The sequence below is a fragment of the Nocardia arseniciresistens genome, from assembly GCF_046764875.1.
Classification (GTDB): Bacteria; Actinomycetota; Actinomycetes; order Mycobacteriales; family Mycobacteriaceae; genus Nocardia; species Nocardia arseniciresistens.
This window is the reverse complement of record NZ_JBKORD010000025.1, coordinates 57672-108529: the sequence shown is the minus strand read 5'-3', so window position 1 is coordinate 108529 and position 50858 is coordinate 57672. Positions and strand designations below refer to the sequence as shown.

Genomic DNA, 50858 nt, shown 5'->3' with positions numbered 1-50858 from the left:
TCGCGGAGTCGATTGGGGAGTGTGAGGTGGCGTTGGCGCCGTTTGTGGATTGGTCGTTGACGGAGGTGTTGCGGGGGACGGATGAGGCCGCGTCGCTGGAGCGGGTGGATGTGGTGCAGCCTGTGTTGTTCGCGGTGATGGTGTCGTTGGCGCGGGTGTGGCGGGCGAGTGGGGTGGAGCCTGCTGTGGTGGTGGGGCATTCGCAGGGGGAGATCGCGGCGGCTGTGGTGGCGGGTGGTTTGTCGTTGTCGGATGGGGCGCGGGTGGTGGCTGTGCGTTCTCGGGTTGTGGCGGAGGAGTTGGCGGGTGGGGGTGGTATGGCGTCGGTGAGTTCGGTCGGTGAGGTGCTTGCGGAGCGGTTGGTGGGTTTCGGGGACCGGTTGTCGGTGGCGGCGGTGAATGGTCCGGGTCAGGCGGTGGTGTCGGGGGAGGTGTCGGCGCTGGAGGAGTTCTTGGCCGGGTGTGTAGCCGATGGTGTGTGGGCGAAACGGATTCCGGTGGATTATGCGTCGCATTCGGAGGCGGTGGAATCGGTTCGGGATCGGGTGTTGGCGGAGTTGGATGGGGTTGTGCCGGTGTCGGGGTCGGTGCCGTTCTTCTCGACTGTGTTGGCGGATTATGTCGATACCGAGGGGTTGGATGCGGGGTATTGGTATCGGGGGTTGCGTGAGCGGGTGCGGTTCGCGGAATCGGTGGAGGTGTTGCAGCGTGCGGGGGTGAATGCTTTTATCGAGGTGAGTCCGCATCCGGTGTTGATGATGGGTGTGGAGGGGACGGCGGAGTCGATCGGTTTGGTTGATCGTGTGGCTGTGTTGGGTACGTTGAAGCGTGGTTGTGGGGGTTGGGAGCAGGTTACTGTTGCGTTGGCGGAGGCTTACTGCGTTGGTGTGGGGGTAGCGGTGCAGGCGTTGGCTCCGGTCGCCGCGCGGGTGGATCTGCCGACGTATGCCTTTCAGCACAAGCGGTATTGGCCGCAACCGAGCGCCGAAGTCGTGGCAGGCTCGTTCGGGCATCCGCTGTTGACGAATGCGGTGCAGGTCGCCGGAAAAGACGAGTGGTTGTTCACCGGACGATGCTCGGTGCGGATTCATCCTTGGCTTGCCGACAACGCGGTGTTCGGCTCGGTGTTGCTGCCCGGGACAGCCTTCGTGGAATTGGCGTTGGCCGCAGGCGCGCGACTCGACGTCGAGATCATCGAGGAGCTGCTGCTGGAAGCCCCGCTCCTGCTTGCCGGCGGCGCCGAGGTGGACTTGCAGTTGAGTGTCGAGGCGCCCGACGATGCTGCCCGGCGTACGTTCGCGATCTACTCCCGCGCCGAAACCGCTGACGGGGACTCGGCCGAAGGGGACACGTGGGTGCTGCACGCACGCGGTATCTTGACCGCCCTCGATGAGGTCGCCCCGGAATGGAGCGAGCCGACATGGCCGCCGTCGGGCGCCCAGCCGTCGGACGTCGTATCGGTCTATGACCGCTTGGCGGAGCGAGGTTTCGACTACGGTCCGGTCTTCCAGAGCGTGACCGCGATGTGGACCCGCGGCGAGCAGACGTTCGCCGAAGTGTCCCTCGACGAATCCGTGCGCGACTCGGCATCGGCATTCGGCATCCATCCCGCGCTCTTGGACGCCTGTCTGCACCTGGCCCTCGACGAGCAGATCCGCGATCTTCCTCCGGGGCGGGTGCTGCTGCCCTTCTCGTTCACCGGAGTGCGGCTGTGGCGTACCGGCGCGGTGGCGGTGCGCGCGAGAGTGGTCCGGGACGAGAGTGGACAGGTCCGGATCGACGCTGTCGACAACGCCGGCTCGGTCGTATTGAGCCTCGATGCGGTCGGCACGCGTCCTGTCGACGCCGATGTTCTGGCCGCGGCGAGCACCGCTCGCCGTGCGGTGCCGCTGCACCTGCAATGGACCGAGTCTGCGCTGCCTGCCGTATCGTCTCTGTCGTCCGGTTGGGTGCCGGCGACGTTGGGTTCGGTGCGGTCTCCCGGAATCGACCGCCACTACACCGACGTAGCGGAACTGGTTGCGGCCGAGGATATTCCGGACGTGATCGTCTGGTCGCTCGCCGACAGCCCCGCCGTGGTCGACGGCGGTCCTGGCGGCGACGCTCCGTCCGGTGAGCGCGCTGCGGCGATTCGGCAGTCGGTCCACACGGCGTGGGAACTGCTCCGCTCCTGGCTGTTGGTCGAGCGGCTGGCGGAAACCCGGCTGGTGGTGGTGACCCGCCGTGCGGCGGGACTGCCGGGCGAGTCGGTGGACTTGGCGGCGGCCGCGATGGTCGGGCTCGTCCGCAGCGCCCAATCGGAACACCCCGGCCGATTTGTGCTGCTGGACCATGACGGCGACCTGCGCGCCGATGTCCTGCGGAGCGTGATCGAGTCCGATCAGGCTCAGGTAGCGGTACGCGATGTGGTGTTCGATGGCGGTATCGGCCAGGCTCTTCGTGGTCACGCTCCGCTACCGCCTCCGGGCCGTGCGGCCGACGTCGCGAGGATGTTCGTGCCGCGGCTGACCGCCAGCGGTGTTTCCGAGGCCGACAACCAGGGTGCCGCGTTCGGAGACGGCACGGTGTTGATCACCGGCGGAACCAGTGGACTGGGCGCGGTGACGGCTAGGCATCTGGTCGTCGCGCACGGCGTCGAACACCTGCTACTGGTGTCACGCCGGGGCGAGGCGGCGCAGGGAGTCGCGGAGCTGGTCGCGGAGCTGGCCGGCCTGGGAGCCGAAATACGTGTCGTCGCATGTGATGTCGGTGACCGGGCCGAGGTAGCGGCCCTGCTCGATTCGATCGGGACCGAGCACCCGTTGACGGCGGTGATCCACTCCGCGGGCGTGCTCGACGACGCCACGATCGAAACGCTGACCGCGCAGCAGATCGATCGCGTGCTCGCACCCAAAGTCGATGGCGCGCTGAACCTCGATGAACTCACCCGAGCTCACGATCTATCGGCGTTCGTCGTGTTCTCCTCGCTTTCGGCAGCGCTCGGCTCGCCGGGGCAAGGCAACTACTCGGCAGCGAATTCGTTTCTCGATGGGCTCGCGCGCGCCCGCCGCGCCCAAGGACTGCCCGCGTTGTCAGTTGCGTGGGGACCGTGGAACCAGGACACCGGCATGACCGGCGATATGGACCGGGCCGTGGTGGCACGGCTGGAGAGAATGGGAATGAAGGTACTCGCCGACGACGCCGGGACCGCGCTGCTCGACGCCGCGGTCGCCACGGACGAGGCCGTGGTCGCCTGCGTCGAATTCGACAAGCCGACCCTGGCGGCGCAGGCTCGAGCCCGCCTGTTGCCCGACGTGCTCAGTGGCCTGGTGCCCGCACGGGCGCGGCGCACGACGAGCGGCGCCGCAACCGGCGGTCAGTTGGCTGCGCGGCTCGCGGCCGCGCCGGAGGATCAACGGGAAGCGCTGGTGCTCGGATTCGTGCGGGAACATGCCGCGACGGTCCTGGGTTACCCGTCGGCTGCGGCAATAGATCCCGAAACCCCTTTCAGCGCACTGGGATTCGACTCACTCGGCGGCGTCGAGCTGCGCAACCGCCTGGCCGAGGCAGCAGGCATGAAACTGCCGTCGACGATGGTGTTCGACTACCCGACCGCCGCCGCGGTGGCGAAATTCTTGCGCTCACGGTTGGATGTCCCTCCGACCGCCTCCCCGGCCGACGACCAGATCGCCTCGCTCCGATCGCTATTGGCGACCATGTCGTCTGCCGGCGACAAGGAGCGCTTGGCCGAGCGAATCCGCGCGACGCTGGCCGAAGCTCTGAAAGTACTCGAATCCAACACCCGCGGTGACCGCGTCGCCGTAGAAGCGGCGAGCAACCCCGACGAGCTTCTCGCCCTCCTCGACCAACAGACTACAACGAAGTAAGGAAGGCATGACGCCCAGTGGATGTCGTTCGCGTCTGGTGCATAGGAGCAGCGTCGCCCGCTTCATGGATCGCGATTCCTGTAAGCCAGGTCACTTGCAGTCACGACGGCAGGCCCGAGGACATGGGTTCGTGCATCCAGCGCGTCACGGCACTTCGAGGTTCGTCAATTTTCGGGTGACCGTGCACGGGTTGTGGGAACCTAGCCGGATGAACGTGCCGACGGAGGCGTCCAAACGATTCGCGGCATCGAATTGCGTTGCGCCGGTGGATATCCAGGTGAGTGAATCGGAGGTTCGAGGCGATGAGGCCGCCATCTTGGCGCGTTTGTGGGGCGCTTTGACCCGTGAGCCCATTCCGGGGATCGGTCGCCGTCATCAGGTTGGTGGGATGATGCGGGTGCGCCTCGACGACGGACGGTGGCTTCGCGGGCCGGCGGGGGCGGCTGCACCGCACGCGAAGGGGGGCGCAGGTCTCGCGGTGTTCGTGGGGGGAGAACGCATCGTCCGCGCCTCTGACCTTCTGCGAGGGTTGCGATTGCCGGTTCCGTCGGACCGAATCGCGCGGTTGGCATCCGAATTGGAGAACAGTGCAGCCAACCTGGCGTCCGCGCGGGCCGTTTCAAGGGCGTCACCGCATTGCGGGGGCGCTGTCGTGGGTGTCTGCACGGCGTGCTGCCGATCCCGGGTTCGACGGCTCCGCGTATCTGGAACAGACTGTGGTGGAGGGCCATCCGACTCACCCGTGTTGTCGTAGCCGAAGCGGATTCTCTGCCTCGGAGGTAGGTGCGTACGCCCCGGAGCACCGTCCGATCGTCGATCTGGTCGTGGTCGAAGTCCCCGCGCCGCGTTGGCATACGGTGGGTGAGTGGCCCCGCCACCTCCGTGCAGGCGATCGGATTCTGGTGCCCATGCACCCGTGGCAGGTCGCCCGGCTCGATCTCACCGGTTACGGGCTGCGTGCTCGTGCCGTCGGCATGCCCGCACGGCCGCTGATGTCGGTGCGCACGCTCGCGCCAATTGGCGGCGAGCTCCACGTCAAGACGGCGCTCACCGCCCAATTGACCAGTGCCATAAGGAATATCACCGCCGAGAACGTCCACAACGGGCCGACCCTGAGCCGGTGGTTGTCACGCCTGGATCTGCCCGGGATGACAGTGCTCGCCGAGCCCGCCGCGGGCGCATTGCGATCGGATGCCGGACTCAGTGCGGATATCGCTGTGCTGTTGCGACGGCAGCCGCGCACCGGGCCGGGCGAGCTGGCTATCCCGGTCGGCGCACTCGCGGCGGTCGATCCGCGCACCGGTATGCCCGTGCTGGCCGAAGCGCTCACCCTCGGATACGCCGACAACCCCACCGCGGCAGCACAATTTGTCACTACGGTGGCAGCCCTGGCCGCTCGTTGCCTCGGGGCGGTGCTCGCCCGCTACGGCATCGCGCTGGAAGCACACGGCCAGAACCTGCTGGTCGTACTTCGCGGCGGACGGCCCGTGCGCCTTATCTACCGCGATCTCGGCGGCATCCGGGTCGATACGGCCGTGGCCGCCCGCAGCGGCGTACCCCGGACGCAGGGGTCCGTGCGATCTTCCGATCCGGACGAAACGCGTGCGACGTTGCTGTCAGCGTTCGTCAGCGGCACACTGACCACACTCATCACAGCCTGCGAGGACTGCGGGTTCGCATCGGATCGGCTGTGGGCCGCAACAGCCGAGGTTCTGCGCAACACCTGGCCCGCAGGCCCAGAACACCAGGCGCTTTTCGCCGACAGGCTCCCGACGAAGGCGACCACAGCCATGCGACTGGCAGCGGACCCGGACGAATTCCTGTGGTGCAGCGTACGAAACCCGCTCGCGGATATATGAGCACTCTTCCATCCTGCGTCGTGCGGGCACTGCGCTCACTTGACCACCCGGTGTGTGCGTATGTCTATGACACCGCACGGCTGCGGCACCGGGTCGCTGAGATCCGTGCCGCCCTGCCTGCCGGTGCAGAGCTGTACTACGCCGTCAAGGCCAACAGTCACCCGGCCGTGCTCGAGACGCTGGCGCCGGTGACCGACGGCATGGACATCGCTTCCGGGGGTGAAATTCGCAAGGCCGCCGCAGCTGGGGCCCATCGGCTGGTGTTCTCCGGTCCCGGAAAGACCGATGCCGAACTCGCCGCCGCGGTCGCGGCCGGGGCGACGATAAACGTCGAGAGCCGACTCGAACTGCTGCGCCTCGCCGAACGAACGAACCCGAACACCGGGGACCCGGTACCGATCACGCTGCGCGTCAATCGCGCCGGCCCGCCACAATTCGGTACTCATCACATGACCGGCGCCCCTACGGCTTTCGGGATCGATGAGGAGTTGCTGCCGCAGGCGGTTGCCACCGTGCGGCAACTGCCCGGCATCCGACTCATCGGATTCCATCTGCATGCGGTCAGCAACAACCTCGACGCCGCAGCGCACGCGGAATTCGTCGCCGCGGCGCTGGATTGGTCGAACGCCACTGCCACCCGCCTCGGGATCGATCTGGGGGTGGTGAACGTCGGCGGCGGCATGGGTATCGACTATCCCGGCGGCGCCGACCTGGACCTGTCCGAGTTCGCCGCCCGGGTGCCACCGTTGCCACCCGGTATCCGTGTGCTGTTCGAGCTCGGACGTATGATCGCCGCCGATGCGGGTTGGTATGCCGCCGAGGTACTCGACCTCAAACGCACCCACGGTCACTGGTACGCGATACTGCGCGGCGGAACACACCATTTCCGGCTCCCCGCAGCCTGGGGATACAGCCATCCGTTCACTGTGCTTCCGGTCCAGGAGTGGTCGTACCCATTCGCCAGGCCGGGTGTCATCGACGACATCATCACCGTCGCGGGCGAATTGTGCACGCCCAGAGACATTCTGGCTCGCGACGCCTACGTTCGCCGACTGCGAGTGGGTGACATTCTTGTCTTCCCGCGCGCAGGTGCGTACGCCTGGGAGATCTCGCACCACGACTTTCTCAGCCATGATCAGCCGGAAATGATCGTGTTCTAGGATGGGACTGCTGTAGGGGAGATCTGGGCGACGCTGCGACGGAGTGGCGGCCCCGATCCGGTCGTCATCACAGTGGCCCGTCGCCAAAGTGACCGTGCGGGTCGGGCTCGGCCGCTCCAGCCCCAGGGGTAGCGGTGAAGATCGTCGCGCCGAGTTTGTGGACGTACGGGCCAGCGATGATCCTGACAACTTCCACTGCGATCTGCTCCGGAGTAAGCGGACACCCTTCCCGAAACTCGAGCTCGCCGGTCCCACCCGGAATACGGTTGGTCTGAGCAACTGACCGATCTGCTGAGACATGTTCTGTCACAACGACGAATCGGATGACCGATGACTTGTCGAGTACTCGGTCCGTGCGACGCCTGCATACAGGATCTCCGGAACCCGAATTACGCGGTACGGGGGTTCAGCCGACCGGGAGTTTCACCACCGGATTGGGGCCCAGGTCGGTGACATACACGTTGTTCGCCGTGTCGACCGCCACACCCTGGGGATTCTTCAGATCGGTGAACGGCAGCGGGGTCGGCGTCGACGCACCCACCGCCAACCTCACCACCCACTGGCTACCCCAGTCGACGACGTACAAGTCCCCCGTCGTGTCGACCGCCATACCCTGGGGATCTTTGAGCCCGGTGAACGGCAGCGTGGTCGGCGTCGACGCGCCCGCCGCCAACCTCAGCACCCGCTCGGTACTCAATTCGGTGACGTATACGTTGCCCGCAGCGTCGACCGCCACACCCTGGGGATCTTGGAGCCCCGTGAACGGCAGCGTCGTCGGCGCCGACGCGCCCGCCGCCAACCTCAGCACCCGATCATTACCCCGGTCGCCGACGTACACGTCTCCCGCCGTGTCGACTGCCACACCCTGGGGATCTTTGAGCCCGGTGAACGGCAGCGGGGTCGGCGTCGACGCGCCTGCCGCCAGTTTCACCACCCGATCGTTACTCGTGTCGGTGACGTATATGTTGCCCGCCGTGTCGACCGCCACACCCTGGGGATTATTCAGGCCGGTGAACGGCAGCGGGGTCGGCGTCGACGCGCCTGCCGCCAGTTTCACCACCCGATCGTTACCCATGTCGGTGACGTATACATTGCCCGCCGTGTCGACCGCCACATCGGTGGGCAGGCTGACGCCGGTGAACGGCAGCGGAATCTGTGACGAGTAGGCCGAGGCGACAGGTGCGGGCGAGCTGCCACCGCCGCCTGATTCCCGTTGGACGCCGATGACGACAGCTACGGCGGACACCACCGTAACCGCGACCGCGGCGGCGAGCAGCCCGGCGGTCTTGGGCGACAATCTGATTCGCCGCGCATGGCGCGCAGCCACGCCCCCGGTGGTGCTGACCGCGGAATCGTCTACCACGGCGCAGGCCGCCGCGGCCAGCTCGCGCACGGTCTGGTAACGATTGTCGGGGTTTTTGGCCATTCCCTTGGCGATGACCGCATCGAACGCGGGCGGTACATCGGGTGTAGTGGTGCTGGGACGCGGCGGCGGGGTGTGCAGGTGATGGGCGATCACACCCTGCACCCCCGCTGCGCTCGCAAACGGCGGTCGGCCGGTCAGGCACTCATACAGCACGCACGTCAACGCGTATACGTCCACTCGAGCATCGGCCTTGATCTCCGCGCCGATCTCCTCCGGCGCCATGTAGGCGATGGTGCCGATGGTCTCGCCGATTTTGGTCAGCGTACGGTCGTCGGCGGCATGGGCGATCCCGAAGTCGATCAGGGAGGCGAACTCATCGGCCCCTAGCAGGATGTTGGTGGGTTTGACATCGCGGTGGACCAGCCCGGCATCGTGGGCCGCCTGTAGCGCGCCGGCCACCTGTGCGACGATCGCCACTGCCCGCTGCGGCGACAAGGCCCCTTCTTGCGTGATCACCTTGCGCAGGTCGGTGCCCTCGATCAAGCGCATATTCAGATAGAGCCGACCGTCGATGTCGCCGAAGTCGTGGATGGGGATCACATGCGGCTCGGTCAACTGCGCTACCGCCCGGCACTCCCGGCGGAACCGCTCGCGCAGCTGCTCGTCATCGGCGAAGCGCTCGGGCAACACCTTGAGCGCCACCACCCGGTTGGTCAGTGAATCATGCGCCCGCCACACCTGGCCCATGCCGCCCTGACCCAGCAGCGACAGGAGCCGATAGCGTCCAAACGCCTCCGCTGGCCCCCGAGTGGCGTCCCCGCCACTCACTACCGTGTCATCCATTGTGCCGTCCCGTGACCACCCGACTGGCAAACGGTGTACTTGCTTGCATTCCGACCCCAGCCCGAGCGGGCAGCCCCACACTAGTTGATTTAGCCAGGCCAGACAGCGTCGGCGCGCGAATTTCCAGCCATCCTCATGCCAACAAGTACGCGGCGGGGCGCTGCCCCGCCACCGGTGCGAGTGCGCGGATCGTGCCCAGAAATCCGCCAACAACCTGTCGCAAGTTAAGCGTACCTCTGAGCCGTACGACCAACTTCGTGAAGCCGGCCGTCCAGCACCACTCGGAGGCCGGGCCATCTTGCATAAAGGCCCGTCCGACAGCGAGCCGATTACGATGCCCGGGTGCTCGAACCGCTGCACACTGCCACGCCAACGAGATCCTGGAGCTCGCCGCGACGCACCTTCGCGCCGAGTGCGGACAGCGCCGCCGCGGCCGTGTCCGATCGGGCCAGGCCGGTGTGGTGAGTGCTCTCTCTAGTCTGAGTCGAACGGCATGCCCACCCCGTCGTTGTTAACGGTTGCGTCGTCAACGCCGTCGAATGGCGCGATAGACGCGGCTCAGTTCCTGACGTGCTCGTTCTGGTTCTGGGCACTGTCGAGTCGGATTGCACACCACGCGGGTCGATGCGTTCCGTGGCAGCCGATTCCGTCGTTTCTTCGGTGGTCACAACCGGCCGGTACGCGCGATCACCTGGCTGGCGAAGTCGAGCATCTGGTCAAGACTGGTGAACACCGCGAAGGCATCGAAGTACGCCTCGTCAGTACCGGATTCGGCGTGACGCTTCAGCTTGTCCGCAAGCGAGTCGACGGACGTGCCCGGGCCGACGTTGATTCGCATGGCCGTCTTCAGCGCGTCAGGATCGCGGCCGGCGTCCTGCGCCGCGCGGCGCGCAATCGACCACAAGTGGTCGACGCTCCGGTCCCGACCGGCGATCGACGCGGCGGCCGGCGGCCCCTCGACCCCGAGCCAGCCGGTGCCGATGCGGCCCACCCGGCGCATCGCGGCCTCGCTGTCACCACCGATCCAGATGGGCGGCCCACCCTCCTGGACAGGGCGCAGGTCGGCGTAGACCTGCGGCAAGGAGAGAAACTCACTGTTCCAGGACACCGGGGTGGTCGTCCACCACGCGTGCAGGAACGCCAGCATGTCATCGAGCATCTTGCCGCGCCGGTGCCAGTCCGCGTTGCGGGCGATGTCGTACTCCTGCTTCATCCACCCCAGCCCCACGCCAACGCCAAGGCGGCCGTCGCTGAGCACGTCGAGCGTGGTCAGCAACCGGGCCAGGTGTGGCGGCTCATAGTAGAACGTGCTGAGCGTGCTGGAGTTCAGCCGCATCCGGCTGGTCGCCGTCGCGGCGACCGTCAACAGCAGCACCGGATCGAGGTAACGGCCCATCTGTGGCCCGTGGGTCAGATAGGTGCTGTCCATATCAACCGGTGTGACCAGGCGATCGCCGACCCACAGCGTGTCGTAGCCAAGGTCCTCGAGTTCGCGGCAGAACGCACTCAGGCCAGCAGCGCTGCTGATAGCAGGCCCGACTATGGGAAGAGTGAAGCCGAGCTTCATTGTGAGAGTTTCCTTCGGGCAGACCATCGTCCGCCAATATTGATATCTGACATCAGCGAGTCATTTGGTGATCCATAAACCATTGTCAGGGCGCACGCCGCCCCTTTTCGCCGACGGCGTGGACCGGGGCGGGCTGGTCAGCCGGTAAATTCGTTGACGCCGAAAGCGAAGTCCCAGTGGCCCACCCCGGTGTTGGCGAGGCCCACCGTGACCACGCCCATTCCTTCCAGCCAGTGCGCCATTTTCAGGCCGCCAACGTCCAGCGGGCGCAGCCCGATGCTCTCGATGAATGCCGCCACGCCAGCCTTCGCCTGCGCACTGTCGCCAGCGATGAAGACGTCGGGTCGGCCCTTCTCCAGGACATTACGGAAGATGGTGTTGAATGCCTTCACCACGCTGGCGCCGGCCGGGGCCACCTTGGCGACTTCCTGCGCGATCGAGGTCTGCTCGCTGTGGGCCAGCCCGTCGAACGCGCCATTGAAGGGGTTGCTGATGTCAACAATGACCTTGCCCGCGAGGGCGTCTCCGTACTCGACGACGACCGGAACGACACCGTCGTACAACAAGGCCGTAATGACGATGTCTCCGGCCGGGACGGCGCCCCACTTTCCCGCTGTCGCGTCGCCGCCGATAGCCTTGGCCCGGTCATCGGCCTTGGACTGATCGCGGCCCATGACCTCGACGTTGTTGCCGCCCGCTACCGCCAGCGTGCCGATGGTATGGGCCATGTTCCCCGTACCGATGATGGTGATGTTGCCCATGAGGTGTGCTCTCTTCCTGTTCTCGAGGTTTGCTGTGTCTCGTTCGTGCCGGGTCGGGCCCAGCGCGTCGGCCGCGACCTACCGGGCCAGCTGCCGCAAGGAAATTGATGGGTACTTGAATTGATGGGTATTGCGATCAAATCCCGATGTCGAATTCTTATTCCGAATTCGCTTGGGCCCCATTAACAATGCCGTTGGATCGAGTGGGTGTCCAAGACTTCTTTCAGCCGGTGGTGATACCTTGGAGGCATCACCGGACCGGGAGGTGTCATGGATCTGGACCTGCGCAAACTGCGCTACTTCGTCGCCGTGGCCGACCGGTTGCACTTCGGCCGCGCCGCCGATGAGCTACATATCGCGCAGCCGGCGCTCAGCCGTCAGATCCGCGCGCTGGAACAGGATCTCGGCGCCTCGCTGTTCACCAGGGATCGCCACGGCGTAGCGCTGACCGACGCGGGTCGACAACTGCTGGACGACGCCGGTCCGCTGCTCGCCTCCGCGCACGCGGTCCGGCGCCGGGTGTCCGTGGCCGCCCGCGGCAGACGGCGGCTGGTGGTCGGCTTTCGGGCCGGCATCCCGGTCATCCCGGCGGCGCGGGAGTTCGCGGCCCGGCATCCGGACGTGGTCGTGGACGTGCAGCGAATGGAATGGGACGATCAGGCACTGATGCTGCTCGACGGCCGCGTCGACGTCGGCTATGTGCGGTTGCCCATCGACGAGACCGGCCTGCGCCTGACTCCGCTCTACACCGAGCCGCTCATGGTGGTGCTGCCCGCCGGTCACCGGTTGGCCGGCAAGGAGGAGGTCACCGAGGCCGACCTGGCCGGTGAGCCGCTGGTCTGGCATGCCGACGCGAGCACGCAGCCCACCAGGCGCTCGCACCCCGACTCCGGGCTCCGGGTGCGCGGGGTGGAGGAGAAGCTCGAGCACGTCGCGGCCGGCCGTGGTATCTCGTTCGTGGGGCGTTCGGAGACCGTGTTCTATTCACGTCCGGACATCAGCTACGTGCCCGTCCCGGATCTGGCGCCCGACCAGGTATGCCTCGCGGCGGCGGCATCGCGCACCTCACCGATGGCCGACGACTTCTTCACCGCGGCTCAGGCGACGGCCGAGATCACGGCAGAATGCGGGAACTATGAAATGTGGCAGCTTGGGACCGATGCCGTTTCAAAGCACGGTTGAGCAGTTCGACTGACCACAGCAGCGCCAACAGGGGGCACGCGGCCACAGCAATAGCGAAATGGCGAAGGCATTGACCCCGGGCCGGTGGCGATGTTGGCGCACAGCGAGAATCGACATCGTCGCGCAGCGGTCCCTATCCACGCACATAGTGACCCGCCCTTCCCGAGCGGGGGAACTCGACCCAACGACGTCCAGAATTTCCCGTAGGCCCAGCCAACAGAGCCGGCGTTGAACCATCATATCGATTGGCTGTTGTGAACCGGTGGGTTGCAACCTCTGATGCCGCTCAACGCAAGTGAGCGTCTCGAGGCGGAAGTGCGCCGTCTGTCCCGTGTCCTCGCCTCTCTGCATTCGCAGAAGGTCGCAGCGATGGAGCGGAAGTGGGCGGCGAAGGAGAGCAGCCACAAGCGGCTCACCGGGTCCCCTTGACCTGGTGAGCCGCATGCTCGTCCGAGAATTCCCGGTTCAACCCGTGCCGGTTCCTACGTGGCGGACGGCGCCGGGGTTGCGGCAGCGTGGCCATCGGTGGCGCTCTTGCTACCGAAGCCGCGGTGCACGCACAACAGCTCGCGCGTATCCGCCGGCCTCGGCCCACGAGACGAGTGCGGACGCGGCATCGCCGTATCCATACCGGTGATCTTCACACGAGTGGCTCACCCGAACAGACCGGATCTCTACCATCCGTGCCCCAGCGCGACCAGGCACGCCGCACCTCTTCTGACGTCCCGCACACGATCTCGGTCGAACCGCCGCGCGCTCAGGCCAGCGTGAACGTCGCGCGGCCCGCGATGTGCTCCAGATCCACATTCTGCGGATAGACCTCGGAGTACGTGTCGATCCACGCCTCCACCTTCCCGGCGCCCGGCCCCATGCCCATGCCGGTGATCACGTTGTCCGGCAGGCCGACCACCGTGGTGCCTTCGACGCGTTGTGACTGTCCGCTGGTCAGGCCGGTGTCGACGTTCCGCCAATGCACGGTGACGTGGTAGGCCCCGCAGAACTCCCCGGTCTGCGTGATCTTCACCCGAAGACCGAACACACCGGACTGCGGCTGCGCCACGGTCTCGGCATTGATGATCGCGGCACAGTTGGGACCCGGAACCCGTGTCAGGGTCGGGGTGAACTGGGCAACCGGATCGGTGGGGTTGGCACCGGAAGTCCCGGCGAACCCGCTCCACGCGGCCACCATCGCCGCCGCGACCACACCCGTACGGAACGTGAACTGTTGTAGGGAAACGTTTTTCAGGCTCATGCCCGTCTGTCGTCCTGCGGACGGATGGCGTTATCGCTTCCCGAGCCCTCAATTTCAGGGGCTGGCCAACGCCCGGCGCAAGGTGAGGCCTTGGCGGCGGTGCGATTTGACTGAGGCGCCAGCGGCCGGCACGGGGTGTAGAACCCGCCGAGTACGACAACACGGACACGAAGCAGGAGAGGCAGCGCCGTCGCATCGGACGGTTGCGGCGCTGTGCCGTACCGAGTAGCAGGCGCGTGGTGCAGCCGCCGTGTCGCTCCGATCGGCTCAGCGCGGCCGCTGCTACTGTCGGCCCGATGCGACTCGTGTCGAGTATCGGTGCGGTGCTATTGACCTGTGCGTTCGTGCCGCTTCCCGGACTGTCCGGTGTTGCGACCGCGCAGGGCGGGCAGGCGGTCGGAGACGACTGGTCGGCGGTCTCCGAGACATTCGAACCCGAGAACTTCCGCGCTGCTCCGTACCTGGGCAACGGGCGCATCGGTGCGATGATCCCGCCGAGCGGCGGTGGATATCAGGACTACGGCGTCTCGGTGCGCACCTCGTTCCCCTTAGCGGAACCGCGCTACACCGGAACGTATCTCGCGGGCTTCTACGCCATGAAGTCCATGTCGTGGAACAACACAGAGGTGATCGCCGCGCTCCCCGCGTGGTCGAGCCTAACCGTCGACGTCGCGGGCCGAACCTACCGGGCCGACGTCGACCCGGCTGCGCTCACGCACTACCGGCAGCGCCTGAACTATCGCGATGCCACCGTCACCACCGAAGCCACCTGGACACCCGACGCGGAACACCGGCTGGATCTGACCTACCGGACCTTCGTGTCACGGGCGCAGCAGAACCTCGCGGTCCAGCAGCTCACTGTCATTCCGCACTTCTCGGGGCCGCTCACGGTCGCCGACCTGATCGACGGGGCCGCCGCGCGGCGGGTCACCCCGACGACGGCGGCCTCCGATCCGAACCGGGGGCAGACCACGGTCGGTGTGCGCGCCGACGGCACCGACCGCACCGCCTTCCTTGTATCCACGGTTACCACGCCTGATGAGCTCAGTGGTGCCGCGCTACCTGCGAACGGGTCGACGGCTGGAACACGATTCGACGGCACCGTCGTGGCCGGCCGCAGTTACACGGTCACCAAGTACGTGGGAATCGCGGACGGCGCGGACGGCGTGGACCCGCGCGCGATTGCTACCGACGTCTCCGAATCCAGCGCGGCGCGTGGTTTCGCCGCCGCCCACGCCGAACACGCAGCAGAGTGGGATCGCTTGTGGCAGCCCGCCATCGAGATCCCCGGTCGCGACGACTATCGGGACTGGATCCGGCCCGCACTGTATTCGGTGCTGTCCAGCGTCCGGGCCGGACAGCGGTGGTCCGTGCAGCCCGCGGGGTTGTCCTCCGACGACTATGGCGGCCTGACCTACTGGGACGCCGAGACCTGGATCTTCCCCACCCTGCTCGCGCTCTATCCCGAATTGGCCCGCACCGTGGTGGATTTCCGCGTCGCGGCACTACCGCAAGCCGAGGCGAACGCGCGCGCCTACGGGCTGACCGGCGCATTATTCCCCTGGAACGACGGACCGACCCAGCGGTGCGCGTCTCCGGCGGTGTGCGGACTGGTCGAGGAACATTTGGGGAACGAGATCGCGCTCGCGCAATGGCAGTACTATTCGGCCACCGGCGACGAGCAATGGCTGCGTGACAGCGGCGCGCCGGTGATCACGGCTATCGCGAACTACCAGGCTGCACGAGTCGGCCCGAAGCTGCCCGACGGTCGCTACCACTACGCGCCCGCGGCGGGCGCCGACGAATACGTTTCGGTTTCCGTGGACAACGCGCTCACCAACGCCGGAGTGATGGCGACGATGCGCACCGCGATGTCGGCCGCCCGGCTGGCCGGACTGCCGCTGAACCCACGGTGGGCCGATATCGCCGCCCATATGGCGATGCCGCCGGACATCGTGCCAGGTGTGCCCGCCGAGTATCTCGGGTACCAAGGCGCGCGGATCAAGCAGGCTGACACGGTGCTGATCAGCTACCCGTACTCCTATGCGGCACCGGGCTATTCGCCCGAGGCGACTCTGGCGTACTACTTCGACCGCACCGATCCCGACGGCCCCAACATGAGCAACAGCGTCGGCGCGATCCTCAGTGCCCAGTATGATCCGTGCCGCACTCAGCAGTTCCTGGATCAATCGGTGCAGCCGTATGTCCGACCGCCATATATGTTCCAGTCCGAGGCGCGTGGCGAACGGTCGGGTGAAAACACGGTCGGTCAACCGGCGTGGATCTTCGTCACGGGTGCGGGCGGATTCCTGCAAGGTTTGCTGTACGGACCGAGCGGGCTGCGGTGGGCCGAGACGGGTCCCTGGCTGGACCCGATGCTGCCCAGCGGGTTTCCCGAGGGAATGACGGTGCGCGACCTCGCGGTACGCGATAGCAGGTTGACCGTGCGCATCAGACCGGAAGGCACGACCGTCGACGTCACTTCGGGTGGTCCGGTCACCGTCGAGACGCCCGGCGGCCCGGCGACCGTCCACCCGGGAACACCGCTGATGCTGCCGACCAGGAGCGCCTGTCCCTGACCCGGAAGACATCGCACGGCGAACCGGTCTTGTCGTGTTTCGTGAGGAATTCCCTAGAGCCAGGCCATGACCCGGTGATGCAAGGGCCATCAGGCCGACGGCTGCGACGCGCGTGAGGTCAACGTGCTCACCCCGGTTTCTCGAACAGGGGAGGAACGCACGCCAGCGCACACCGGCTGTAGGACGTAGTGGCGGCGGTGGCCGTCGACCCCGGTCAGTGCGCCGAGTACGCGTCGGTGCCGATGTCCTCGATGAGGGTCGGTCCGGTGGGCGTCCACCCGAGTAGCTCCCGTGTTCCGGTGCTGGTCGCCTCGAAGTCCATGGCGAAGAAGTTACCGATCCAGCCGAAGTGGTCCTGGATGTCGTTGGTGGCGATCGAGGTGACGGGCAGGTCGAACATGCGGCCGATCGCCTCTGCGATCTCGCGGGTGGAGACACCCTGTTCGGCTACAGCGTGCAGGCGGGCGCCTGCGGGCGCCTTCTCGAGGCCGAGGGCGACGAGGCGGGCCGCGTCGGATCGGTGCACGGCGGCCCACCGGTTGGTGCCGTCACCGGGGTAGCCGGAGACGCCCTTTTCGCGGGCGACCGCGGCGATGACCGCGATGAACCCGTGGTCGCCGGTGCCGTGCACGGTGGGCGAGAAGCGCAGGCTCACACTGTGCACGCCACGATCGACGAACTCGAGCGCCAGGTTCTCGCTCCCACCGCGCGCGGAGTCGGGGCCGTGGGCCGAGGACGCGTCGTCCTCGGTGGAGGGCCGGCCCTGAGCGAGGCCGGCGACGCCCGAGGCGAACAGGAACGGACGGTCAGTACCTACGAGCGTGTCGCCGATGGTCTGGACAGCGGCCCGCTCGGCCGCGCTCGAGGCGGCCGGGTTGGCGAAGTCGTGCTTGTTCGCGAGATGGATGACGGCCTCGGCATTTTCGGCGCCGGCGCGGATGCTACCGAGGTCGTCCAGGTCCCCGCGCCGGACGTGGACGCCCTTCGCGTCGAGGGCCGCGGCGGACGCGGCGGATCTGGCCAGTCCGGTGACCTTGTGGCCCTGAGCGAGCAGTTCGTCGACCGTGGCGGAGCCGATCCATCCGGAGGCTCCAGTGACGAAAACGTGCATGAGGTGATCTCCTTCGCCGCCCCGCGGGAGAACGGGGCGACTGATCCGAGTGTTTGGAAGCAGCAACTGATGTCAGTCACAGACATAGTTTACTCGTCATGTCAGTTACTGTCATCGCTACACTCGGACGCATGTCACGTTGGGAACCGGGGGCTCCGGAGCGGCTGCAGAAGGCGGCACTCGAGCTGTTCGCCACCCGCGGCTACGAGCAGACGACCGCCACTGAGATCGCACAGTCCGTCGGCCTGACCGAGCGCACCTTCTTCCGCTACTTCAGCGACAAGCGTGAGGTCCTGTTCCATGGGCAGGACGTGTTCGTCCAGGCGTTCCTCGTCGGCGTGGACACCGCACCACCGGGCGCTTCTCCGATCGAGATCGTCGCCTGCGCCCTGCAGTCCGCAGCGTCCTTGTTCCCGAACGAGCGCCGGCCTCACTCCCGCACGCGACAATCGGTGATCGAGCAGAACCCGGCACTGCAGGAACGCGAGTCGCACAAGCTCGCCGGCCTTGCCGCGACCCTCGCCGACGCCCTCCGTGCACGTGGCGTCGACGAACTCGCCGCCACCCTGGCCGCCGAGTCAGGCGCCACCGTCTTCGGGATCGCGTTCACGCAATGGCTCCGCGAGGGCGAGCAGCGATCGCTCGCCGACCTCTCGGCGCATGTGCTCCGCGAACTACTCACCCTGACCGCTGAGGCGACGGCCGCGCTCGACATCCCGTGACCACGTCGATGTGCAACCCGAAATGCATTGAGCAACTACGGATCTAGTGAACCTGCTCGATCATGTCCTCGATTGCCTTGGTGACCACATCCGGTTGATCGACGGGAATGTCGTGGGAACTGTGTTCTGCCGAGACGAGTCGGCGATTGGGTGCATCGCCGGCGAACCGTGCTTGGCCTTCCATAGTTGGGCATCGCCGGAGGCGTCGAAAGGGGTTGTGGCAGAGACGATTGCAATAGCGGGAACGCGCTGCGGCCAGAACATTTCGTGGTAGGCGAGGTGCGCGGGACCGTAATCGGCGGCCACGGCCAGTAGCTGGCGGCTCTCCTTCGTCGGGCGCGGAACGATGTCGCTGTCCCGGTGAGTCGTACCAAGCAGGTCCGTAATTTGGCGGTGGGGGAGTTGGATGGTATTGGCGGCGAAGGTGTTCTGATAGTTGGCCGTTCCGCCACGGCAAACTGCGCGGCTTGCTCGTACGCGGTGAGTTCTTCCTCGCCACGCTGCGAGGTGCCGTCGCATTGGGGAGGACCGGGTCGACTGGCCGAAAGCGTGGAGCACCGGGGAGAGTTGGTGTGCGAATCTGGTGCGGGGTGGCGAGTTGGCCCAGGTTGTCGATCAATTGTCAAGCGGGCCAAATGATTTCATTGTGGAGAAGAATCATTTCAGTGCGTTCTACAACACCAACCCGGACGATCTCCTCCGCGGCCACGACTGCGATCACATCTATCTCATCGGATACTCCGCCGACGTGTGCCTGCGATTCACCGCCGTAGCAGCGGTGTAGGTCTTGTCGCGTACCGGACGCCTCGCCTGTGAACGGTGACGTGGCAGCAGCCTGGATCAACGAACCAGCGAAGAAGAACACCGTCACAGAGTTCGTAGCCTGAACGGTCTCATCCGGTTGACAGCTACCGATACGCTAGCAATTAGCGAAGGGTAAGTGCATGCGGCCTGGTGACCGAAGACTTGTCGGTGGGATCGTACTCGGCCGATGACCGACGACGATCCGCTGCGCACACACTGTGAGGTGGCAACGTCCGTCACGGCGGAGTTGGCTGCGGCCGGTTTCGAGGACGCCGTGGAGATCGGGCGCGGTGGTTTCGGTGTGGTGTACCGCTGCACGCAGGCGGCGTTGGACCGGACGGTCGCGGTAAAGGTGTTGACCGCGCAATGGAACGAAGACAATCAGGCGCGGTTTGTGCGGGAGCAGCACGCGATGGGCCGTTTGACCGGGCACCCGAACATCGTCACCGTGCTGGAGGCCGGTACGACTGAGGGCGGGCGGCCTTATCTGGTGATGCCGTATTATCCGCTGGATTCGGTGGATGGGTGGATCCGTAAGAATGGTGCGCTTCCTTTGGACAGGGTGCTGCATTTCGGGGTGGAGATCTCTGATGCGTTGGAGAGCGCGCATCGGCTCGGTATTGTGCATCGGGATGTGAAGCCGGGGAATATTCTGCTCACCGAGTACGGGGAGCCGGCGTTGACCGATTTCGGTGTCGCGCACATTGCCGGTGGGTTCCGGACGACTGTGGGTGTTGTGACCGGGTCTCCGGCATTTACCGCACCGGAGGTGCTCGAGGGGGACGATCCGACGTCGGCTGCGGATGTGTATGGGCTCGGCGCGACCCTGTTCTGTGCGTTGACCGGGCATGCCGCGTTCCAGCGTCGCAGTGGTGAGAACGTGGTGGCACAGTTTGTCCGGATCACTACCCAACCGATGCCGGACCTCCAGGGCAGTGGTATCCCGGAGGACGTGTCGGCGTTGGTGGAAACCGCGATGAGCCGCGATCCTCACGAGCGCCCTTCTGCGGCGGGGCTGGGTGAGAGCATTCGACAGGCGCAGCAGCGCCACGGCTTCTCGGTCGGTGAGACGGGCCGACAGTCCGATTCGATTCTCGAGCGTCGGCACCGGGATCCACCAACGAGGGGACGGCGCCCGCTGCCGGCAGCGGGCGCCATGGACAGTGGTGGCAATCTGGCGTTCGAGCTGACCAGTTTTGTCGGCCGACGCACCGAGTTGTCGGCGGTGAAGAATCTGCTGGCCACATCCCGGCTGGTCACGTTTACCGGAGTCGGGGGAGTCGGCAAGACGCGGCTGGCGCTGCGGGCCGCGTCGCAAGCGCAGCGGGATTTCGCCGACGGGGTGTGGTTGGTCGAACTGGCCGCGGTCTCCGATGCCGCGCTCCTGGTCGATGTCGTGGCGGCCACCCTGGGGTTGCGGGACGAGGCGCCCGGTCGTTTGCGCGAAGTTCTGGTCAAGTTTCTGGGCTCGCGGGAAATATTGCTCGTTCTGGACAACTGCGAGCACATGGTGGAAGCCGTGGCGAAGTTGAGCGAGGCGTTGCTGCGGACCTGCCCGGATCTGCGGATTCTCGCCACCAGCCGGGAAGCGTTGAATATCGCAGGGGAGGCGGTGCTGCGGGTGGCGCCGCTGACGGTCCAGGACCAGGACCAGGACCAGGAGCCGACGCTGACGGGGCTGCCCCGTTTCGAAGCGGTGACGCTGTTCGCCGACCGTGCCGCAGCAGCCGTGCCGGACTTCGAACTCGACGAGAACAACAAGGCTGCCGTGACCCGGATTTGCGCCCGGCTGGATGGGCTGCCGCTCGCGATCGAACTGGCGGCGGCTCGGATGCGCGCGATGTCACCCGAGCAGATTCTGCAACGCCTCGATGATCGGTACGCGCTGCTCACCCGTGGTAGTCGTACCGCACCGACCCGGCAGCAGACGCTGCGATGGTGTGTCGACTGGGGCTACGAGCTGTGTACCCCGGCCGAACAGCGGCTGTGGGCCCGGTTGTCGGTGTTCGCCGTGAGTTGCGAACTCGACGCCGTAGAACAGGTATGCGGTGTCGGCCTGGCACCGCACAGCCCGCTCGATGTGCTGTCCTCCCTGGTGGACAAGTCGATTCTGATCCGGGAGGAATCGCACACCATCGTGCGTTTCCGAATGCTCGAGACAATGCGTGACTACGGTTGGCAAAGGCTGCGAGAGTCCGGCGAAGACACCGAGCTGCGCCGTCGGCACCGCGACTGGTACCAACAACTAGCGCTGGACGCCCAAGCCGGGTGGATCAGCGACCGGCAGCCCTACTGGATCGCCCGCCTCGAGCGCGAGCTACCCAATCTGCGCGACGCGCTCGAATCCTGCCTGTCCGAGGACACCGATGAGGCGGCCGAAGCCGGGCTGCGAACCGCCGCCGCGCTGCACGAATTCTGGGGCCTTCGCGGAATGTACGGGGAAGGCCGAGCCTGGCTCGACCGCGTTCTCGCCCACCCCGGCGCGCAATCGATACCCGACCGGATCGGCGCGCTTCGCGCCGCATGCGAGGTTGCCGCGCCACAGGGGGATTTCCGAGCTGCCGCCGCCCTTCTCGAGCAGGGGCGACTGCTTGCCCAACAGGCATCTACCCCCGCCATCCAAGGACAGCTCGCCTACGCGGCCGGCATTACTGCACTCGCCAGCGGCGCAGCGGCCGACGCCTCCTCTGCCCTGGAACGAGCTGTCGAGCTGCTCGGCTCGAACCAGACCGAAGAGCTCTACATCAGTGCCCTGACCATCCTCGCCTGGTCATACGAACTGCGCGGCCAGATGACGCGAGCGACCGAGCATTACCGCCGAGTACTTTCCATCACCGAAGAGCAGAGCGAATTCCTCTATCGTTCTGCTGCGTTGCGCGGCTTGGGTGTTTCCGCATGGCTGGAAGGCGAACGGGACCGTGCCCAACAGTTGCTCGAGGCGGCATTGCGAATCAACCGACGGCCGAATAGTCCGGTGTTCACCGCGTTCAGTATCGAGGCGCTGGCCTGGACGACCGCCGACCAGGGCAACGCCGAGCGCGCGGCCGTGCTACTAGGGGCAGCCCAGGGAAAATGGCTGGTGGGTAACAGTGTGCGGGCCGTCCTGCGGAATATGTCGCGCTTTCACGAGGAATGCGAGCAGACGACGCGTCGAACTCTCGGCGCTCGCAGATTCGATGGGGCCCTTCGGCAAGGTCAGGTGATGGGTATGGATGCCGCAATTGCTTACGCGCTCGGGGAACAACCCACCGATGCGGCCCCCGCGTCGGGCGCCTCCGCGAAATTGACCAAACGTGAGCAGCAGGTCGCCGACCTCGTCGCCCAAGGATTCAGCAACAAGCAGATCGCCGCCGAGTTGGTGATCGCGCAACGCACCGCCGAAGGTCACGTCGAACATATTCTGACCAAGCTCGGATTCAACTCCCGCGCTCAGATCGCGGCCTGGACAGTGGACCAAACCAAACACTGATCGACTGACGTGAGCCATCCCCACCTCAACGCCCATCGTGTCTTGCCGCGCCCGGTGGGGTCCAGGGATCGTGTAACCGAAATGTGTTGCTTATCAAGTAGATTACACACGTTTGGACGATCCTTTCGATCCAGGAGCGCCTCCCGCGTCGCCCGAACGGTCGACATGAACGTCGTATCGAAAAGTGTGCTGCCAGGCGTCTTGCTCGAGTGCGAGGAAGCCGCCAGCGGGTGTCTAGGGCATGGTCTCGCGACCCACCGCCGGTAGAATCGGATCGGACGGTCTGGCGTCGGCCGTACGCCGTTCGGCCTGACGCAGCCACGGGAGTGGAGATGAGCGCACGCGACGTCCTCGGCTTGCGGCGGTTGCATCGCAGCACTCGGGTGCTGTTGATCGCCGTCACGGTGTTTGTCGTGTCGCTGCTGATCATTCCCCGCCTGACCAGTGTCTATGTCACCTGGTTGTGGTTCGGTGAGGTCGGATTCCGCGGTGTCTGGGGCACCGTGCTTTTGACACGCGTGTCGCTGTTCGTCGTGGTGTCGGTGTTCATCGGCGGCGTCGTTTTCGCGGCACTGTGGCTTGCGTTCCGGTTCCGCCCCCTCTTCTTACCCAAGTCCGCGGAAGAAGAGGGCCTCCGGCCGTATCGCGTGCTGGTGATCCGGCGGCCGCTGCTGTTCGGAGTGGGCACCGCCGCGGTGTTGGGCCTCATCTGCGGCCTTGTCGGGCAGTCGAGTTGGATGACAGTCCAACTGTTCATCCACGGTGGATCCTTCGGTGTGTCAGATCCCGAGTTCGGACACGATGTCGGATTCTTCGTCTTCGATCTGCCCTTCTATCGACTGATCGTGAATTGGCTGTTCGTCGCCACCGTCCTCGCGTTCCTGGCCAGCCTTGTTACGCACTACCTGCTGGGGGGTCTGCGATTGTCGGGAAAGGCGGCCGGTCTCACCCGCGCGGCCCGCGTCCACCTCGCGGTGCTCGCTGGCACATTCATCGTCTTGAAAGCGGCCGCCTACTGGCTCGACCGATACTCGCTGCTATCGAGCCGCAGCAAGGAACCCACGTTTACCGGCGCCGGCTACACCGACATCAACGCAGTGCTTCCCGCCCGCCTCATTCTTGTCGCGATCGCCGTCCTCTGCGCTGTGGCAGTCTTCGCCGCCGTCGTCGTTCGGGACCTGCGAATCCCGGCGATGGCCGCCGCGCTGCTCCTGTTGTCCTCGATCCTGGTCGGCGCCGCCTGGCCGCTGGCCGTCGAGCAGCTCTCGGTCCGCCCGAACGCCGCCGACATGGAACGCGCCTATATCGAACGCAACATCACGGCTACCCGGCAGGCGTACGGGGTCGGCCGCGACCGCGTCGACTACCAGGCCTACCCCGGGGTTGGCACCAAGCCGCCGCCCGACGTTCCGGCAGACGTGACCACGATCGCCAACGCCCGCCTGCTCGACCCGAACGTGCTCTCGCGAACGTTCACTCAGCAGCAACAGCTGAAGAATTTCTACAGCTTCCCGGCGAATCTGGACCTGGATCGATACCGCATCGACGGGCAACTGCGCGACTACGTGATCGCAGCCCGCGAGCTGACCCCGAACGCGCTGAGCGGCAACCAGCGCCACTGGGTCAATCGGCACACCGTCTACACCCACGGAAACGGGTTCGTCGCCGCACCGGCAAACCGTGTCAACGCCGCGGTCCGCGATGCCGCTGGCGATGCCGCAGGCAGCAACAGCGGATACCCGATCTACACGGTCAGCGATATCGCCTCCCAAGGATCCGGGCACCAGGTGATCCCGGTGGATCAGCCCCGCGTCTACTACGGCGAAGTGATCGCCCAGGCCAGCCCGGACTATGCCATCGTCGGTGGCGGCGCCGAACCCCGTGAGTACGACACCGACACCACCAAATACACCTACACCGGCGCTGGTGGCGTCCCGCTCGGGAACTGGCTCAACCGCCTGGCCTTCGCCGCAACCTACACCGAACGCAACATCATCTTCTCCAAGGCGATCGGTCCCGAATCGAAGATCATCTTCAACCGGGATCCGCGACATCGCGTCGAACTCGTCGCGCCGTGGTTGACGACCGATAACAACCCCTACCCGGCCGTCGTGAACGGCCGGATCGTCTGGATCGTCGACGCGTACACCACCATCGACGGCTACCCGTACGCCAAACGCGGCTCGCTCGAAGCTCTCGAGCCGGGCAGTGACCCCCACACGCGGTCCGGACAGCTCTCCTACATACGGAACTCGATCAAGGCCACCGTCGACGCGTATGACGGCACGGTCACCCTCTACCAAGTCGACCGGCAGGACCCGGTCCTGGCGGCGTGGATGAATGTCTTCCCCGGCACCGTCGAACCCGAGGAGTCGATCACCGCCGAGCTACGAGCCCACTTCCGATACCCGGAGGACCTGTTCACGATCCAACGCGAGGTCCTCGCCAAATATCATGTGGACGAACCGCGAGAGTTCTTCACCACCAACGCTTTCTGGTCGGTGCCCAGCGACCCGACCGTTGACACCAACCCGCACCAGCCACCGTTTTACGTCCTGGTCGGCGATCAGGACAGTGCCAGGCCCTCGTTCCGGCTGGCCAGCGCGATGGTCGGGTTCAACAGGGAATTCCTCTCCGCTTACATCTCCGCCCACTCCGACCCCGAAAACTATGGCAGGATCAGCATCCTGGAGCTACCCACCGACACCCTTACTCAAGGTCCGCAGCAGATCCAGAACTCGATGATCTCCGACACCAGAGTGGCGTCCGAGCGAACCCTGCTCGAGCGTTCGAACCGGATCCAGTACGGCAACCTGCTCACCCTGCCGATCGCCGACGGTGGCGTGCTCTACGTGGAACCGCTGTTCACCGAGCGGATCTCGACAACACCGAACGGTTCGACATTCCCGCAGCTGGCGCGGGTGCTCGTCAGCTACCGTGACCCCGGCACCGGCGGCGTCCGCGTGGGCTACGCCCCGACCCTTGCCGAGGCGCTCGACCAAGTGTTCGGCGCCGGGACCGGTCGGCTCGCCACCGCACCCGGCGGCGGCCCCGCGGCCCCGCCGCCACCAGACCAGCAGCCCGTCCTGCCACTACCGACGGCGCCTGCACCAGCGCAACCCCCACAGACTGTGGACCAGGCGAAGATCGCCGAACTCAACGCACAGCTGGATGCCATCCGTGCCGCCCTCGACCGTCTCCAACAGCAGTTGAACGACCTCGACCGGCCCGGTCGATGACCTGGCAGGGGCGCGTTCTTCACCGTGCAACGCTTGGCGCCGTTGATCCATGACAACTAGCGGCTGCCACGTAACCTTGCTGGACGATATGGCCATTCCCAAGCAGGAGGGTTGCCCGTTGTTACCAAGGCAATCCCGCCTGATTCATGACCAACAGGTCAGAGCGATCGAGCGTGGCGCCCGGTATAAGGTCGATCCGCGCACCACATTCCGAGTTCATCGCGAGAACCCAGGTTTGCGCTGACCTGTCGTGAGTAAACCCACCCTGACCAGCAGAATCGTACTCGTTCCCCGATCGACGATCAGCGGGGGAATTCGGGTAGAGCACTACTCGATACTTGCCGACTCGACGAGCCCACACTCGTGCTGTGTCCACTGGATCGAAGAACATCGTCATCTGTCTCGACGGAACAGGTAATCAGCTCCGCGCCAGTGGCAGCACGAATGTGGTCCGCCTATTCGAGATGCTGGACCTGAGCGATTCGGCGAAACAGATCGCATACTACGACCCGGGCGTCGGCACGTTCAGCGCTCGGGGTGCATGGTCGCCCCCGGCCAGATGGTTCTCGCGGACACTCGGATTGGCGGTCGGCAGCGGGCTGCGGTCGAATCTCGCCGAGGCTTACTCCTACTTGATCGAGCACTGGCAACCAGGCGACCGAGTATTCGTATTCGGATTCAGTCGCGGTGCGTACACCGCGCGCGCCCTGGCCGGACTGCTGCACGAGCCGGGCCTCTTACGGCCGGGCAGCGAGAACCTCGTCCAATATGTTGTCAGCGCATACACGCGCAAAGCGACGGACTGGCCGGAGTTGCGCCGGTACGCCGGTACCTTCTGCTCGAAGTCCGAGCACAGCGACTTCTCGATTCCCATCGAATTCCTCGGCGTATGGGACACGGTCAAGGCGGCCGGTCTGCTCCGCTGGGAACTCCGGTGGCCCTTCACCAGGCAGCTGCCCAACGTGGTGAAGGCATGGCACGCCGTTTCCATCGATGAGAAGCGCCGTCCGTACGAGGAATACCTGGTCATGCCCAAGGGGAGCCAGCCGGTTCTTACCGAGGCATGGTTCGCCGGAGTCCATTCGGACGTCGGTGGCACATTCGAGGACGATCCGAAGCTGGCCGAGATCGCGTTGAAGTGGATCGCGGACGGTGCACTCGAGTCCGGATTGCTGCTGAGAGCCGAGGCATACCTTCGGACCTGCGCCGTCGACCCGATGCACGCGAAGGGCCGGGTGCATCGGATGGGGTGGATCTGGGCCCTGCTCACCTACCGTCGACGCAAGGTCCCACCAGGCGCCCGGGTGCACACGAGCGTGCGGACCCGGTGCACGACCGACCCGAGCTATCGGAAACGAATCCCCCAAGAAATCCGGTGGGAGGACGAACAATGGACCAGATTGCGCATGTAGCGGCAACCACCGCGGCCGGCCTGCGGACATCGGCGTGCGGCAATAGTGGAATCGGCCCGCCGGCCCGGCGCAGGTTGCGCACCTTCGCGTTCGACCCGATGTCGACTCGACTGTCCGGGCGGTTTCTCACGCTGGACATCCCCTTCGAATGTATCCGCGGCCCTGGGCCGGACGGTCGACTCGTGCAGGTGGTCGATTTCGACGCCAGCCGCGAGGCCTGGTACGAGCCGGTCGACCTCGACGATCCATTTGTGTTGGCGCAAGACGGAATTCGTCCGGCGGAGGGTGATCCACGGGCGCATCAACAGGTCGTATATGCGGTGGCGATGAGTGTCATCGAACGATTCGAACGATTTATGGGACGTCGATTCCGGTGGCACGGCGACCAGATCCTGCGCCTGGTCCCGCACGCCTTCGATGGGCGGAACGCCTATTTCGATCCTCGGCGCCGCGCCGTGTTATTCGGCTACTACCAAGCCGATGCCGAGAACCCCGGTGCGAATCTCCCCGGCCAGGTCATCTTCACCTGCCTGTCGAGTGACATCGTCGCGCATGAGGTGACGCACGCGATCGTGCATCGAATTCGGCGGCTGTACAACGAATCCACCAACCGGGATGTCTTCGCCTGGCACGAGGCCGTTGCCGATTTGATGGCCCTGTTCCAGCACTTCGCACACCGGGATGTAGTACTCGAGGCAATCGCGAACACCTCGGGACAACTCGAGAAGAGCGCGGGGCTGCTGGAATTGGCCAGGGAATTCGGCGAGTCGACCGGTCGCGGCGCCGCGCTGCGTTCGGCGATAAAGGACCCGAACCGGACGCCGGACAGATTTCGCGCGGCACAGGAGCCACATGAGCGGGGCGCGTGTTTCGTGGCGGCGGTATTCGACGCGTATCTCGACGCCTACCAGAATGCGATCGCGGACCTGTTGCGGATCGCCACCGGCGGAACCGGTATGTTACCGGCGGGTCGCCTGCACCCGGACCTCGTATCGCGGCTCGCCGACGAGGCGGTAAAGACCGCGGACCGGATTCTCGGAATGGTCGTGCGCGGATTCGACTATCTCCCGGTCATCGACGTGACGTTCGGCGATGTGGTCCGCGCGATCGTCACCGCGGATCGCGGCCTGTATCCAGAGGACCGGCTACATCTGCGCAGCAGTCTCGTAGAGGCGCTTCGGCAGCGCGGCATCTGGCCGATCAGCGTCGCCTCGTTGACCGACGAGGCGCTGATCTGGCAGAAGCCGGATACCAGGTTGAACCTCAGCGACGGCGATCATCCGGTGGACTTGTCCAGGGTCATCCTGTCCGCGTCGAAGGATCTTGACCCGATCGGCAACCCCGGTGAATTACGCACACCCGCGCTGCACGACGGCAACGGCTCCGCCGGTTCGGCCGACACCCAGACGCGGCGTTCCGTTTTCGATCAAGTCGCCAAAGACCTCACCGCATGGGCTCGTTCGAACGCACCGCAACTCGGGCTCGATCCGAACTTCGCCATCAGCTGCGAAGGAATCCACGTCTCATACCGGCTGGCGGGTGATCGGCTACCGCGTCCGGAACTGGCCATACAACTCCTGCAACGCCGCGCCGACCTCGAAGAATCAACGCAGGGAAAGCAGCCGGTGATCCGCGCCGGTACGGCCCTCGTCGTCAGCGCCGATGGGAGTGTGGACTATGTCATCGCGAAGCCACTGCCGCTGAGCAATGAGTCCTCGGCCGACGACAATGCCGCACGGGTATTACACGAAGCGGGCAGACTACGACTCGCCGCAATGCGGGAATGGTTCGACAAACTGGAAGCCGATGACGCGCTGAGCGCATGGACTGCCGAGCACGCAATTCACCGCCTCGACTTCGCCGCGATCCACTCGGAAACAGGTCAGTAGGTGCGATATGTCAACGCCGACAACGATTGCTGTGCGGATGTACAACGTAGGATTCGGCGACGCCTTCACCGTGACGGTCCGGCGCAAGCACGAAACGTGGCGAATGTTGGTCGACTGCGGCGTGCACAGCCAAGGCCAGGCGCGCCCGATCCGTGACTCTGTGCGGGCGATCATCGCTGACCTCGCCGAGGCAGATCCCGGTCACCGACCGCATCTCGACGTCGTCGTCGCCACCCATCACCACGCCGATCACATCACCGGATTCGCCTGCGCGGAATGGGAGCAGGTCGCGGTCGAGGAGGTGTGGGTGCCGTTTGTCGAGGACCCCGACGACGCGGACGCGCGACGGATCCGCAGCGGGCAGGACGATGCCGCGCACGGCCTGGCCGCGCTCGTCGACCGGCGCGTTCATCAACTCGACCGCATCCCGGCGGCCGTCGAACAGGCACGCGCGTTCGCGCTGAACTCGAAGGGAAACGCTGCCGCGACCGATCGGCTGCTCGGCAGGAACCAGAAAGGGTTCGCGGCACCGCATCGGGTTCGGTTCCTGCCGAGCAAGAAGAAGACGGCGAACACGATCGCCGTGGATCGCGTCGGGCTCGTCGCACACATCCTCGGGCCACCGCGCGATACCCAGTTCCTCGGGCGAATGGATCCGCCCGCGAAGCAATCATGGCCGCTGGTCCGGGGCGGCACCGCCACGGACACCGACGACACGCCCACACCGCTGTTCAACCCACGCTACATCGCGCGGAATCCCTTGCCGGGCAGGCTGCCCCAGGCGAAGGCGGATCTGCACCTGGACGAACTCGTCACCGACGACGACCGATTGCTGCGCGCCGCCTCGATCCTCGAGAACGCGGTCAACAACACCAGCGTCTTCTTCGTCCTCGACATCTCGGGAACCCGGCTGCTATTCCCCGGAGACGCGCAACAGGGCGCATGGGAGCACGTACTCTCCGACGCGCAAAACGTCGCGCTGGTTTCCGATGTATCCCTGTACAAGGTCGGACACCACGGTTCACACAATGCCACACCCCGACGTTTCATCGAAACCGATTGGCAGACAGACGGATACGCGATGATCCCATTCGGCCTCGTAAAACGATGGGCAAAAACGATCCCGAAGAAGTCCCTTCTCGATTCGCTCGCAGATCACGACCACACCGTCATCCGAGCCGACATATCCCCTCACCCCGTCCCCAACAAGATCGCTGTGAAGGATGACATCTGGACCGAGGTGACCCTCACAGCGTCATGATCCGCATCCCTGCTGCCATAGTCCGTGCGGAAGCCATATTCACTGGAAGCCATATTCACTGTAAGCCCGTCCGCGCGGCGACGTAGCGGCTGCTGTTCATCCCGACCGGGTCAGAGATGATTTCCCAATCTAGATCGGCATCCTGCGCTGGGAGATCGTCTGCGATCAGATCCGCCGCTGTTCCGACAGTCCCTCGGCGGCCGGCGAATACCGCTGTGTGCGACCGATCGGTGAGGGGGGTGCCGCGGGCCGGCGGTAGACGAGCGGTATCGGTCGCCGTAGATCCACCAGGGTCGCGACGTGGAGCGTGCGTTTGCGCTCCATGATCGGCGCTAGTTCCGGCACTGCGATCGATGCAGTCACGGTGCAGTCACCCGGCCCCAACGCGACCAGCAGGCCATCGCGGACGGTCGCGGTGAGCGGCTGAAGCAGTAACGTGACGCAGAGTTCGAGGTTCAATTCGCCCACTCGGGTTCCGTCGATGGTGACGTCGAGCCGGGGACAGTAGGTCTGGGTGACTTCGTGTCCGAGCAGCTCGACCTGCTCGCTGCCTCCCGAGTGGGTGCGTACCGCCGCGCTGCGCAGTCGTTCATAACGACGCCAACCTTCGACCATGACGCCGCCCAGGTCGACCTGGAGCAGTCCGTCGATCGCCTCGACCAGCTCGCGCAGTGCCGATAATCGCAACAGGGCGCTGACAGCCGGTGCGCGACGCAGTGCCAACTGCTCGATACCACGCTCGCGGAGATGCTCGGCCAACTCGTTCAACCCCGACTCGCGCGTACTGCCGTAGAAAAGAATCGCCCGCGTCGTGATCATCGTCGGATTCGTCATCGGGGTACCTCTCTGATGTGTAGCTGTGGCTCGCCGCCACACAACCGAACCCGTACGGCCGGAGCGCGGGCGACCTGGCGGACGCGGATAGCGGGGCTCATATCCTCGATCACCTGCACGCGTACCTGCGGCAGGCGTTGTGAGTGCTCCGGCTCGGTCGAACGCGTGGCCTGCCTGCGTAGCACAAATGTCGCCACACCGATTGCGAGCAATAGGGCGCTGAGGCCCAATATGTCGTCGATGTGGTTGTCCCGCTTATCATTGCCGCCTGGTGGCGCCGCGGTCGGCGGTTGCACAACGGATTGTGAGACAGGTGTCGGGGTAACGAACGAGGTTGTCTGCTCGGTGGTTTCAGTGGTGACCGGTGCGGCGATGAACTCGACGGACGTCCTTCGGGCGCGATAGCCCGATCCCGCGTCACAGGTGACCGAGATCCAATGGGCGCCGAGTACGGCCCGGGCGGGCACATCGACCGAGGTTTCGAACGAGGTCTGGTAGATGTACTCGGTCACCGGTGCCCGCCAGTCCGGCGCGATGCTTACCGTGTCGCAGCGCCAGCCGCTACCGCGAACGGTGATCTGGGTGCCACGTTCGGCGGTCGGCGGCACGGCCTCGAGGGTGGGCTCGAAGTTGGGCTCCGGATTGCGGGTCGATCTCGGGGGCGTGGAAGAACTATCGGAGGGTTTCGGTGTCGAGGCCGTCTGTGTCTGTGTCTGTGTCGGGGTTGTCGTTTCGTTCGGCTCTGTCGGCGAGACCGGCGTGGTTGTCGACGGCTGGGCCGCCGCGATCGACACCGATGCGACGCCGAGCACCGCCGCCGCGGCTATCGCGACGGGAAATGCTCGTGCGTCGCATTTCATGTCATCCCTCCGAGATGGAGACTCCGGGGATTCGTATACCGACCCCAGTCTGTCCCCGGCTCGGCACCTCGACGCGAGTAGCCCGCTACCTGTTCAGAAGCATCCCCGATACGGCGGATTGTCCGAGCGCCGCACGAGACTGGCCGCCGTCGTAATATCCTCCGCTCCTGGTCGGCGCTCGCAATCACCGTCGTCATCGCACTCGTTACCGTCTCTTGCGGATCGGATCGAGAACGCTCCAGGAGCCGAAACGCAATCGACCGCCGTCCCGCGAACCGGTACCCCGAAGCTGCGCGGATCGTCGAGGTCATTCGCGGCAGATAGTCCGAACTCGATCTCAGCGCCGCCGTCGGTGTCTGGCGCGGGGACAAGGAGATCTGGATGATCTTGTCAGTCGACGAGCTCGAATCGGTTCCTGTCGATGCTCGCTCACGAGATCCGCCTGCCGATTCGCCGGGCAACGGTGTCATCGGTTACGTATATCATATTGTATGAATATCAAAGTATTTGATATGATTTCCATATCATGCAACGCTTGGATGGTCGGGCGCCGGAGGCATGCCGAACACGGTGAATGGAGTGTGCTCATGTATTTGATTACCGGGGCGACCGGCCTGATCGGCCGCGCCCTCGTCGATACGCTGGTCTCTGCGGGCGCCGAGATCACAGCGGTAACGAGGCATCCAGACGGTGCAGCCCTGCCGCCGGGTGTGAAGGTGGTAATGCCCGAGGCTCTCGAATCTGTAATGCCGGAGGTCACCGCGGTGTTTGTTCACCCGAGAGCGACGAAGGATGGTGTTGATGCGCTGCTCGCCAGTGCGGGCCGGCACGATGTGGCGCGAGTGGTGGTGATGTCGGCGATCAACGCTGATGACGATCCTTCCTGGCAGCCGTCCCGGTTCAACGGCGACCGCAACACCGAAGTCGAGCGCGCAGTCGCCGAGTGTGGCCTGCCGTGGGTGAGCGTTCGGCCCTGTTCCTTCGCGATGAACACACTGACGATGTGGTCTGGCCAAGTGGCTCGAGGCGACACCATCTACGCACCCTTTGGGGCGTTCGCCGAGGCTGTCCTGCACGAACGAGATGTTGCAGAGGTCATAGCCCGAGCGCTGGCGGACGATTCCCTTCTGGGGCGGCGTATTCCGCTAACCGGGCCAGCGGCGCTACGTTTCGATGAAATGGTACAAACCATCGGCGACACGATTGGTCGGCCGTTGCGCTGGCAGGAGATCCCGGCAGAAGTGGCTGCTAAGGCAATGACTCAGCGCGGCCTCGGCGAGCAGTTTGTCAACGCGTTGATGGACCGGTATGCCCGCGAAATAGATCAACCTGTGTTCGTTTCCGACGAGGTCGCGCAGATTCTCGGCCGCCCTGCGCGTAGTTTCGCCGACTGGGTTGCCGAGCATGTTCAGGCCTGGCCGCAACGCATCGCGCTAGCAGGTACTGCCTCCGCCTGAACGGCCGCCTCCCGTCGAAGGGAACCCCGTGACCACTGATCAGCGCGAGGCATGAGACGTGATCGACTTCGCCTTGATGTATTGCACACGCGATGCGTTTCATCGCGATCTCGGATGGCTCAACTACTTCATGCTGCAGGTCGAATTATCATGCAGGAGAACGGAGGTCGGTCATGTTGAAGGGTGAGACCGACGGGGACGTGGGCTCTTCCGAGCTGCGGTTCGCCCCGGCCGTGCCAGTATGTTCGGTCGTTGCTACGCCACGGAAGCTCAACGACGTACTCGGGGATTCATACCGCGTCGCTTCGTGATCAGCACCAACTCCATAGCGACAGTTTGACTCCGCTTGCACCGCAGAAGCACAGTTCCGGATCGTCTGACCCGTCACCCCGCAATCGCGGGCCACGTCCTCGACCGGGCGCGACTTCTCGACGACTTCCCCGACCATCGTCTCCCAATCCTACTTGGGCCACTGTCCGAGATCCTTCGGGCACCTCAACCCTATGCACCGAGCATCGCTAACCCGCGGCCTGGCCGCTCGTGAATAGCTTCCAGGAAAGCGTTTTGGGCTGGCCATGAATGAAAAATGTGAAGGGCTTCTCGTCCTGCAGCGAAAAGACACCACCCGCCTGCAGACGCTCCGCCAGGTTCGCGCTCTTGACGGCGACCTTCAGGGGCCTCTGCTCACCGATTTCCGCCAGCTTATTCGCAAACGTGCCCACCGCGTCGTTCTCCTTGGTCGAACCGAACGGTTCGTAAAAGTAGACGGCTGTGACGTCTTCGGGCAAAGATTCCTCGAGTACGTCCTTGTTCAGGGTGCGTACATGATTCAAGCCCAATCCTGCTGCGTGCTGGTTGGCAAAGGCCGCAAAGTCGGGTTCTATTTCCATCCCGTATACCTTCTTGGCGTCGGTGAACATCCCGAAGAAATCGATGGCCTTGCCGGTACCAGAGCCGACGTCCACCAAGACGTCGTCTGGACCCAGGTTCAGGGCCTCTTTGGCCCAGGTCAGGTACTTGAGCTTCGACGGCTCCGGGGGGTAGACATCCTCCCGTCCACCGAAACGCCCTGCGACCTTCGAAACCAACCCGTCAGCGTCGAACTGCTCTTGTGGCCGGTCATCCTTCGGAATGCCATGAAAATTATATTCGGGCAGGCCCAAGGTGCGCCCGAACTCGCGGTCTGCCTGCTCATGGTGGCCTCGAGCGACCAGTCCCCGGAGCTCGTCCCGCCACTCTGCCCGCGCGGCTGCCCGCCTTTCCGGATCCTCGTCGAAGAATAGAGATTCCCGCCTGGCGTGGTACGGGTCATCAATAGCGGTCGGGTCCGGTCCCCGCGCGCCTGCGCTGGATTCCGGGTGTTCGGCGGCGGTACCGCGATCCACGCGCGCATCCGGACCAACCCGGTAGATCTCGGGTGCGAGCCGCAAGTCTTCGTGCTGGATCCGCCTGAGGGTGTTTAGTATCTCGTGCGGGAATTCATGGTGCGTTTCGCTGATATACGGTGCGGCTTTGTAAACAAGCGCGTCGGCGATCCGCTCGGCTGTCCGCACCATTTCCGCGATGATCTCACCGTCGCCCGACCTGCCCATCGAAGGTTTTCTGTCGCTGCGATCGGGCGCTCAGGCGGTGAGGTCGAGGGTGGTGAAGTCGACCTCGGTGAGTACCAGGTCGAGGGGGTCGGGTTGGTCGGTGAGTTCGTCGGTGGTGTAGGCGCCGAATCGGCTGATATGGGCGCGTAGGTAGGGCGAGAGCGCGGCGAGTTGGTCGGCGATGATGGTCCAGCCCTCGGCGACCAGGCCACGGACGACGTTGGTGATATCCAGGGCATTGTGAAAGATCACGCAGTTGGCGAGGAGGGTGTTGAACTTGATCAGCTTCTCCTGCTCTTCGGGGGCGTTGTCGGCGGACTTGCGGGACGGGGGTGTCCTGGACGGGTATGTCGCGGTCGGGGTGGTTGCTGCGGGGTCTTGGGCGGGCATAGGCGGAGCCGATGCGGGTGTCGGCAGGCTCGGGTGCCAGTTGTGGAGGCAGGCATCGCACGATCGCTGTGGTGGCGTAACGTGCGGCCCGGCTCTCAGATTCGCTGCGCCTCGAGTACCAGAACGGGCAGCAGCAGTGCGCCCTGATCGTCGAGCTCGGGACGGAAACCGATCCGGGCGAACCGTTCCGACATCGTCTCGTCGGGTTCAACCGTCAGCCGATCCGGACGCAACATGGTGATCGACCAGTTCGGCGGCGCGAATGTGGAACGCAGCGTTTCCTCGGAGATCGGGTATGGCGCGTACAACTCAGCACAGTCGGTGGTGGTGAAGCAGAACTGGATCAATCGGCCACCAGGTTTGATCACCCGAGTCAGCGCGGCCACGTGTGCCCGGCGCTGCTCCGGGGTGAGACAGTGCAGTAGTGCGCTGCTCACCACGGTGTAGAAACGGCCGTCGTGCCCAACCAGGAGTGTCGCGTCGGCAGTTTCGAACGATACGGGGACTCCTTGCTTCGCAGCGCGCGAGCGGGCCGCACCGATAGCCGTGGCCGCCACGTCGAGACCGATCACCCGGTAGCCGAGGCTGGCGAGGTATATCGCGTTATCGCCGGGCCCGCAGCCGACGTCGAGCACGTCGTCGTGAATGCGGCCGCGCTGCTCGAACTCTACGAGCAGCGGCTGTGGCCTGCCGATATCCCACGGGGGGCGCTGGATGGCGACGCCAGGGGACAGCTCTTCGCCGCGATACATCCGCTCGTAGTCGATCGCTGCCGGAAAGGTTCCCGGTCCTGCGTCTTTGTCGGTCATCAGATCCTCCGAATTCAAGTAGGTGAACTGTTTGGTTCACCCGCTGTCCGCGAGGCGTCGAGGGGTTGCCTCAATCACCCAAAATTGTACTGTAGCAGTAATATACGGCATACGTAGAATATGTATTGCATATTTATGGGGGCGGCGTTTCGGAGGGGCGAATGTTGCGGCGGCGTCCGGGACGGACGCCGCGAAGGTTGGCTCTGCTACTTCGTAGCGGAGCTGGTGAGCCGAAATCAATACTCCGGTACGTGGATTCGCCTGGTGTGAGCTATGGAATCCGGAGGGGTTGGACCCTGCTCATCCTCGGCACTCGCATCGGTCGACGCACTCCGGCTGTGAATATATGTGATTTATATCATATGAGTTGCGTAATTTATTGAGTACGCGTCAACCGCTCGCCGCCACATGGCCGAGGGGCAACCTCGATGCCTGTCACGCCTGATCGTCGTCTTCGTCGATCCGCAATCGATTTCGTGAGCGAGCCTTCACTGCGCCGATCCCGCCGATCCCGCCGCCCCGCGTCGCTACGCGATAACGCCGTGGTGCTCCTACCGTGGTCGGAGCGTCCATTGGTCAAAATAGCCTGAACGCCCGGCTCGCAGGTCGGGCACGGTTGCACGCGCTGGAATACTCAATCGCGGTGTGCTGGCCTGATACCGGGATGAACCCCGGGGGTCAGGCCACTACCCACCGACGTCTGTTGCAGAAGTCGAGTCAGTGTCGCGCGCTGATCGACGTCGAGCGACCACAGCACCTCGGCGTCCAACGACTTCACGATCTCTTCGGCCTCCGCGACCACCTTGTGCCCCGCGGCCAGCAGATGCACCGCGTGTGCCCTTCGGTCGGTCGGGTGCTTGCGGCGCTCGACGAGCCCATGCTTCTCCAGTTCGTCGACCAGTCCGACCATCACGTTGCGATGAATGCTCAACACCGCGCACAGCTGTCGCTGCGACTGGCCATCGTTCGCGCTGAGCAAGCGCAGCATGCCGAAGTGACGCGGGCTGATCCCAAGTGGGGCAAGCATCGCTGCGAAGCGATGGGTGACGTGGAATCCCAGCTGTCCCAACAGGAAAGCGGGGTGCTCAGACAGCGGGATGGAGGGTTGATCGGCGCTGGTCATCCACTAAGTATAACCCAATGAACGCACAATAAATGATTACCCACTTGATTGATAATCACTTCATGTGCATAGTTGAGGAGTCGCTACTTCTCACTGTTCGAAGAGAGCCTTCATGAATACCGACTCCGCACCTTCCCAGGAGAGCCCACCGCAGCTCGATCCGCGCCGCTGGATCGCCTTCGCCGTCGTGCTGGCGGCCGGATTCATGGATCTACTCGACGTCACCATCGTCAACGTCGCCGTGCCGAGCATCCAGGCTGATCTCGGGGCGCAGTACTCGCAGATCGAATGGGTCATCGCGGCCTACGTCCTCGCCTTCGCCGCCGTGCTCATCACCGGTGGACGCCTCGGTGACATCTTCGGCCGCAAGCGCATCTTCCTGATCGGCATGGCCGGATTCACCCTCGCCTCCGCCGCCTGCGGCCTCAGCTCAGACCCGAGCATGCTCATTACCGCGCGGTTCGTGCAGGGCGCGATGGCCGCCTTGATGGTGCCGCAGATCCTCGCGATCATCCGAGCTACCTTCCCGGAACGTGAACGAGCCAAGGCGATCGCGATCTACAGTGGTGTCGGCGGATCGGCCTCGGCAGTCGGGCTCGCGCTGGGCGGCTTGCTGGTGCAATGGGATCTGTTCGATCTGGGCTGGCGACCCATCTTCCTGGTCAACATCCCGGTCGGCATTGCCGCGCTCATCGCCGCGACGATTGTTATGCGGGATTCCCGCTCGACCACAGCACCCCGGCTCGATCCCGCTGGCATGGTGCTGGCCACGTCGGCGGTACTGCTGCTGGTTTACCCCCTCGCCGAAGGCCGCCGATTGGGCTGGCCCGCATGGACATTCATCATGATGGGCATGGCCGTGCTGGCGTTCGGACTGTTCGTCGCCTACGAGCGACACCGCGTACGCACTGTTGGGTCGCCACTGATCGACCTGGATCTGTTCCGATCCCGCCCGTTCGCCGTCGGCCTCGCGAGCTGGCTGCTGTTCTGGATCGGACTCGGAGGCTTCTTCCTGGTGTGGACGCTGTTCATGCAGGCGGGCCTCGGCTGGTCGCCGATGCGGGCCGGACTGACAGCGGTGTTCTTCGCGGTCGGCGCAGGCATCGGCGCAGGCGGCTCGGTGGGCGTGCTTGCGCCCCGGTTTGGGCGTCGGGTGCTGATCGCGGGCGGCGGCGTCAATGCCGCCGGATTCGGGATTTACGGCTGGATGGCCGTGCACTACGGTGCTGCCATTTCCTCATGGCAGATGACAATTCCACTGATCATCACCGGTATCGGATTCGGGATGGTCGTCGCGCCGACCATCGACCTGCTACTCGGCCAGGTACCGGCGCATGAGGCGGGTTCGGCATCGGGACTCCTCAATACCGGGCAGCAACTCGGCACCGCCCTCGGTGTCGCGCTCGTCGGCGTGGTGTTCTTCGGTCAGCTCGACCAGGATTCGACACGTGGGGTCACCGAGGTCACCCCACAGATCCGCGCCGAACTCAGCACGATGGGATTGCCGGAGACGACACAGGATCAGATCCTTGCCAACTTCGTTGCCTGCGTGCGGGACCGGTCAGCCGAGGTCGATCCGACAGTGGTTCCCGCCAGCTGCCGCGGCGGCTCCGAATCAGGCGATTACGGTGTGACACAAGTACTCACCCGCGCCGGCGAAGAAGCAAACGCGGTGAACTTCGCCAACACCTTCGATTACACGCTCTGGTACGGCATCGCAATCCTGGTCCTGATGAGTCTCGGCTTCCTCGCCCTACCCAAAGACGCGCGACTCGAACAGCACGAACTCGATAGCGACCCAACCGATCGCACACCAGCAGGCGTCTGACATGGAATCTTGACCATCGGCCGTCAACAGTCCGCAGTCGAAACCGCGTAAAGGACAATGCAGGCTCCCCGGCTTCGACGCTGCGAGAGCCACCGGGAATCGAGATCCAGGCAGCCCGAAATGCTGCCAGACCTGCTGACGAGGCTTGCTCATCGAGGACTGCCAGCTCATTGTCGACACACTGGGGAACGGCCGCCTCGCCGCGTTTGTCGTAGCCGCCTCGTCCGTTGTCAGCGCTTCCGGGCGGGTCATCTCGTACCGCTCGGACTCATGCTGCTCGCTGTGCAAGAGCGACACCGCAACTTTCGCGATGTCTTTCGTATCCTCCGGCGCGATCCGCGCACATGCTGTCCCGATCGGCTTCAGCGTGTGGGATCCGGCCAAGCTACCGAAAGTAGTCGAACCGGGCGCTGCCCGGCGTGCGCCCGCGAAGAATTCGCGCTGGACGATCTGCCGAGTTTCACTCAGCGACAAGCTCTTCCGCGGAGTCGCTACCGGCAGTGGTGGTGCGGCGCAGGAAATCGGCGATCAGTTCCAGTTCGGCGAGGGTGTAGGTTCCACACAGAGCGTCCATACGGCCGTTCATGCCGGAAAACATCTGGAACAGCTCGTGGTTGCGGTCGCGGAGCCCGCGGACGATTACAGCGCGGCGATCAACGGAGTCGGCGTCACGTTCGCGAGCGATCCAGCCATCGCGCTGCAGCCGGTCGAGGATTCCGGTCACCGTCGCAGGATGCAATCCCGCGCGACGGGCTAACGCGGTCGGCGCCAACGGCCCGTGCCGGTTGATCAAATCCAGGCACGTCCAGTCGACGTCCTTCAACTCCACCTTGGCGCCGAACCGGCGATTCAGCAGCGACAACTCAATATTCAAGTCACGAAACGCATCCTTCACGGCAGTGGTCAGCTGGCGACGCCGCTTCGACGTACCCTTTTGCGCCACTGGGCTCATTTCCACCCCTCACACTTTTATTCATACGGTTTTCATATTGTACGACACAAGACGGCAGGTCCGTGCGCCGAGAGCGGCCTCGGCGAGCCTCGCGCGGGCCGCGTAACCAGTCAGCGTCGGCCGAAGGTCGGACAACGAGGTTGACAAATATATAGACCGGTCTATTGTCGAATCATGACAATGGCCCGAAAAGGTGAAGTGACCAGCACGAAGATGGTCGAAGCCATGCTGACGCTGATCCAGTCCCGCGGATACGCGGGGACTGGGATCAACTCCGTGATCGACCATGCGAAGGTTCCGAAAGGTTCGCTGTATTTCCACTTCCCGGAGGGAAAGGAGCAGCTGGGGGAACACGCTATCGGGGTCGCCACCGAACAGTTCCGGCAGCTCGTCACTGAGGCTATGGCGAGTGCGCCGACTCCAGGGGCGGGCCTCCATCGGGTGGTCGACGTTCTGGGGGAGTTGTTGGTGGACAGCGATTTTCAGCTTGGCTGCCCGGTCTCGGTGGTCACGCTGGAAATGGGTGGCCACAGCGACCGACTCCGGAATGCGTGCGCCGATGCGTACGAGTCCTGGATAGCCGCAGTTTCGGAGTATCTGAGTTCACGTGGCCACCCCGAGCCGCAGGCGCGCGCACTGGCAGTGACGGCCGTGAGCGCTGTGGAAGGCGCGATGATTGTCGCTCGGGCCATGCGAGACACTCAACCGTTGGTCAGCACGGCACAGGCGATCGGTAGTTTGCTCGACGGCGTCGCACTCGAGACGGGCAGTGTCCGCTGATGAGCATCACCGCCGAACGACACGCGCTCGTGTTCGGAGCAACCGGGTTCCTCGGGCGCCACTTGATACTCGCACTCGACGATGCGGGCATCCAGGTGACCGCCGCGACGCGGAGCAAAGACTCCTATCAACAGCTGATCTCCTGGTTGCAGGACCATGGACACCAGTCGAAGCCGAATCATCTGCCTGTCGACTTCGAATCTTCGGGGCTTGGCCTGAGTGATCCGAGCTCATTGCGGAACATCTCGGAGATCTACAACTGCGCAGGTGCGTATCGGTTCGGAATGACCACAGCCGAGGCCCGCCACTCGAACGTCGACAGTGCGCGCGAGATCATCGGTCTCGCCGCCAAAGCTCCCGACCTACTGCGTCTTGTCCACGTGTCCGGCTACCGAGTCGGCGGGCAGGATCCAACGCTGGTGCCGTGGAGTGCAGAGCATGTGAAGGAAACCTACACCGAGCTGGGCGCCTACGAGGCCTCGAAAGTCGAGTCCGACGCGGTCGTGCAGTCCGAGGCCGACCGTCTCGGTGTGCCGTGGACCATCGTCAATCCCTCCACCGTCAGCGGTGTGAGCGATACCGGCGAAACGGATCAGTATCTCGGCCTCGCAGCGAGTTTGAAGGAACTCTGGCAGGGGTCGCTTACCGCGCGACCCGGAAACGCGAGCACCTTCGTACCGGTGGTTCCGGTGGACTACCTCTCGCAGTTCATGGCGATGCTGCCGGGTGATCCCGCGACGAACCGCAGGGCCTATTGGGTTCTCGATGACGCGACCCCAGCGCTGCCCGACCTGCTCACACAGGTGGGACGCCACTATCGGGTCAAGGTGCCGCGCGCCCGAATCCCGGTCGCTTTGATCAAAGGACTGCCCAGCTCGGTGACCAAAGCCGATCGGGAGACACTGACGTTCCTCTCCACCGACCGATACCCGACCAGTCCGGCGCTCGAACTCGCCGAGGGGCACGGACTGCACATGCCCGACACGATCCCATCGATGATGAAGTGGGCCGATCACCTCGCGGCATACCGCTTCGGCGCGACCGCGAGTACGGGGCTGCCACGACGTTTCACCTCGGTTGCCGCAGCCAGGACTTTCGAGATCGGGTCACCGACAGCTTCGACGTTGGTGCTGCCCGGCCTGCCGATCAATGCGGACACCTGGGCGTCGGTCGCCGCAGACATCGGCGATACCCGAGTGCTCGACCTACCGGGTCTCGGCATGAGCACCGGCACCACGGACTGGGGCTACTGGCTGAATGCCTTGCTCACCAGCACATCCCCGTCGACGAACCACCTGATCGGTCATTCGATCGGCGCGGCGGCCGCCGTCGAGGCCGCGGCGGCCCATCCAGACCGAATCGGTCACCTCACGCTGGTAGCACCCTTCTTCCTCCAGAACCGTGCCGGAGCGAGCGTGCTCCTGTCCACTCTTACTCGGCTCGTCCTACGCCGAGTCGATGCCGAGTCGCTGTCACGCCGCCTGACCGGCACCGTCGCGTATGCGGCAGAACTGCAGACCAGCGCCGAGGATCTTCGCCGTGGACAAACCGGCGCCCACGTCGCCGCACTGTTGAAGAAGACTCGAAACCAGCGTTGGCGCAGCGGTCTCGGCAAACATATCCAGCAATTCCCCGGAACCGTGCACGTGATCGTCGGGGACCAGGACCCACTCGCCGAATGGGCGCCGGCCATGCTCGACACACTGGGCTCCCGAATCCGGATCAGCACCATTCCTGGCGCCGGCCATTACCCGCATATCACCCACCCTCAGGAATTGGTGAACACGATCCTCGAACACCACCCGATACCGTCGCAGAGCCATGGGAACAACCGATGAATCTGGACGAAATGCGCGTCGAGATCGACCGAGCGGCAAGGGATCTCGAAGCCGACCTGATCAGGCATCGCCACCACCTGCACCGACACCCCGAGCTTTCCAACCGGGAACAGAACACCGCCGCGTACCTGGCGAACGAATTGCGCCGATACGGTGCAGATGAAGTGCGTACCGGCATCGCAGGGCATGGCGTCATCGGTGTGTTCCACGGCCGTCTCTCAGGCGATCGGACAACCGCGCTACGCGCCGATATGGACGGGCTGCCCGTTCGAGAGACATCCGGCGAGGACTTCGCCTCCGTCGAGGAGGCAGAGGGCCCCGACGGGACAGTTGTCCCTGTTGCACATGCCTGCGGCCACGACTGTCACATGGCGACCGTGCTGACCGCGGCCAAGGTCTTGGCACAATTTCGTGAGCATCTCCCCGGAACATTCCTCTGCGTGTTCCAACCTGCAGAAGAAGGACCACCGTTGGGAGAGACCGGTGGCGCCCAGGCGATGATCGATGCTGGTGGGTTCGACGGCATCGAGCCCACAATGGTCTTCGGCATGCACGTCTCCCCGCTCCCTAACGGCACGGTCGGGTATCGAGCCGGCAGTCAGTTCGCCGCCGCGACGCGGTTCGAGATAGTGATTACGGGGCAGCAAACTCACGTCGCTCTGCCTTGGCTGGGAAGGGACCCACTGCCAGCAGCCGCAGGCATCATTCTCGGAGCAGGCCAGTTGAGCCGTCGGATTCCGGCTGGGCACCCGGCAGCGGTCTCGGTCGGTCACCTCGAGGACCGCGGCAGGTTCAACATCATCGGCGATCGGGTCCGCCTCGAAGGGAGCATTCGCTGTGCTGACGATGCCGACATGGCGCTGCTGAAGCAGGGTCTGCGGGAACTGGCGACCGCGCAGGCGCAAGGCTACGGATGCACTGCCGAGGTGGCGTTCGACCAACAGGTTCCCGCGGTCGTCAACGAACCCCGTTGGCTGGATGCGGCTATGGCGACTCTGCGGCGAACACTGGACACCGACCGGCTACTGCCCGCACCACCGACGCTGGGATACGACGACGTGTCAGCACTTCTGCAGCGCTTCGGCGGTCTGTATCTGCTCTACGGGGTACAGGACACCATGAACCAGCAAGGGGCACCGGTGCCGCTCGGCCGTGGCCGCGGCATGATCCCCAACCATCATCCCGCCTTCTACGCGAACGACGACGCACTTCTCGACAGCCTCAGGCTCCATACCCACATGGTCGTCGATCACCTACATGGGCTCATCGATCCCTAGATTCGACGAACATTGGCCGCCCTCCGCGCCGCCGACCTCGGCCTCGATCATCGCCTCGGCATGACCGCCCGGTCGGGAGCCGACCGGGCGACATCGGATCCGACTCCGAGTCTGCAGCGCTGATATCAGGTCTCGCCTGGGAGGTGTACGGCGGACAGGAATTGCCAGACGCGGGTCGCGGCATGCAGGTTGAAGCGGGTGTTGACGTCGCGCAGGTCGAGGCCGGTGAGCTCCCGGATGCGCCCGAGGCGATAGCGCAGGGTGCTGCGGTGGATGTGCAGTGCGGCGGCGGAATCGTCGTAGCTGCCGCCACATTCGAGGTATTGGCTCAAGGTGTGGACGAGGTCGGCGTTGCGGGTTCGGTCATAGTCGAGGAGCGCGCCGAGCCATTCACGCATGAATTCTTCGACTTGGCCGTCGGTATGGGCGGCGTCGACCAGGCGGTAGAAGCCGAGTTCGTCGAATGCGGTCGCGCCGTCGGGTATTCGGGATCGCAGCCGGATATTGATGGCGCGGTGCGCGTCGGCGAAGGCACCGGCGAAATGGCTCGGCTGGTCGCAGCGGCCGCTGATACCGATGGCTACCGGTGTCGTGTCGAGGTGTTCGCGGATCGCGTGGTGCAGGGCCACCGGATCGGGTCGGCGGTCGGTGATCAGCACCACCATCCCGGCGTGGCGTCCCGGAATGTAGTGCAGGTCCAGAGCGGTCGCGGCCCGGCCTACCGCCTCGGCGACCGCGCTGTCAGTGCTGTGCACCAGGACGAGGTAGTGCTGACCGTGCAGGTCGTGTCCCAATGCCTCGGCCCTGGCGAAGGCGCTGTCGTTGTCGTTGTCGGTACCGGACAGCAGATCGTCGACCAGGTCGCGGCGCAGTCGCAGCTCGATCTCGGCGACATTGCGTTGATGCGAGAGTTCGAGCGCGAGAACGGTACTGCCGTAGCTGAGGGCGAAGAGGTTCTCGTCGGTCACCCGATGGTCAGGGTCGATCAGCGCGAGGGTGCCGAGGATTTCGGCGCGCGGTTTCACCAGGATGATTACCCGGTCGCGTATGCGCAGAGGCGCGTTGGCTGCGGCGAGTCGGTGCAGCAATTGCTCACGTTGCTGCGGTGAGGGTTTCGGGTAACGGCCCGGCAGACCCGGCCCGGACCAGGCCCTCAGGTTGCCGAAGGGGTCTTCGATCGCTACGGGTAGCCCGGACACCTGAGCGAGGGCGTCCGCGATCCCGTGCTCCCCGCCGCCGTACGCCGCAGCGCCGGCGAGCACTTCGTGTACCCGCATCTGGCTCTCCAGTCGGACCACACTGGCGGATAGGTGCTGGTTGCTCTCGGTTAATTGGATGGCGTGGGCGACCGACCGTTCACGGAGTGCGGCATTCGCCAGCGCCGCACCGGTCAACTGAGCCAGCACGGTGAGCAGGAAGATCTCGTCCGCCCGTGGTTCGTGGTCGGCAGCGACCAGCAGCGAGCCGCGTGTTCCGGTCACGCTCGACAGGGTGAACGCCCAGCCCCACTGGCCGTCGGACAGGTCGACTTTGCCTTCACCATCCTGCGCGCGGATCTGAGTGTCGAGGTCGGGCCGCGCAGGTAGCGGCGGGTAGGGCAGAAATTCGCCGTCGATGGTGTGATAACTCGCCAGCGTGCGGCAGCACCCGAGCGAGGGCACCGCCTCCGCGGCGATCCGCAGGATGTCCAGGTCATGGTGTTCGGTGAAGAGCATCGTCGACAGGGCGCACAGGGCGTGCATCGACGACAACTGGGCGCGGGCGAGCGGGTCATTGACGTCTGAACTCAACATGTGCTGGTTCATGCGGATCGAGTCCGTGAGGTTAGGCGGCCGAGGTCGCGCGCCGATCTGGAAACCGCGGCGGCTTCGGTGCCCAAACCCGAATACTGACCGATCGCGTCTGTCTACCGCGAGCCCGTGACCTGCTCAGATCATTGGTGTCCCACGTGCCGATGCGATCCTGCGGGCGTCGATGCTTGATGCTACACCGATCGGCGTGTCGCGCGTGGGCCGATGCGGCAATCGAGTGTGCTGGGTGCTCACTCGTCAGTGCAGAACCGTCGACATCTCCTGTCGCCCGGCACCGCATACCGATCAGCGCCTTTCGAAGTATTCGTGAACCTGCCGCACCGCCATCGCGCCCTCGCCCACCGCGGAGGCAACCCGCTTGACCGAGCCGCCGCGGACGTCGCCCGCCGCGAAGACGCCGGGCACGGTTGTTTCCAGCGGCACCTGGGTTCTCAGACAAAGTTCTGGTGGACGTAGCACCAGCGCCAATTTTCGCCCGGTTCGATCGATTGGACGATGGGATGGCCTGCCCCGCCCGCATGCGAACGCGCGTGCCGCATCGGCGAGGAGTCGCAGCAGCCGACGTGCCCGCAGGTCAGGCAGAGCCGCAGGTGCACCCACGGCGTCCCGAGCCGGAGGCACTCTTCACAACCTTGGGGAGTTCGGGGGGTTACCGGCCGGATCGCGGCTACGTGCGGGTCGGTGTGCACAGAAGTCATGCCGTCGTCTCCTTCTTTCGGCCCTCGGCGAGTGCTTGGTCGAGCCATCGCCGCAATTCGGGCACCAGCGCGGCGCCCGCCTGCCGGGCCAAGACCTCGCCGTGCTGCAACACGAGCAGGGTCGGCACCGCACGTACGGCGAACCGTTGCGCGGTGCGGGGTGCGGCGTCCACATCGACCTTGACCAGTTTCAGCTGGCCTGCGCGTTCGGTCGCGAGCTGCTCGAGCGCCGGGCTGACCATCAGACAGGGGCGGCACCAAGTCGCCCACAGATCGACCAGCACCGGCACCGCCCCTTCCTCGGCCACCCCGGCGAAATCATCGTCGCCCGCCGCGACGATCCACGGCAGCGGCTCATGACAGTTGCCGCAACGCGGGGTTCCGGTGTCCGCCGCGGCGGGCACCCGGTTGGTCTTGCCACAATGCGGACACTTGATCTGCGTCTTTTCCATGGCCCCACCGCTTTCTCAGGCCGCGACCTGCTGTTGCGTGTAGGCGACCGCCAGTTCGCCGCCATGCACGGTCACTGTGACGGTGCCGCCCTGGTCGATGTCGCCGCGCAACAAGGCCCGCCCGATCTTGGTTTCCACCTCGTGGGCGATATAGCGGCGCAACGGTCGCGCACCATAGACCGGGTCGAAACCGTGCTGTGCCATCAGCTTGCGCGCTTCCGGCGTGATTTCCAGCTGGATCTGCCGCTGCGCCAACCGTTCGCGCAGCTCGGCGGTCTGGAGTTCGACGATTTGTTCGAGCTGCGGCAGCGTCAGCGGAGTGAACAGCACAATGTCGTCGACTCGATTGAGGAACTCCGGACGGAAGTGCCCGCGTAGTTCGGCAAACACCCGGTCCCGGGCGTCCGGCTTGATCTCGCCATGACCGGTGACCCCTTCGAGCAGGTACTGGGAGCCGATGTTGGAGGTCATGATGATCACCGTGTTGCGGAAATCCACCTGCCTGCCTTGCGAATCGGTGATTCGGCCGTCGTCGAGCACCTGCAGCAGAGTGTTGAAGACGTCCGCGTGCGCCTTTTCGATCTCGTCGAACAACACCACCGAGTACGGCTTGCGGCGCACGGCCTCGGTGAGCTGACCACCTTCGTCGTAGCCGACGTAGCCGGGTGGTGCGCCGATCAGCCTGCTGACGGTGTGCCGTTCCTGATATTCGCTCATGTCCAGGCGCACCATGTTGTCGTCGCTGTCGAACAGCGCGGCGGCCAGCGTTTTCGCCAGCTCGGTCTTGCCGACGCCGGTGGGACCCAGGAATATGAAGGAACCGATCGGCCTACGCGGATCGCGGATCCCGGACCGGGCCCGGATCACCGCGTCGGCGACAACCTGCACCGCCTCGTCTTGGCCGATCACGCGCTCGTGCAGGATCTCGTCGAGCCGCAGCAGCTTCTCCCGCTCGCCTTCTTGCAGCCGAGCGACCGGAATACCGGTCCATGCCGCGACGATCTGGGCAATCTCGTCTTCGGTGACCACCTCCCGCAGCAGCGGTTGCCTGCCTTGCTTGGAGGTCAGCTGTTCCTCCGCGGCCTGCAGGTTTCGCTCGAGTTTGGTGATCTCGCCGTACCGCAGTTCGGCCGCGCGGTTGAGGTCGTAGTTGCGCTCGGCCTCTTCGGCTTCGTGGCGCAGCTGTTCGAGTCGGCCGCGTAGTTCCTGGACCCGGCGGATCGCCTGCCGTTCGGCGTCCCACTGGGCGTGCCTGGCGTCGGCCTCGGCGCGTACGTCGGCCAACTCCTTGCGCAGTTCCTCGAGGCGGGCCTTGCTGGCGGCGTCGGTTTCCTTCGACAGTGCGGCGTCTTCGATTTCCAGGCGGGTCACCTTCCTGGTGAGCTCGTCGAGTTCGGCCGGCATGGAGTCGATTTCGGTGCGCAGCCGGGCGCATGCCTCGTCGACGAGGTCGATCGCCTTGTCGGGCAGGAAGCGATCGGTGATGTAGCGATGCGACAGGGTTGCGGCAGCGACCATAGCCCCGTCCTGAATCTTCACGCCGTGGAACACCTCGAGGCGGTCGCGCAGGCCACGCAGGATCGAAATGGTGTCTTCCACGGTCGGTTCGTCCACCAGTACCGTCTGGAACCGGCGCTCCAGCGCCGCGTCCGGCTCGATGTGCTTGCGGTATTCGTCGAGGGTGGTGGCGCCGATCATGTGCAGTTCGCCGCGTGCGAGCATGGGCTTCAGCATGTTGCCCGCGTCGAGCGAACCCTCGCCGCCGACCGATCCGGCGCCGACCACCGTGTGCAACTCGTCGACGAACAACAGGATGGCGCCCTCCGCCGCCTTCACTTCTCCCAGCACGGCTTGGAGCCGCTCCTCGAACTCCCCCCGATATTTCGCACCGGCGACCAACGAACCCATATCCAGCGCGAAGATCGTCTTGTCCCGCAAACCTTCCGGAACATCCCCGCGAACGATGCGCTGGGCCAGACCCTCCACGATCGCCGTCTTGCCGACACCCGGATCCCCGATCAGCACCGGGTTGTTCTTCGTCTTGCGACTCAGAATCTGGGTCACTCTGCGAATCTCGGCGTCTCGACCGATGACCGGGTCGAGCTTGCCCGTGCGAGCTTCGGCGACGAGGTCGCGGCCGTACTTTTCCATCGCCTCGTACGCGCCCTCCGGGCTTGCCGAGGTGACCCGCTGATTGCCGCGGACCTTCGTGAGCGCCGTGAGAAACGATTCCCTGCCGATACCCTCGCGAGCGAGCAACCGCCCCGCGGCACCGGCCGACCCCTCCTCGGCGAGGGCAAGCACCAGATGTTCCACCGACACATAGGAATCCTTGAGGCGCTTGGCCTCTCGTTCGGCGGATTCGAGCAGTCCGGCCAATCTCTTGGTGATCATCACCTGACCAGGCGATGCGCCGGGGCCGCCGACCTTCGGCCGACGAGACAACTCCAACTCCAGATCCGCGCGCAGCATATCGACATCCGCGCCCGCCTGGTCGAGCAGCCGGGGCACCAAGCCCTCGGGCTGATCGATCAACGCCAGCAGCAGATGCTCACCGTCGACTTCGGTGTGCCCCAAGCGAATTGCTATGTTCTGCGCATCGTGCAGAGCCTGCTGAGACTTTTCGGTCAGTCGGCTGGTGTCCATGTGGAGGTCCTCCTTCGGCGAGAATCGGCTTCGAGCTTCTCGATTCGGTCCAGCAGATCGAGCACCAACCCGATCGCCGCGTAGTTCAGGCTGAGGCCCGTCCGCAACCGTTGGATCCGGGCGGCGACAGCCACCTCCGAGGGTTCGAAACGGAGCTCCCCCGCGCTGTCGCGGGTGCAATCGAGCAGGCCGAGCGCGGTCAGCCTAGACACGAACTCGGGGTGCAACCCGACCCGCCGTGCGAAGGTTTCCAGCCGAAGCGGCGCAGGGCGCACCAAGACGTACCGATTGGCCGGGAGAACGGTGTTCATGTGCCCCTCCTCGGGTCGAAGGTCGATTCGGCCGCCAGCTGCTCGAACAGCTTTCGTTCCTTCTCGGTCGGCTTCGCAGGCACCATCACCTTGACCTCGGCGTACATGTCGCCGTTCGGGCCACGTGGGTTGGGCATGCCTTCGCCACGCAACCGCAGCTTCCGTCCGGTAGACGACCCCGGCACCACCTTGACCTTCGCCTCACCGTTCGGGGTAGGGACGGCGACCGTGGCTCCGAGCACCGCCTCCCACGGGGAGAGCGGGAGGTCGACGTGGATGTCGCGGCCTTGCAGCCGGAACCGCCGATGTGGCTTGATCCGCGCGACGAGGTACAGGTCCCCGGTGGGCCCGTCACCGCTGCCGCGGCCGCCCTGCCCGGCCAGCCGGATTCGCTGTCCGTCGATTACTCCGGCCGGAATGTCGACGGTGAAGCTGCGTCCGTCCAAGTGGAGGGTCCGCTTGCCACCGCGGTAGGCCTCCTCGAGGGTGAGCTCGAACTCGGCCTCCTGGTCGGCGCCCGGAATCGGGCCGAATCCACCACGGCCGCCGAACATTCCGCTGAAGAGGTCCTCGAGATCGACGGGCCCACCGGCACCGAGTCCCTCGCCGTACTGGACCCGGGTGCCGCCGCGGCCACGCCCGAAACCGCCACCGGCCGCGGCGACCCGTTCGTCGTAGTCCTCCGGTACCTGCCGGAAGTCGGCGCCGAATCGGTCGTAGCGGCGCCTGGTCGACGGGTCGGACAGCACCTGATACGCCTCACCGATTTCCTTGAACCGATCCGCCGCAGCGGGATCGGAATTCACGTCCGGGTGGTAGCGGCGGGCGAGGCTGCGATATGCCTGCTGGATCTGGTCC

At 65.0% G+C, this 50858-nt stretch carries 35 protein-coding genes and 1 pseudogene (1 of these 36 only partly in view); 17 read left to right on the top strand and 19 right to left on the bottom strand.

Features of this window, described 5'->3' with window-relative positions; translation table 11 throughout:
- Positions 1-11: 11 nt before the first annotated feature.
- From ACLMAJ_RS34790 to ACLMAJ_RS34780, 3 genes are all read left to right on the top strand, one after another.
- On the top strand, positions 12-3866 hold the full coding sequence (locus ACLMAJ_RS34790; protein WP_412018142.1) for a type I polyketide synthase: 3855 nt from the start codon (positions 12-14) through the stop codon (positions 3864-3866).
- A 587-nt stretch (positions 3867-4453) separates the two neighbouring features.
- Positions 4454-5725 carry an IucA/IucC family protein gene (locus ACLMAJ_RS34785; protein ID WP_412018141.1) on the top strand — a complete coding sequence of 424 codons (1272 nt, stop codon included), beginning with the start codon at positions 4454-4456 and terminating at the stop codon, positions 5723-5725.
- The gene (locus ACLMAJ_RS34780; RefSeq protein ID WP_412018140.1) at positions 5722-6885 is read left to right on the top strand and encodes an alanine racemase; all 1164 of its coding nucleotides are present in this window, start codon (positions 5722-5724) and stop codon (positions 6883-6885) included. The genes ACLMAJ_RS34785 and ACLMAJ_RS34780 overlap by 4 nt, the downstream gene beginning before the upstream one ends.
- Before the next feature lie 406 nt (positions 6886-7291).
- Here the strand turns inward: ACLMAJ_RS34780 and ACLMAJ_RS34775 are convergent, their stop codons facing one another.
- From ACLMAJ_RS34775 to ACLMAJ_RS34765, 3 genes are all read right to left on the bottom strand, one after another.
- Positions 7292-9094 (bottom strand): serine/threonine-protein kinase PknD, encoded by a 1803-nt coding sequence (locus tag ACLMAJ_RS34775; protein WP_412018139.1) that lies wholly within the window; start codon positions 9092-9094, stop codon positions 7292-7294.
- A 664-nt stretch (positions 9095-9758) separates the two neighbouring features.
- Entirely contained in the window at positions 9759-10661 is a 903-nt protein-coding gene (locus ACLMAJ_RS34770) for a TIGR03619 family F420-dependent LLM class oxidoreductase (RefSeq protein WP_412018138.1), read from the bottom strand.
- 137 nt (positions 10662-10798) lie between these two features.
- On the bottom strand, positions 10799-11422 hold the full coding sequence (locus ACLMAJ_RS34765; RefSeq protein ID WP_412018137.1) for an NADPH-dependent F420 reductase: 624 nt from the start codon (positions 11420-11422) through the stop codon (positions 10799-10801).
- Between the two features lie 270 nt (positions 11423-11692).
- On the opposite strand from ACLMAJ_RS34765, the gene ACLMAJ_RS34760 reads away from it, so the two are divergent.
- On the top strand, positions 11693-12604 hold the full coding sequence (locus tag ACLMAJ_RS34760; RefSeq protein ID WP_412018136.1) for a LysR family transcriptional regulator: 912 nt from the start codon (positions 11693-11695) through the stop codon (positions 12602-12604).
- A gap of 757 nt (positions 12605-13361) precedes the next feature.
- On the opposite strand, the gene ACLMAJ_RS34755 is transcribed toward ACLMAJ_RS34760, so the two are convergent.
- The gene (locus ACLMAJ_RS34755; protein WP_412018135.1) at positions 13362-13856 is read right to left on the bottom strand and encodes a hypothetical protein; all 495 of its coding nucleotides are present in this window, start codon (positions 13854-13856) and stop codon (positions 13362-13364) included.
- A gap of 296 nt (positions 13857-14152) precedes the next feature.
- Here ACLMAJ_RS34755 and ACLMAJ_RS34750 point away from each other — a divergent pair, with 296 nt between their 5' ends.
- A complete protein-coding gene (locus ACLMAJ_RS34750) occupies positions 14153-16435 on the top strand; it encodes a glycosyl hydrolase family 65 domain-containing protein (protein WP_412018134.1) in 2283 nt (760 codons plus the stop codon).
- Positions 16436-16649: 214 nt separating this feature from the next.
- Here ACLMAJ_RS34750 and ACLMAJ_RS34745 read toward each other — a convergent pair whose 3' ends face one another.
- Positions 16650-17546, bottom strand: a complete 897-nt coding sequence (locus tag ACLMAJ_RS34745) for an SDR family oxidoreductase (RefSeq protein WP_412018133.1) — start codon at positions 17544-17546, stop codon at positions 16650-16652.
- 131 nt (positions 17547-17677) lie between these two features.
- Here ACLMAJ_RS34745 and ACLMAJ_RS34740 point away from each other — a divergent pair, with 131 nt between their 5' ends.
- The 7 genes from ACLMAJ_RS34740 to ACLMAJ_RS34710 all read left to right on the top strand — a co-directional run bounded on the left by ACLMAJ_RS34740 (position 17678) and on the right by ACLMAJ_RS34710 (position 30342).
- A complete protein-coding gene (locus ACLMAJ_RS34740; protein WP_412018132.1) occupies positions 17678-18268 on the top strand; it encodes a TetR family transcriptional regulator in 591 nt (196 codons plus the stop codon).
- A gap of 583 nt (positions 18269-18851) precedes the next feature.
- Complete coding sequence (locus tag ACLMAJ_RS34735; protein ID WP_412018131.1) at positions 18852-19052, top strand: isochorismatase family protein; 201 nt, start codon at positions 18852-18854, stop codon at positions 19050-19052.
- 207 nt (positions 19053-19259) lie between these two features.
- Entirely contained in the window at positions 19260-22541 is a 3282-nt protein-coding gene (locus ACLMAJ_RS34730) for a protein kinase domain-containing protein (RefSeq protein WP_412018130.1), read from the top strand.
- Between the two features lie 332 nt (positions 22542-22873).
- Positions 22874-25780 carry a UPF0182 family protein gene (locus ACLMAJ_RS34725; protein ID WP_412018129.1) on the top strand — a complete coding sequence of 969 codons (2907 nt, stop codon included), beginning with the start codon at positions 22874-22876 and terminating at the stop codon, positions 25778-25780.
- A 368-nt stretch (positions 25781-26148) separates the two neighbouring features.
- The gene (locus ACLMAJ_RS34720) at positions 26149-27192 is read left to right on the top strand and encodes a DUF2235 domain-containing protein (protein WP_412018128.1); all 1044 of its coding nucleotides are present in this window, start codon (positions 26149-26151) and stop codon (positions 27190-27192) included.
- Entirely contained in the window at positions 27171-29081 is a 1911-nt protein-coding gene (locus ACLMAJ_RS34715; protein WP_412018127.1) for a gluzincin family metallopeptidase, read from the top strand. The genes ACLMAJ_RS34720 and ACLMAJ_RS34715 overlap by 22 nt, the downstream gene beginning before the upstream one ends.
- A gap of 7 nt (positions 29082-29088) precedes the next feature.
- Entirely contained in the window at positions 29089-30342 is a 1254-nt protein-coding gene (locus ACLMAJ_RS34710) for a ComEC/Rec2 family competence protein (RefSeq protein WP_412018126.1), read from the top strand.
- Between the two features lie 165 nt (positions 30343-30507).
- Here ACLMAJ_RS34710 and ACLMAJ_RS34705 read toward each other — a convergent pair whose 3' ends face one another.
- Both ACLMAJ_RS34705 and ACLMAJ_RS34700 read right to left on the bottom strand, forming a co-directional pair.
- Positions 30508-31176 (bottom strand): hypothetical protein, encoded by a 669-nt coding sequence (locus tag ACLMAJ_RS34705; protein ID WP_412018125.1) that lies wholly within the window; start codon positions 31174-31176, stop codon positions 30508-30510.
- Positions 31173-32036: a hypothetical protein gene (locus tag ACLMAJ_RS34700; protein ID WP_412018124.1), complete on the bottom strand. Its 864-nt coding sequence runs from the start codon at positions 32034-32036 to the stop codon at positions 31173-31175. Before ACLMAJ_RS34700 ends, ACLMAJ_RS34705 begins: the two co-directional genes overlap by 4 nt.
- A gap of 491 nt (positions 32037-32527) precedes the next feature.
- On the opposite strand from ACLMAJ_RS34700, the gene ACLMAJ_RS34695 reads away from it, so the two are divergent.
- Positions 32528-33493, top strand: coding sequence for an SDR family oxidoreductase (locus tag ACLMAJ_RS34695; RefSeq protein WP_412018123.1), 966 nt, complete (start codon positions 32528-32530; stop codon positions 33491-33493).
- A 518-nt stretch (positions 33494-34011) separates the two neighbouring features.
- Here the strand turns inward: ACLMAJ_RS34695 and ACLMAJ_RS34690 are convergent.
- The 4 genes from ACLMAJ_RS34690 to ACLMAJ_RS34675 all read right to left on the bottom strand — a co-directional run bounded on the left by ACLMAJ_RS34690 (position 34012) and on the right by ACLMAJ_RS34675 (position 37407).
- Entirely contained in the window at positions 34012-35085 is a 1074-nt protein-coding gene (locus tag ACLMAJ_RS34690) for an SAM-dependent methyltransferase (protein ID WP_412018122.1), read from the bottom strand.
- Between the two features lie 30 nt (positions 35086-35115).
- Positions 35116-35475: a Tn3 family transposase gene (locus ACLMAJ_RS34685; RefSeq protein ID WP_412018121.1), complete on the bottom strand. Its 360-nt coding sequence runs from the start codon at positions 35473-35475 to the stop codon at positions 35116-35118.
- A gap of 95 nt (positions 35476-35570) precedes the next feature.
- Positions 35571-36284: a class I SAM-dependent methyltransferase gene (locus ACLMAJ_RS34680; protein WP_412018120.1), complete on the bottom strand. Its 714-nt coding sequence runs from the start codon at positions 36282-36284 to the stop codon at positions 35571-35573.
- Positions 36285-36918: 634 nt separating this feature from the next.
- Complete coding sequence (locus ACLMAJ_RS34675; RefSeq protein WP_412018119.1) at positions 36919-37407, bottom strand: MarR family winged helix-turn-helix transcriptional regulator; 489 nt, start codon at positions 37405-37407, stop codon at positions 36919-36921.
- Between the two features lie 112 nt (positions 37408-37519).
- On the opposite strand from ACLMAJ_RS34675, the gene ACLMAJ_RS34670 reads away from it, so the two are divergent.
- The gene (locus tag ACLMAJ_RS34670) at positions 37520-39235 is read left to right on the top strand and encodes an MFS transporter (RefSeq protein ID WP_412018118.1); all 1716 of its coding nucleotides are present in this window, start codon (positions 37520-37522) and stop codon (positions 39233-39235) included.
- 460 nt (positions 39236-39695) lie between these two features.
- On the opposite strand, the gene ACLMAJ_RS34665 is transcribed toward ACLMAJ_RS34670, so the two are convergent.
- Positions 39696-40109 carry a MarR family transcriptional regulator gene (locus ACLMAJ_RS34665; RefSeq protein WP_412018117.1) on the bottom strand — a complete coding sequence of 138 codons (414 nt, stop codon included), beginning with the start codon at positions 40107-40109 and terminating at the stop codon, positions 39696-39698.
- A gap of 276 nt (positions 40110-40385) precedes the next feature.
- Here ACLMAJ_RS34665 and ACLMAJ_RS34660 point away from each other — a divergent pair, with 276 nt between their 5' ends.
- The 3 genes from ACLMAJ_RS34660 to ACLMAJ_RS34650 are packed head-to-tail and all read left to right on the top strand — an operon-like array spanning position 40386 to position 44082.
- On the top strand, positions 40386-40967 hold the full coding sequence (locus ACLMAJ_RS34660) for a TetR/AcrR family transcriptional regulator (protein ID WP_412018116.1): 582 nt from the start codon (positions 40386-40388) through the stop codon (positions 40965-40967).
- Positions 40967-42805 (top strand): alpha/beta fold hydrolase, encoded by a 1839-nt coding sequence (locus tag ACLMAJ_RS34655; protein WP_412018115.1) that lies wholly within the window; start codon positions 40967-40969, stop codon positions 42803-42805. Before ACLMAJ_RS34660 ends, ACLMAJ_RS34655 begins: the two co-directional genes overlap by 1 nt.
- Positions 42802-44082, top strand: coding sequence for a M20 metallopeptidase family protein (locus tag ACLMAJ_RS34650; RefSeq protein ID WP_412018114.1), 1281 nt, complete (start codon positions 42802-42804; stop codon positions 44080-44082). Before ACLMAJ_RS34655 ends, ACLMAJ_RS34650 begins: the two co-directional genes overlap by 4 nt.
- 125 nt (positions 44083-44207) lie before the next feature.
- On the opposite strand, the gene ACLMAJ_RS34645 is transcribed toward ACLMAJ_RS34650, so the two are convergent.
- From ACLMAJ_RS34645 to ACLMAJ_RS34615, 7 genes and pseudogenes are all read right to left on the bottom strand, one after another.
- Positions 44208-45875: a PucR family transcriptional regulator gene (locus ACLMAJ_RS34645; RefSeq protein ID WP_412018113.1), complete on the bottom strand. Its 1668-nt coding sequence runs from the start codon at positions 45873-45875 to the stop codon at positions 44208-44210.
- A gap of 303 nt (positions 45876-46178) precedes the next feature.
- A pseudogene (locus tag ACLMAJ_RS34640) lies at positions 46179-46310 on the bottom strand (NAD(P)/FAD-dependent oxidoreductase); the annotation flags it as partial.
- Between the two features lie 14 nt (positions 46311-46324).
- A complete protein-coding gene (locus ACLMAJ_RS34635) occupies positions 46325-46591 on the bottom strand; it encodes a UBP-type zinc finger domain-containing protein (protein WP_412018112.1) in 267 nt (88 codons plus the stop codon).
- A complete protein-coding gene (locus ACLMAJ_RS34630; protein ID WP_412018111.1) occupies positions 46588-47043 on the bottom strand; it encodes a thioredoxin family protein in 456 nt (151 codons plus the stop codon). Before ACLMAJ_RS34630 ends, ACLMAJ_RS34635 begins: the two co-directional genes overlap by 4 nt.
- 15 nt (positions 47044-47058) lie before the next feature.
- Positions 47059-49689, bottom strand: coding sequence for an ATP-dependent chaperone ClpB (gene clpB / locus ACLMAJ_RS34625; RefSeq protein WP_412018110.1), 2631 nt, complete (start codon positions 49687-49689; stop codon positions 47059-47061).
- The gene (locus ACLMAJ_RS34620; RefSeq protein ID WP_412018109.1) at positions 49671-50000 is read right to left on the bottom strand and encodes a chaperone modulator CbpM; all 330 of its coding nucleotides are present in this window, start codon (positions 49998-50000) and stop codon (positions 49671-49673) included. Before ACLMAJ_RS34620 ends, clpB begins: the two co-directional genes overlap by 19 nt.
- On the bottom strand, positions 49997-50858 hold the 3' portion of the coding sequence (locus ACLMAJ_RS34615; protein WP_412018107.1) for a DnaJ C-terminal domain-containing protein. It continues 50 nt past the right edge of the window; the window shows 862 of its 912 coding nt (coding positions 51-912); its start codon lies off the right edge, out of view; the stop codon is at positions 49997-49999. The genes ACLMAJ_RS34620 and ACLMAJ_RS34615 overlap by 4 nt, the downstream gene beginning before the upstream one ends.

What these genes read in the sequence shown, in the direction of transcription:
- ACLMAJ_RS34765 (WP_412018137.1), bottom strand. Translation starts at nt 11,422, where the DNA reads ATGGGCAACATCACCATCATCGGTACGGGGAACATGGCCCATACCATC.
- ACLMAJ_RS34750 (WP_412018134.1), top strand. Translation starts at nt 14,153, where the DNA reads ATGCGACTCGTGTCGAGTATCGGTGCGGTGCTATTGACCTGTGCGTTC.
- ACLMAJ_RS34630 (WP_412018111.1), bottom strand. Translation starts at nt 47,043, where the DNA reads ATGGAAAAGACGCAGATCAAGTGTCCGCATTGTGGCAAGACCAACCGG.
- ACLMAJ_RS34680 (WP_412018120.1), bottom strand. Translation starts at nt 36,284, where the DNA reads ATGACCGACAAAGACGCAGGACCGGGAACCTTTCCGGCAGCGATCGAC.
- ACLMAJ_RS34715 (WP_412018127.1), top strand. Translation starts at nt 27,171, where the DNA reads ATGGACCAGATTGCGCATGTAGCGGCAACCACCGCGGCCGGCCTGCGG.
- ACLMAJ_RS34645 (WP_412018113.1), bottom strand. Translation starts at nt 45,875, where the DNA reads ATGTTGAGTTCAGACGTCAATGACCCGCTCGCCCGCGCCCAGTTGTCG.
- ACLMAJ_RS34700 (WP_412018124.1), bottom strand. Translation starts at nt 32,036, where the DNA reads ATGAAATGCGACGCACGAGCATTTCCCGTCGCGATAGCCGCGGCGGCG.
- ACLMAJ_RS34685 (WP_412018121.1), bottom strand. Translation starts at nt 35,475, where the DNA reads ATGCCCGCCCAAGACCCCGCAGCAACCACCCCGACCGCGACATACCCG.
- ACLMAJ_RS34695 (WP_412018123.1), top strand. Translation starts at nt 32,528, where the DNA reads ATGAATATCAAAGTATTTGATATGATTTCCATATCATGCAACGCTTGG.
- ACLMAJ_RS34620 (WP_412018109.1), bottom strand. Translation starts at nt 50,000, where the DNA reads ATGAACACCGTTCTCCCGGCCAATCGGTACGTCTTGGTGCGCCCTGCG.
- ACLMAJ_RS34740 (WP_412018132.1), top strand. Translation starts at nt 17,678, where the DNA reads ATGTCACGTTGGGAACCGGGGGCTCCGGAGCGGCTGCAGAAGGCGGCA.
- ACLMAJ_RS34755 (WP_412018135.1), bottom strand. Translation starts at nt 13,856, where the DNA reads ATGAGCCTGAAAAACGTTTCCCTACAACAGTTCACGTTCCGTACGGGT.
- ACLMAJ_RS34690 (WP_412018122.1), bottom strand. Translation starts at nt 35,085, where the DNA reads ATGGGCAGGTCGGGCGACGGTGAGATCATCGCGGAAATGGTGCGGACA.
- ACLMAJ_RS34675 (WP_412018119.1), bottom strand. Translation starts at nt 37,407, where the DNA reads ATGACCAGCGCCGATCAACCCTCCATCCCGCTGTCTGAGCACCCCGCT.
- ACLMAJ_RS34635 (WP_412018112.1), bottom strand. Translation starts at nt 46,591, where the DNA reads ATGACTTCTGTGCACACCGACCCGCACGTAGCCGCGATCCGGCCGGTA.
- clpB (WP_412018110.1), bottom strand. Translation starts at nt 49,689, where the DNA reads ATGGACACCAGCCGACTGACCGAAAAGTCTCAGCAGGCTCTGCACGAT.
- ACLMAJ_RS34725 (WP_412018129.1), top strand. Translation starts at nt 22,874, where the DNA reads ATGAGCGCACGCGACGTCCTCGGCTTGCGGCGGTTGCATCGCAGCACT.
- ACLMAJ_RS34670 (WP_412018118.1), top strand. Translation starts at nt 37,520, where the DNA reads ATGAATACCGACTCCGCACCTTCCCAGGAGAGCCCACCGCAGCTCGAT.
- ACLMAJ_RS34770 (WP_412018138.1), bottom strand. Translation starts at nt 10,661, where the DNA reads ATGAAGCTCGGCTTCACTCTTCCCATAGTCGGGCCTGCTATCAGCAGC.
- ACLMAJ_RS34745 (WP_412018133.1), bottom strand. Translation starts at nt 17,546, where the DNA reads ATGCACGTTTTCGTCACTGGAGCCTCCGGATGGATCGGCTCCGCCACG.
- ACLMAJ_RS34705 (WP_412018125.1), bottom strand. Translation starts at nt 31,176, where the DNA reads ATGACGAATCCGACGATGATCACGACGCGGGCGATTCTTTTCTACGGC.
- ACLMAJ_RS34710 (WP_412018126.1), top strand. Translation starts at nt 29,089, where the DNA reads ATGTCAACGCCGACAACGATTGCTGTGCGGATGTACAACGTAGGATTC.
- ACLMAJ_RS34730 (WP_412018130.1), top strand. Translation starts at nt 19,260, where the DNA reads ATGACCGACGACGATCCGCTGCGCACACACTGTGAGGTGGCAACGTCC.
- ACLMAJ_RS34655 (WP_412018115.1), top strand. Translation starts at nt 40,967, where the DNA reads ATGAGCATCACCGCCGAACGACACGCGCTCGTGTTCGGAGCAACCGGG.
- ACLMAJ_RS34775 (WP_412018139.1), bottom strand. Translation starts at nt 9,094, where the DNA reads ATGGATGACACGGTAGTGAGTGGCGGGGACGCCACTCGGGGGCCAGCG.
- ACLMAJ_RS34650 (WP_412018114.1), top strand. Translation starts at nt 42,802, where the DNA reads ATGAATCTGGACGAAATGCGCGTCGAGATCGACCGAGCGGCAAGGGAT.
- ACLMAJ_RS34780 (WP_412018140.1), top strand. Translation starts at nt 5,722, where the DNA reads ATGAGCACTCTTCCATCCTGCGTCGTGCGGGCACTGCGCTCACTTGAC.
- ACLMAJ_RS34760 (WP_412018136.1), top strand. Translation starts at nt 11,693, where the DNA reads ATGGATCTGGACCTGCGCAAACTGCGCTACTTCGTCGCCGTGGCCGAC.